Genomic DNA, 57671 nt, shown 5'->3' on the forward strand with positions numbered 1-57671 from the left:
CAGCCTTGATTTCCAACTGCTTGCGGTAGGCCGCGAAATCCTGCTGACCGATACGCGAAGCGAGGAAGCGGCGGTATTGCGCCTTTTCTTCGTCCGTTGGTGCAGCGGCTTCGTTGACGCCGTTCAAGCGAACGATCACCAGGCTACCGTCAGCCAGGGTCACGGTGGTGAAGGTCGGCTTGTCCTTGGCCGCAGGCTTGGGCATGCGGAACAGGGCTTGCAGCACGGCAGGGTCGATCGCTTCCTGGCTACGAGTAGCCGCTTCAGTGACCTTCCACGCCTGGCCGTCGACCGGCTGGTTCAGCGGGGTCTTGCCATCACGCAGGCTGGCGATCAACTCGTCAGCGTGAGTCTTGGCAGCCGCGCTGGCGCGCTCCTTGGCCATCTGCGTACGAATCGCGGCATTGACGCTTTCCAGCGGCAGTTGCGCAGGCTTCAGATGCTCCTTGGCACGCAGCACGATGATGGTTTCCGGGTCCAGCTCGATGGCGGCGCTGTTGGCACCCTCATCCAACACTTCCGGGCTGAACGCAGCGGTGACCACGGCACGGTTGGCCGCAACACCTTCGCCACCTTCACGGCCAAACGGCGCGGAAGTATGCACGGTCAGCTTCAGGTCGGACGCCGGCTGGGCCAGGTCGGACGCTTCAAATGCCGCATCTTCCAATTGCTTGGTCGCTTCGACAAAACGCTGCTCGACTTGCTGGGTCTTGAGGTCTTTGGTCAACTTGTCTTTCAGGCTGGCAAACGTCGGCACTTGCGGTGCCTCAACGCCCAACAGCTTGATCAAGTGCCAACCGAAGGTGCTGCGCACTGGTGCCGAGACCTGGTCCTTCTTCAACGCGTACAACGCGGTTTCAAACTCCGGGTCGTAAACGCCTGGGCCGGCAAAGCCCAGATCGCCGCCACTGTTGGCCGAACCTGGATCCTGAGAGAACTCCTTGGCCAGGGCTTCGAATTTCTCGCCCTTGGCCAGGCGAGCCTGGATTTCTTCGATCTTGGCCTTGGCTTGTGCGTCGGTGACCTTGTCGTTGACTTCAATCAGGATGTGCGCAGCACGACGCTGTTCAGCGAGGTTGGCGATTTCTTTCTGATAGGCAGCCTGCAGTTCATCGTCCTTGACGCTGACCTCGTCGAAGAAGGACGACTTCTTCAATTCCAGGTAGTCGATAACCACTTGATCAGGGGTCATGAACTCTTTGGCGTGCTGGTCGTAGTACGCCTTGACCTCGTCGTCGGTGAGTTTCACCGCGGCAGGGTTGGCCTTGATGTTGACGGTGGCGAAGTCGCGGGTCTGTTTTTCCAGACGGGCGAATGCCAGCACTTCGGCGTCGGTGACGAAACCACTGCCGGCGATACCTGCGCGAACCTGGCCGATGAGCATTTCCTGGGTCAGCATCTGACGGAATTGCATACGGCTGTAGCCCAACTGACGAATCACCTGGTCAAAGCGTTCGGCGCTGAACTTGCCGTCCACCTGGAACTCCGGCGTCTGCAGGATCACCTGGTCCAGCGCAGCTTCAGAGAAGCCAAACTTGGAATCGGCCGCACCTTGCAGCAGCAACTTGCGATCGATCAGCCCCTTGAGGGCCGCCTCGCGCAGCAGTTTTTCGTCCAGCAGCGAAGCATCGAAATCCTTACCCAGCTGTTGCATCAGCTGGCGACGTTGCATGTCGACGGCTTGGCTCAGCTCGGTCTGGGTGATCTCTTCACCGTTGACCTTGGCCACGTCCTGTTTACTGTTACCCGAAGCCTGGAAAATGGCTTCGATACCGGTGAACGCCATCAATGCGACGATGATCCCGATAATGGTCTTGGCAATCCAGCCTTGTGAATTGTCCCTGATATTTTGCAGCATGCGTCCCCCAGAAACGGTTGAACTTCAAAAATAGGCAACCGTGGAGCGTGGGTAGAGTCCGGATAGAAGAAAGGCGCATCCGAGGATGCGCCTTCTCGTAACTGGCGGAGCGGACGGGGGTTTTAACCCACACCCCCGGCGTAGTGACCCAATGGATACGTAGGTCAGCTGCCGCTCCGCTGCCAGGCCAGACCTGCGTCCGACCCGGGTAGGTAAGGCTTGAGCGAGGCTTAGTTAACGGCTTCTTTCAGGGCTTTACCGGCTTTGAAACCTGGTTTCTTGGCAGCAGCGATTTGCAGTGCTTTGCCAGTCTGTGGGTTACGGCCAGTGCGAGCTGGGCGGTCAGTCACAGAGAAAGTACCGAAGCCTACCAGAACCACGGAGTCGCCGGCCTTCAGAGCGCCAGTGACGGATTCGATTACTGCATCCAGCGCACGGCCAGCAGCAGCTTTCGGGATATCAGCGGATGCAGCGATAGCATCAATCAGTTCCGACTTGTTCACTCTAAGTCCCCTTATATTTCTATTGAGTATGATTCTAAGTTTTTTGGTAAAAACAAAAGCCAGTGCTGAATGGCCTACAGACACTTAAGAGCCGCTTTATAACAAGGGCTCTAAAAAGCTGTCAAGGAAGCCCCCCGGCTTAATCGCATTAATGCGTGCTAATTCTTTCCTTGGAATCTGACTCGCGTTTTTCATCCTTCGCGACAATCTCCGGAGCCACATCCGGCAAGGGCTCCGGCGCGTATTGCAGCGCAATTTGCAGGACCTCGTCAATCCATTTAACCGGTTTAATCTGAAGATCCTGCTTGATATTGTCAGGAATTTCTTTCAAGTCGCGAACATTCTCTTCAGGAATGATCACGGTCTTGATGCCACCCCGGTGGGCGGCGAGCAATTTCTCTTTCAAACCACCGATAGCCAATACTTGGCCACGCAGGGTGATTTCCCCGGTCATTGCGACATCGGCACGCACCGGAATGCCAGTCAATGCCGACACCAGGGCCGTGCACATGCCTACGCCTGCGCTAGGGCCGTCCTTCGGCGTCGCCCCTTCAGGCATGTGAATGTGCGTGTCGTGCTTCTCATGGAAGTCCAGGGGGATACCCAGGCTCTTGGCGCGGCTGCGCACCACAGTCTGCGCGGCAGTGATGGATTCGACCATCACGTCACCCAGCGAACCGGTCTTGATCAGTTGGCCTTTGCCCGGGATCACTGCAGCTTCGATGGTCAGCAATTCGCCGCCCACTTGGGTCCACGCCAGGCCAGTAACCTGCCCTACCTGATCCTGTTGCTCGGCCAGGCCGTAACTGAATTTACGCACGCCCAGGAAGTGCTCCAGGGAGTCGGCGGTGACTTTCACCGAGAAGCGTTTTTCCAGCGCATGCTCCTTGACCGCTTTGCGGCAGATTTTCGCGATCTGGCGCTCCAGGCCCCGTACACCGGCCTCGCGGGTGTAATAACGCACGATGTCACGGATCGTTTCGAGCTCGAATTCGATCTCGCCCTTCTTCAGGCCGTTGGCCGAAATCTGCTTGGGCGCTAGGTATTTGACCGCAATGTTGATCTTCTCGTCTTCGGTGTAGCCCGGCAGACGAATCACTTCCATCCGGTCCAGCAACGCTGGCGGGATGTTCATGGAGTTGGAGGTGCACAGGAACATTACGTCGGACAGGTCGTAGTCGACTTCCAAGTAATGGTCGTTGAAATTGTGGTTCTGTTCCGGGTCGAGCACTTCGAGCAGGGCCGATGCCGGATCGCCACGCATGTCGCTGCCCATTTTGTCGATTTCGTCGAGCAGGAACAGCGGGTTGCGCACACCCACTTTCGTCATCTTTTGAATCAATCTTCCAGGCATCGAACCGATGTAGGTCCGGCGATGACCACGAATTTCCGCTTCATCGCGCACACCGCCGAGGGCCATGCGTACGAACTTACGGTTTGTGGCACTGGCAATCGACTCGGCCAACGAGGTTTTACCCACGCCGGGCGGACCCACCAGGCACAACACCGGCCCACGAATTTTCTTCACGCGCTTTTGCACGGCGAGGTATTCGAGGATGCGTTCTTTAACTTCCTCGAGGCCGTAGTGATCGGCGTCGAGGATATCCTCAGCACGAGCCAGGTCCAGGCGCACCTTAGTCTGGGCCTTCCACGGCACCTGCACCAGCCAGTCGATGTAGGAGCGCACCACAGTGGCTTCAGCCGACATCGGCGACATTTGCTTGAGCTTGTTCAGCTCGGCGCTGGCCTTGGTCAGGGCGTCTTTCGGCAGGCCGGCGGCATCGATGCGCTTTTTCAGCTCTTCGATTTCGTTGTGGCCGTCCTCGCTGTCGCCGAGTTCTTTCTGAATGGCCTTCATCTGCTCATTCAGGTAGTACTCGCGCTGGCTGCGCTCCATTTGTTTCTTCACACGGCCCCGGATGCGTTTCTCAACCTGCAACAGGTCGATTTCGCCATCCAGCAGCGCCAGCACATGCTCAACACGGGAGGACAGGTCGATAATTTCGAGGATGTCTTGCTTCTGCTCGATTTTCAGCGCCATGTGCGCGGCCATGGTATCGACCAGGCGGCTTGGCTCATCAATGCTGTTGAGGGAGGACAGGACTTCAGCCGGGACTTTCTTGCCCAACTGCACATACTGCTCGAATTGCGAGAGCAGGCTGCGTACAAAAACTTCGGACTCACGTTCAGGGGCTTCGACTTCGTCGATCAACGCGACTTCAGCGCGCAGGTGGCCGTCCACCTCCATGAAGCGCTCGACCGCACCCCGTTGCTCACCTTCCACCAGCACCTTGACAGTGCCATCAGGCAGCTTGAGCAGTTGCAGCACGGTAGCAATGGTGCCCACGCGATACAGGGCGTCTTCGCCTGGATCATCATCAGCAGGATTTCTCTGGGCCAACAGCAGGATCTGCTTGTCACCCGTCATCGCAGCCTCGAGGGCTTCGATAGACTTCTCGCGACCCACGAACAGCGGGATAACCATGTGCGGATAGACGACGACATCACGCAACGGCAGGAGAGGCAATTCAATGGTTGTCTTCATGATTTCGCCTCTATGACAGTTGAAAAATAAACTTGAAACCAAGATGGGGGCTGCATGCAAAAAAAACAAGCTTATTGCCAGCAGTTAAACGCAGTAAACGTTTTGGAGTAAAAAACGCTGTAAAAACAAAGGGGCCCCTGAAGGACCCCTTGTTTATACCGAAACTGCGAAACGCTTACGCGTCAGGCGCAGCCTTGGCAGCCGGCTCACTGTTTTCGTAGATATACAGCGGCTTGGACTTGCCTTCTATGACGCTTTCGTCAATCACCACTTTACTCACCTCGGACTGCGAGGGGATTTCGTACATGGTGTCGAGCAACACGCCTTCCAGAATCGAACGCAGGCCACGCGCACCCGTCTTGCGCTCCAGTGCCCGCTTGGCCACTGATTTGAGTGCGTCGGTACGGAACTCGAGGTCTACACCCTCCATCTCGAACAGCTTGGCGTATTGCTTGGTCAGGGCGTTTTTCGGCTCGGTGAGGATCTGAATCAGAGCAGCCTCATCCAACTCGTCCAACGTGGCCAGGACCGGCAGACGGCCAACGAATTCCGGGATCAGACCGAACTTGACCAGATCGTCAGGCTCGACTTCACGCAGGGACTCGCCCACCTTCTTGCCTTCTTCCTTGCTGCGCACTTCTGCACCGAAACCAATGCCACCCCGGGAGGAACGCTGCTGGATAACTTTTTCCAGCCCGGAGAATGCACCGCCACAGATGAACAGGATGTTGCGCGTATCAACCTGAAGGAATTCCTGCTGCGGGTGCTTACGGCCGCCTTGTGGCGGTACGGAAGCAACCGTGCCTTCGATCAGTTTCAACAGGGCTTGCTGCACGCCTTCACCGGAAACATCCCGCGTGATCGACGGGTTGTCAGACTTGCGCGAAATCTTGTCGATTTCATCGATGTAGACAATGCCCATCTGGGCCTTCTCTACGTCGTAGTCGCACTTCTGCAGCAGCTTCTGAATGATGTTCTCGACGTCTTCACCCACGTAACCAGCCTCAGTGAGGGTGGTGGCGTCGGCGATAGTGAACGGAACGTTCAGCAGACGAGCGAGGGTTTCTGCAAGCAAGGTCTTACCCGAGCCTGTAGGACCGATCAGCAAGATGTTGCTCTTGCCGAGCTCGACTTCGTCGCCTTTCTTGTCACGTTGGTTCAAGCGCTTGTAGTGGTTGTACACCGCTACGGCCAGAACCTTCTTTGCACGCTCTTGACCAATGACGTACTGGTCAAGGATGCCGCTGATTTCTTTAGGCGAAGGCAATTTATGCGCGCTGCTTTCGGCCTGGGCTTCCTGCACCTCCTCACGGATGATGTCATTGCACAGGTCGACGCACTCGTCGCAGATAAAGACCGAGGGGCCGGCAATCAATTTGCGTACTTCATGCTGGCTTTTGCCACAGAAGGAGCAATAGAGCAGCTTGCCGTTGTCCTCGCCGTTGCGGGTGTCAGTCATTCGTTCGATCCAAATCCGATAGGCTTGCAACACAAGATGAAGGCTTATGCGGGCTTTTTCAAGCCCACCAGTGGTCGGACATGCCGACCAGCCCTATTTTGAGCGGCTTATATTAAGCGGGGCGCTTGTCGATCACAGCGTCGATCAGCCCGTAGTCACGCGCGGCTTCGGCACTCATGAAGTTGTCGCGGTTGGTGTCGCGCTCGATTTCTTCGAGAGTGTGCCCGCTGTGCTTGGCCATCAGCGTATTGAGACGCTCGCGAATGAACAGGATTTCCTTGGCGTGGATTTCGATATCCGACGCCTGGCCCTGGAAACCGCCCAATGGCTGGTGAATCATAACGCGCGAGTTAGGCAGGCAGTAACGCTTGCCCTCAGCACCTGCAGTCAGCAGGAATGCACCCATGCTGCAGGCTTGGCCGATGCAGGTGGTCGATACATTCGGCTTGATGAACTGCATGGTGTCGTAGATCGACATGCCCGCAGTCACCGAACCACCCGGCGAGTTGATGTAGAGATGGATATCCTTGTCCGGGTTTTCCGCTTCAAGGAACAGCAGCTGCGCACAGATCAGGTTGGCCATGTAATCCTCTACGGGGCCCACCAGAAAGATCACTCGCTCCTTGAGCAGGCGCGAGTAGATGTCGTAGGCGCGTTCGCCACGAGCGGACTGCTCGACAACCATCGGGACCAGGCCGCCAGCGGCCTGGATATCAGAGTTCTGCTGAATATAGGAATTACGGAACATGCTCTGCAGTTACTCCCAAATAGTCATGTCTTGAAAACGCATAAGCCAGCGCGAGGCTGGCTTATGGTTGTATTTCCAACGAGTTGGACAATCAGTCGGCTTGTGCTGCTTCTGCCGGCTTGACTGCTTCTTCGTAAGAGACCGCTTTATCGGTCACCTTAGCCTTCTGCAGAACAGTATCCACAACTTGTTCTTCCAGCACAACCGAACGTACTTCGTTCAGCTGCTGGTCGTTCTTGTAGTACCAAGCCACAACCTGCTCAGGCTCCTGGTAGGCCGAAGCCATTTCCTGGATCATTTCGCGAACGCGGTCTTCGTCAGGCTTGAGGTCGAACTGCTTGACCACTTCTGCCACGATCAGACCCAGCACGACGCGGCGCTTGGCTTGCTCTTCGAACAGTTCGGCCGGCAGTTGATCAGGCTTGATGTTGCCACCAAACTGCTGAACAGCTTGTACGCGCAGGCGATCCACTTCGTTCGACAGCAGGGCCTTAGGCACTTCGATCGGGTTGGCGGCCAGCAGACCGTCCATAACTTGGTTCTTGACCTTGGACTTGATGGCCTGACGCAGCTCGCGCTCCATGTTCTTGCGAACTTCGGTGCGGAAGCCTCCGATGCCGGTTTCCTTGATGCCGAATTGAGTGAAGAACTCCTCGTTCAGCTCAGGCAGCTTAGGCTCGGAAACGCTATTGACGGTCACGGTGAACTCGGCGGCCTTGCCGGCCAGGTCAAGGTTCTGGTAGTCAGCAGGGAATTCCAGGTTCAGAACACGCTCTTCACCGGCTTTGGCGCCAACCAGGCCGTCTTCAAAACCAGGGATCATGCGGTTGGAACCCAGCACCAGCTGGGTACCCTTGGCGGAGCCGCCAGCGAAGACTTCGCCGTCAACCTTGCCAACGAAATCGATGTTCAGCTGGTCTTCGTTCTGGGCAGCACGCTCGGCCACTTCGAAACGGGTGTTCTGCTTGCGCAGGATTTCCAGCATGTTGTCCAGGTCCGAATCAGCCACTTCGGCGCTCATGCGCTCGATAGCAATACCATCGAAACCGGCCACTTCGAATTCTGGGAACACTTCGAATACGGCAACGTATTCCAGGTCCTTGCCCGCTTCCAGGGACTTAGGCTCGATCGACGGCGAACCTGCTGGGTTCAGCTTTTGCTCAACCACTGCCTCGTAGAAAGAAGCCTGGATTACGTCACCAACAGCTTCCTGGCGCGCATCAGCACCAAAACGGCGCTTGATTTCGCTCATTGGCACTTTGCCTGGACGGAAACCAGCGATCTTGGCCTTTTGGGCAGTCTGCTGCAGACGCTTGTTGACCGCAGTCTCAATACGCTCTGCCGGAACGGTGATGCTCAGGCGGCGCTCGAGAGCAGTAGTATTTTCAACAGAAACTTGCATGGATATTCCTCGTTGCACAGACGTTAGCCGGCCATTTCCGACCCCAATCAAGGGCATGCATTCTAGTGGGTCAAACTCAAGAAGTCACCCTACTGAAAATACGCCCGAAAACAGCCGGCAATTTATCGGTACGAAGGCACTGACGCACCTCGCCCCGGTGACAAATACAGCCAAGTACGCCAGGGCTCTGCGCCGCCTCTTCTATATATAGAAGAAGTCGTCTATCCCCCTTGGCGGTCAACCCCTCAAACAGGGCCAGCAGGCAGTGCGGCATCATCGAGATACATAAATACGACGAAACGCCCTGCCGTCGCGACCCACTACCTGCAGCCGCCGAATATTCGTACCGCTGAAACCAAAAAAGGCGCCAGACTGTTAAATCTGGCGCCTTTCGAATATGGGGTGGACGAAGGGGATCGAACCCTCGACAACGGGAGTCACAATCCCGTGCTCTACCAACTGAGCTACGCCCACCATATTGCGTTAACAAAGAAACCAAACTACTTCTTTGTTGAGCCCTGCCCTGCCTTTCGACATGGCCAAGCCGTGTTTGGTGCGGATGAAGAGACTCGAACTCTTACGCCTCGCGGCGCTGGAACCTAAATCCAGTGTGTCTACCAATTCCACCACATCCGCGCTTGTAGCTCTTAAAGCAAAGGCGCCAGACGATTAATCTGGCGCCTTTTCAAAATATGGGGTGGACGAAGGGGATCGAACCCTCGACAACGGGAGTCACAATCCCGTGCTCTACCAACTGAGCTACGCCCACCATCTAGCGTTACTTGTGCCAAAGCTGCCTAATGGCGCACCCGGCAGGACTCGAACCTGCGACCATCCGCTTAGAAGGCGGATGCTCTATCCAGCTGAGCTACGGGCGCCTGATTAATCTGTACTCTTGGAGGATTACAAACTAAGTGCTTCCAGCCTTACAGAACAACACTCTATTCTGCTCGACCTTCTTAACCAGTGCTAGGCTGTGCCCGACAAGTGCGACGAATAGTATAGAGGGCCTGGAAACCCGTCAAATCTTTTTTGAAAAAAACTGATTTTATTTAAGGGGTTAGGGCAATTTGCAGACCAAGCGCCTTTGCCCTCACGTCATGGCATGCGAGAATGCGCGCACTTTTCTTCCCCCTCTCGATGGTTAATCACGCGTAATGACTGCACAACTTATCGACGGCAAATCAATCGCCGCCAGCCTGCGCCAGCAGATCGCCAAACGCGTCACCGAGCGTGGCCAGCAAGGCCTGCGCACGCCTGGCCTCGCGGTGATCCTGGTCGGCAGCGATCCTGCGTCCCAGGTTTATGTCTCGCACAAGCGTAAAGACTGTGAAGAGGTCGGCTTTATTTCCAAGGCCTACGACTTACCTTCCGAGACCACCCAGCAGGCGCTTACCGACCTGATCGACGGTCTCAACGACGACCCGAAGATCGATGGCATCCTGCTCCAACTGCCTTTGCCCGAGCACTTGGACGCGTCCAAATTGCTGGAGCGCATCCGCCCGGACAAGGACGTCGACGGCTTCCACCCTTACAACGTCGGCCGCCTGGCCCAGCGTATCCCACTGCTGCGCCCGTGCACTCCGAAAGGCATCATGACCCTGCTGGAAAGCACCGGTGTCGACCTTTATGGCCTTGATGCCGTGGTTGTCGGCGCGTCCAACATCGTCGGCCGCCCGATGGCCATGGAACTGCTGCTGGCCGGCTGCACCGTGACCGTCACCCACCGCTTCACCAAAGACCTCGCCGGCCATGTTGGCCGCGCCGACCTGGTCGTCGTCGCCGCCGGTAAGCCGGGCCTGGTCAAGGGTGAGTGGATCAAGGAAGGCGCCATCGTCATCGACGTGGGCATCAACCGCCAGGAAGACGGCAAACTGGTGGGTGACGTGGTGTACGAAACCGCCCTGCCCCGCGCTGGCTGGATCACTCCAGTACCCGGTGGGGTTGGCCCGATGACGCGTGCCTGCCTATTGGAAAATACCTTGTACGCCGCAGAAACCCTGCACGATTGATAACCAGGCGTACTGAAAAAGCCCTGCCTTATCGCAGGGTTTTTTATTGCCCGCAAAAAAACTTTTTACTTCGTTTTTAGGAACTTTCATCTGGCTTTAGAAGAACATTCGACAGTTTCTGATCCATACTCCTAAAATGTAACGGCATTTATCAAAAACCCGTTCCCGAACGGTTTTCCTTACTTTTTTAGCGAGTTCATCCGCGTGAAAATTCGTCTCTCTCTTGTCAGCCTATTTTTTGCTTTCACAGGCACCTTCGCGCAAGCAGCCGAAACCACCCAGGCTCCGCGTGATACCTCCAAGCTGCAAATCGCTTCAGGCAGCGCAATGCTGGTGGACCTGCAGACCAATAAGGTCATCTATTCCAGCAACCCCGACGTGGTGGTGCCCATTGCCTCGGTGAGCAAACTGATGACCGGCCTGATCGTGCTCGAAGCCAAGCAGAACATGGATGAGTACATCGATATCAACATCAAGGACACGCCGGAAATGAAAGGTGTGTTCTCCCGCGTGAAAATCGGCAGCGAAATGCCGCGCAGAGAGATGTTACTGATCGCCCTGATGTCGTCAGAAAACCGCGCCGCTGCCAGCCTGGCCCACCACTACCCAGGCGGCTACCCAGCGTTTATCGCGGCGATGAACGCCAAGGCCAAGGCGCTGGGCATGACTAGCACCCATTACGTCGAGCCTACTGGCCTGTCGATTCATAACGTGTCCACCGCCCGTGACCTGAGCAAACTGCTGGCCGCCGCGCGCCACTACCCGCTGCTCAGCCAACTGAGTACCACCAAGGAAAAGACCGTTTCGTTCCGCAAGCCCAGCTACACACTGGGCTTCTCCAACACCGACCACCTGATCAACCGCGCCAACTGGGACATCAAGCTGACCAAGACCGGCTTCACCAACCAGGCCGGCCACTGCCTGGTGCTGGTGACCAGCATGGGTAACCGCCCGGTGTCGTTGGTGATCCTGGATGCCTTTGGCAAATTCACTCACTTCGCCGATGCCAGCCGGATTCGTAACTGGGTAGAAACCGGCAAGAGCGGCTCGGTGCCGGATGTGGCATTGCGCTACAAGGCTGATAAGAACCTGAAGAACCGCCCGAACGCTGCACAAGTGCGTCGCTAAACACGTACTGCCTATGTGGGCGCTGGCTTGTGTGGGAGTCGGGCTTGCCCGCGATGCAGGCACTGAGGTGTTTCAGTGGCACCGCGGTGATGCTATCGCAGGCAAGCCAGCTCCCACACAAGCCCGCCCCCACACTGGATCGTCGGTTTTCTTTACTTGCGTTCCACCAACACTTTAAGCGCCTGCGCCGCCGCCCGCTCCTGCCCGGCCTGGGCCGTTGCATTAGCCGAATCACGCCAGCGTTGAGCATCCACATTGGCCGGCAACTGGCTTGGACGCTGGGTGACGATGGCCCAACTCCCCGCGCTCTTCCACTTCGATTCAAAGGCGCTGAAGCTCATCAAGAGGCGCCGGTCCATCCCGGAGCGCAGCAGCACAGTACTTTTCTGCTGATTGAACCCGACCACGACCACGTAGTGCGCGTCAGACCACACCCCGCCGCCAATTCTCGCCATCACCGGGTAACCCGCCGCCACCTGCGCCAGCACCGCCGTCAGCTCTGCATCCAGCGGGTACACCATCAGCCCGTATTCACGCGCCAGCACCTGCATGTTGCGTTGAAGGTCCGCTTCGGCGCCCGGTAAACGCAGCGGCTTATCCAACAAGCCCGGTGTCATGACAATGCCTTGTTGCGACAGCATGCTGGCTAAAGCCGTAGGACCGCTCTGATAAGCCTCGCCGCGAAAAGTCGGCACGCCATTGAGCTCGACACGCTCCGGCAGGCCCACCAGCCTCGACGGGGTCGCAGAGCACGCCGCAAGCCCAAGGGCACAGGCGAGCAACACGGATATTTTAAGGTTCGACCGTAACCGCAATTTTCTACTCTCTTGATCAACTGCCGGTGAGGGCCCTGATCATAGGACGCTCTGCCACGCGGGTATAGCCCGCAGGCTTAGTAAAGGGAGTGGATAGAGCAAAGAAGTTGGACAGACACGACCATTGGTCAATAGCAGGCAACCTCCGCCTAGCTAGACTGTCACTTGAGAAGACTGTGTGTGCCCCGTACGGGGCGAAAGGAGGCCCGAATGAGCCTTGCAACAACGATTTTACTGTTGATCTGCGGTTGGCTGGCGGTAGCCGGCGCCATGTTGTGGGGCGTGTTGCGCATTACCCGCCGGCACTATCACCCCCACGTAAAACCCGCCAATCCCCACAAGGCAGCGGTGCATCACGCCTAGCCAGGCATGCAATTGAAGCCCTGAGTCGCTGCGACTTCTTAAACCTGTCGCAGCCCTGACGCTGCTGGCGTTGCAAGGTTGCTCAATGGCGCCGACCTAAACCGTGCCTTCGGTAAACCTCCCGACGGTCTACCGCGAACAGGCCCGTGACGGCCCGTGGCACAACGAACATTGCAGGCGGTACAGACCCGTCAGTGACAGGCAAGCGTGCGATTGGTCACCGCGCTCGGTGGGGGCTGGCAATCTGGCGACCGGCCTTTGCCCCAATCAACTTCGCCTGCCCATCCTTCTGCTTTCCCGTCCGCGCCTCAGTGATCAATCCTGGGATCAACTTGCCCTCGGGCAAGTTCTTCCAGAACCGGCTCGGCAAATGCCCTTCCATCACCTTGGGGTTCAACCGCGCCGGATTGAAGATGTGGCTGTAATAGGTCAGCCACATCGCACTGTGCGGATCCTCTACATTCTGCGCCAGGTGCCGCCACGCCTCGGGGCACTCGCGCTGATGAATAAGCTGCTCTCCGTCGTAGTAGACCCCGTCCAGCGGCGTGGCGATCATCCACCGATGACGGCCCATGCGCCCGATGAAATGCTGGCTGGCGGATTTCAGAATGTCGTGTGCAGGCTCGTGCCAGGCCACATATTCCGGCAGCTCCGACCCCGCCCCAGGAGGTAATGCGATAAACCGCACAAACGCATGCAGATGGTGCGCCTCGCGGCTGACCTGTTTGATCCGCCGCTGCAACTCGCTACCCAGCTTGTCCCCTGCCAGCATCGCAGTACGATCGCCATGGCTCACACGCCACAACACTTCATACAGCAGGCTCCAGCGCTGGTCGCCGTGGTAGCAGGCGGCCGACTCCAGCAGATCCAACAGCGCCTTGGGCACCTGCGTCTGGAACGGCCCGAGGCCTTCGGGGATGGACTGGTCGGTAGCAAACAGATCGGCTACCTCGGCCTCGCCCCAACTCACTTGGCTGGGATCGACCTGATGGCTGAGCAGCCATCGCGCCTGGTCGCGCCAGGTGCTGAACAGGTTGTCGCATTCCAGGCTGATCATCCCCACAGCCCCATTTGCTGCGGTGCGGGGCGGTCGCGCAATTGCTCACGTAGCAGCACGCTGGTGCTTTCGGCCTGTTGCGGGTGATAGTCACTGGTGATGAAAAACGGCTTGGCCTTGGCCAGTACGCAGCGCATGCGCGCCAGGTCTTCGAAGCGGATCTTGCGTTCACGCCGCAGGTCCACCAGGCGCTGGGTGGTGCGCAGGCCAATGCCCGGAATGCGCGCAATCAAGGTCGGCTCGGCGCGGTTCAGGTCCAGGGGGAATACCTCGCGGTGTTCCAGGGCCCAGGCCAGCTTGGGGTCGATATCCAGGGCCAGGTGGCCGGGGCCTGCGAACAGTTCGTTGGCGCTGAACCCGTAGCTGCGCAGCAGGAAATCGGCCTGGTACAAGCGATGCTCGCGCATCAGCGGTGGTGCAGCCAGGGGCACGCTCTTCGGGCTGTTGGGGATGGGGCTGAACGCCGAGTAATACACACGCCGCAGCTTGAAATTGCCGTAAAGCGCTTCGGCACCGTGGAGGATGGTGCTGTCATCGGTGTCGTCGGCGCCAACGATCATTTGCGTACTCTGCCCTGCCGGGGCGAATCGCGGTGCGCGCGGCTCATTGAGCACGGTCTGCTCGCCGGTGTAGATGGTCTGCATGGCCTGCTTGATGGAGACGATCTGTTTTTCCGGCGCCAGGGTCTGCAAGCTGGTCTCGGTAGGCAGTTCGATATTCACGCTCAGGCGGTCGGCATAACGCCCGGCTTCGGCGATCAGCGCCGGGTCCGCATCCGGAATGGTCTTGAGGTGGATATAGCCGCGAAAGTCGTGATCTTCGCGAAGAAGCTTGGCGACCCGCACCAACTGCTCCATGGTGTAGTCGGACGAACGGATGATGCCAGAGCTGAGAAACAGCCCGCTGACGCAATTGCGCCGGTAGAAGTCCAGGGTCAGGGTGACCACCTCCTCCGGGCTGAAACGCGCGCGGGGCACGTCGCTGGAGCGGCGGTTGACGCAGTATTGGCAGTCGTAGAGACAGAAGTTGGTGAGCAACACCTTGAGCAATGACACGCATCGCCCATCGGGCGTATAGCTGTGGCAGATGCCCATGCCATCGGTAGAACCCAGCCCCGCCTTGCCCTCGGAGCTACGCTTGGGCGCGCCGCTGCTGGCGCACGACGCGTCGTACTTGGCGGCGTCGGCGAGGATGCTGAGTTTTTCGATCAACTGCATGGAGGGCTACCGATACTGGTTTTTTGTACAGTATCAGAGGGTAGCTACAAGCTACAAGCTACAAGCTTGAAGCTTGTAGCTGGAACTCAGCTCGCGGTGGCGAGCAACACGTCACGCACCGAGCGTCCCTTGCCACGCCCACGGTCCAGTGCGTACAGCGACGCTGCAATCTCATCCGCACGAATCGGCAGCACCGACAGCAAGGTGTCACTCAAACCGTGGCTGGCCTGGCTGAAACCCTGGATGTAGATGCCAGCGTTGCAACGCTCGTCGGTGACGATGCGGTAATCGCGCGCCACCTCGAATTCGCCCAGATAATCTTCCAGCGGCGCCAGCAAGGCGCGGTGCGTCTGGCGCTCGTAGCCGGTGGCGAGGATCACCGCATCGTAATGATTGACGCTGGTTTCGCCGCTGGCGTTATTGCGCAGCACCAACTCGATGCCCAACGGACCTGGGGTGGCTTTTTCGACCACCGTCATGGTGCGGAACGCTTGGCGGGCGATGCCGGAGACTTTCTGGCGATAAAAGATGCCGTAGATACGCTCGATCAGGTCCAGGTCTACCACCGAATAATTGGTGTTCTGGTACTCGGCGACCAGGCGCTCACGCTCGGCACCTTCCTGCTGGAACACCAGGTCGGTAAAGGCCGGCGAGAACACTTCGTTGACGAACGGACTGTCATCGGCGGGCTTGAGCGCCGATCCGCGCAGGATCATGTCGACCTGCACCGACGCGAAGCTGTCGTTCAGGTCGATAAAAGCTTCGGCTGCACTCTGGCCGCCGCCGATGATGGCGATGCGCATGGCCTTGCCCTCGACACACGGTTGCGTGGCCATGCGCGCTAGGTATTGAGAATGGTGGAACACCCGGCGGTCCCCTTTGAGCGCCTTGAACGCCTCCGGAATACGGGGTGTGCCGCCGGCGCTGACCACCACCGAACGGGTGGTGCGCACGTGCTGCTCGCCCAGGGCATCGCGGGAAATCACGCGCAGCGCTTCAACCTGCTGCTGATGCAGGATCGGCTCGATGGCCAGCACTTCCTCGCCGTAGCACGCCTGGGCCTGGAACTGCCCGGCGACCCAGCGCAGGTAGTCGTTGTACTCCATGCGGCACGGGTAAAAGGTGCCCAGGTTGATAAAGTCCACCAAGCGGTCGTGTGCTTTCAGGTAATTGACGAAGGAATATGGGCTGGTGGGGTTGCGCAGGGTCACCAGGTCCTTGAGGAACGAGATCTGCAGTTCGCTCTGGGTCACCAGGGTATTGCCGTGCCAGCGGTAGTCGGCCTGTTTGTCGAGAAACAGCACGTCCAGTTTGCCCTGGGCCTTTTCGCGCTCCTGCAGGGCGATGGCCAGCGCCAGGTTCGAAGGGCCGAAACCGATACCGATCAGGTCGTGAACCGCGGGCGAAGCAATAGCCTGTGTCATTCCAGTGTCCTCTGGATAAGCCCCTTGGCGGTGGGGCGGGAATACCTTTCAAGACCTGCACAACAGGTCATGTGTTGATAGGAAACGAGGACAGTGAAATAAAATTTAACTAACAGGTGATCAGTGCGCTTCCCACTCTCGCATCCGCCCCCGGCAGTGCTTCATGGCGTTGACGATGTGTTTTTCCACCAGGGCGCGGGAAATGCACAGGCGCTCGGCGATTTGCAGGTGGGTCAGGCCGTCGAGCTTGCGCAGCAGAAAGCTGTCGCGACAGGCTGGCGGCAGCTCGGCCAGGGCGCGTTCGAGCAATTCCAGGCGCTGGCCGTGGTCGTGGTGGGTGTGGGGCGAGCAACTGGCGAAGCGCTCTTCGGCATCCAGCACATCCAGAGGTTCAACCTGGCGCAAGGCGTTGCGGCGATGGCCGTCGATCACCAGGTTGAGCGCAGTGCGATACAAAAAGGCGCGGGGTTGTTCGATGGGCGTGTCGCTGGAACGTTCCAGCACCCGGACATAAGCGTCATGCACCACATCCTCGGCCACCTGACGGTTGCCCAGCTTGGCGTTGAGGAAACACACCAGCTCGCGATAGTAGTTTTCCAACATGACTCCCGACCGCCGGGTGGCGGCATTAGGCTCTTGGGTGCAAAAAAGACAGCGTTTGGGTGATGGCAGTTTGAGTGCGTGCAATTTATAGTAATTCTCATCTACTTTTAAAGCACACTTGCATCAACGGACGATTATTTTTCTTCAAGGGCGCTGTAACTGCCTATGTAACCGCCTAAATCCCCACGCAATTCCCTCGTCTACCTTTCAGCTCCCCGCAACTGCGGTCCGAACTTTCCTGGCTGGAACCAAAGCATGAAACGCCCTCGACCTGCCCGACGCGCCTTTCTGGCTATCGCGTGCCTGCTCCCCATCATCGCCATCGCGGCCTGGCAAGTGCTGCCGCCTGGGCGTGACACCCTCACCACCGTGAGCGTCACCCGCGGCAATATCGAAAACAGCGTGACGGCCCTGGGCACCCTGCAACCCAGGCGTTATGTGGATGTTGGCGCACAGGCGTCCGGGCAGATCCGCAAGATCCACGTCGAGGCCGGCGACCAGGTCCAGGAAGGCCAATTGCTGGTGGAAATAGACCCTTCCACGCAAAAAGCCAAGCTCGACGCCAGCCGGTACGCCATCGAAAACCTCAAGGCCCAGTTGCAGGAGCAAAACGCCCAGCATCAGTTGGCACGCCAGAAGTACCAGCGCCAGCAACGCCTGGCCGCCGGTAATGCGACCCGTGAAGAAGATGTACAAACCGCCAAAGCTGAATTGAGCGCCACTGCGGCCCGGGTCAGCATGTTCCAGGCGCAGATCCGGCAAGCCCAGGCCAGCCTGCGCAGCGATGAAGCGGAGCTGGGCTACACACGCATCTATGCGCCGATGACCGGCACCGTCGTGGCGGTGGACGCGCGCGTCGGCCAGACCCTGAATGCCCAGCAGCAGACGCCGCTGATCCTGCGCATCGCCAAACTGTCACCGATGACCGTCTGGGCGGAAGTCTCGGAAGCCGATATCGGCCACGTCAAGCCCGGCATGACCGCGTACTTCACCACCCTGAGCGGCGGCAACCGGCGCTGGACCAGCACCGTGCGGCAGATCCTGCCGATCCCGCCCAAGCCCTTGAATGAAAGCCAAGGCAGCGGCAGCCCCAACGGTTCCAGTAAAAGCGGCAGTGGCCGTGTAGTGCTGTACACCGTGCTGCTGGACGTGGACAACAGCGACAACGCGTTGATGGCGCAGATGACCACCCAGGTGTTTTTCGTTGCCAGCCAGGTCAAGGACGCCCTCACCGCACCGGTTGCCGCGCTGCGGGGCACGTCCAGTGCCGACCGCCAGATCGCCCGGGTCGTGACCAAAAGCGGGCGTATCGAAGAACGCCACGTGCTACTGGGCATCAGTGACCGCCTGCGCGTTCAAGTGCTCGACGGCCTGAACGAGGGCGATCAACTGTTGATCGGCCCGGCCGACGGCAACGGGGGTTGAGTTGACCACGCCCCTGATCGAACTCAAGAACATCCGCAAATCCTACGGCGGCGGCGAAAGCCCGCAGGTCGACGTGTTGCGCGGCATCGACCTGTCGATTCATGCCGGGGAGTTCGTTGCCATCGTCGGCGCCTCGGGCTCCGGCAAGTCCACGCTGATGAATATCCTCGGCTGCCTCGACCGCCCAAGCGTCGGTGACTACCTGTTCGCCGGGGAAAACGTCGCGCGCCTGGACTCTGACGAACTGGCCTGGCTGCGCCGCGAAGCCTTTGGCTTCGTGTTCCAGGGCTACCACTTGATTCCCTCCGGCTCGGCCCAGGAAAACGTCGAGATGCCGGCGATCTATGCCGGCATCAGCGCCACCGAGCGCCATGCCCGCGCCAACGCGCTGCTCACGCGCCTGGGCCTGGCCGACCGCACCGGCAACCGTGCGCACCAGCTTTCCGGCGGCCAGCAGCAGCGCGTGTCCATCGCTCGCGCATTGATGAACGGTGGCCACATCATCCTGGCCGATGAACCCACCGGCGCCCTCGACAGCCACAGCGGCGCCGAGGTCATGAGCCTGCTCGACGAACTGGCCAGCCAAGGCCACGTGGTGATCCTGATCACCCACGACCGCGAAGTGGCGGCGCGGGCCAACCGCATTATCGAGATTCGCGATGGCTTGATCATCAGTGACTCGGCCGATGGCAGCGAAGTTGCTCCTGCATTAGCCAACGGCGCCCTGCAAGCCGTTGACCTGCGCCAACGCCTGGCCGACGGCGCCGAGCACAATGGCGCGTGGAAAGCCGAACTGGTGGATGCCGTGCAAGCTGCCTGGCGGGTGATGTGGATCAACCGCTTCCGCACGGCGTTGACCCTGCTGGGCATCATTATCGGCGTAGCGTCGGTGGTGGTGATGCTCGCGGTGGGCGAAGGCAGCAAGCGCCAGGTCATGGCGCAGATGGGCGCGTTCGGTTCCAACATCATCTACCTCAGTGGCTCGTCGCCCAACCCGCGTACGCCGCCGGGAATCGTGTCGCTCAATGACGTCCACGCACTGGCAGCGCTGCCCCAGGTGCAGCGCATCATGCCGGTCAACGGCAGCGAAGCCGGGGTGCGTTTTGGCAATGTCGACTACATGGCCTATGTGGGCGGCAATGACACCAACTTCCCGGAGATTTTCAATTGGCCGGTGGTCGAGGGCAATTATTTTACCGCCGAGGACGAGCGCGCCGCCGCCACGGTGGCGGTGATCGGGCATCGTGTACGCGAGAAACTGTTCAAGGCCGAGGTCGACCCCATCGGCCAGTACATCCTGATTGAGAACGTGCCGTTCCAGGTGATCGGGGTGCTGGCGGAAAAAGGCGCCAGCTCCGGCAACAAGGACAGCGACGACCGCATTGCCATCCCTTATACCGCCGCCAGCGTGCGCCTGTTCGGCAGCTATAACCCCGAATACGTGGTGATCGCGGCGGCTGATGCGCGCAAGGTCCACGAGGCCGAGCTGGCCATCGACCAGTTGATGCAGACGCTGCACAACGGCAAGCGCGATTACGAGCTGACCAACAACGCGGCGATGATCCAGGCCGAAGCCCACACGCAGAACACGCTGTCGTTGATGCTTGGTTCGATTGCCGCGATCTCCCTGTTGGTGGGCGGTATCGGCGTGATGAACATCATGTTGATGACTGTGCGCGAGCGTACCCGCGAAATCGGTATCCGCATGGCCACCGGCGCACGCCAGCGCGACATCCTGCGCCAGTTCCTCACCGAAGCGGTGATGCTCTCGGTGGTCGGCGGCCTGTGCGGCATCGCCCTGGCCCTGATGGTGGGTGGCGTGCTGGTACTGGCCGAGGTGGCGGTGCAGTTTTCCCTGGTGGCGGTGTGTGGCGCATTTGGTTGCGCGCTGGTCACCGGCGTCGTATTCGGCTTTATGCCGGCCCGTAAAGCTGCCCGGCTCGATCCGGTTAAGGCGTTGACCCGTGAATAAACGATCCATTTACTTGCCCGGTGTGTGCGTGTTGCTCAGCGCCTGCGCCGGCAACCCACCGGCCATCGACACGGCTATTGCGCCGCCTGCCGCCTGGCAATACGCCGAGCGCGACGCCGCCCAGGCCACCAACCAGCAATGGTGGACACACTTCGCCAGCCCGCAGTTGAACCGACTGGTCGAGCAGGCCCGCCGTGACAGTTTCGACGTTGCCGCCGCCACGGCCCGTGTGCGCCAGGCCCAGGCCAGTGCGGTGATAGCCGGCGCGCCGGTGTTGCCCGAGGTGAAGTTCAACCTTGAGACCAGTCACCAGAAACTCATACGCGGCTCAGGTGGACCGAACCTGGATGCGTCCCAAAGCGACGACGCCGTCGACAACTTCGGCGCCAACCTCACCGCCAGCTACGAAGTGGACTTCTGGGGTGGCCGCGCCGCCGCTCGCGACAGCGCCCTGCACAGCCTGCGCGCCAGCGAGTTTGACCAGGCCACCGTGGAACTGACCCTGCTCAGCAGCGTGGCCGACCGCTACGCACAAACCCTCGCCGCCCACCAGCGCCAGCAGATCGCCGAGCTGAACCTGGCCAATGCGCGCAACGTGCTCGACCTGGTACAGACGCGCTATGACGCCGGCGCCGCCACGGCCCTGGAACTGGCCCAGCAAAAAAGCCTGGTGGCCAGCCAGCAACGCCAGCTGCCGCTGATCCAGCAACTGGCCGAAGAATCGCAGATCACCCTGGCCGCCCTGCTCGGCCAACCGGTGCAGGCCTTGGACCTGGGCGCCGAGCCCTTTCAGGCACTGACCTGGCCGAGCATCGGCGCCGGCCTGCCCAGCCAATTGCTCAGCCGCCGGCCCGACATCGCCAAGGCCGAGGCGCAACTGGCGGCGGCACAGGCTGATGTCACCGTGGCCCGCGCGGCCATGCTGCCCGCCGTCACCCTTGGCGCGACCCTGGGTTCCGACGCCTACAAGGCCATGGATGTGTTGCGCAGCCCCTATTACACGCTGACTGCAGGCTTGGTCGGCCCGATCTTCAACAACGGCCGTTTAAGCGCTGAACGCGATAAGGCCCGCGCACGCCAGGAAGAACTGCTGCAAACCTATCGCGGTGCGATCATCAACGGCTTTGCCGATGTGGAAAAAGCCCTCAGCCGCATCACCCGCCTCGACCAGCAACGCGACTGGCAAAGTGAAGAGTTGCACCAAGCCCGGACAGCGTTCCAGATCGCCGAAAGCCGCTACCAGGCAGGTGCCGAAGACCTGCTCACGGTGCTGGAAACCCAGCGCACGCTGTACGCGACCCAAGACCAGAATGTGCAACTGCGGCTGTCACGCCTGCAGGCCAGCATCGCGCTGTACAAGGCACTGGGCGGTGGCTGGCAGGCACAGATCCGATAAACAAAACTCCGATTTCGTACATTCGCTGTCTTCTCGCCCTACATTCTTCGACCTGAGGTCCTTGGTAAAAAAGCCGCTATCACACGGCCGTCCAGGACCTCTCGATGACTGTTGCAAACTACCTGACGTGCGCCTGTCTCTGGCTGACCGCAAGCCTTGCCCCTGCCCAACCACTGATCCCTCCCACCACCATCGACTGGCTGCTGGACTGTCACCTGCCCACCGTTGAGCGCCTGGACCCCAAGGTGCTGCAACGCACCCAATGCGGCATCGTGAACGTACCGCGCAATTACGCCGTGCCCCGGCAAGGCAGCTTGCGTCTCTACCTGACGCGCGTCGGCGCCCGTGACCCGTTGAACCGGGAGGGCGTGGTGTTTGCCCAGGCTGGCGACGCCGCCGCAAACAACCGGGGCGGCACCTTTGTCATTCACCTGACCAGCCTCTGGGGCGCCTATGCCAACCCAGCCTATCGCACGCTGGTCAACCGTTACGACGTGATCGAACTCAGCCCCCGCGACCTCAGCAACGACAACGGCATCGAACAGGCCGCTCAGGACATGGAGTACGTCCGCACGCAACTTGGCGACGCCCAACTGCTCTACCTGGGCAACGACAACGCCGCTCGCCTGGGTAGCCGTTACGCTGCGCTGTTTCCCGAGCGCGTGGTGCGCATGGTGCTGGTCAACGCGCAACAGGCCGAGGAAGCGGCTCCGCCGGTCGAGCAACTGAGGCTGAAAGAACCCGTCAAGCAAGCCGCCAGCAGTTGCATCAACCGCTGGGTCGCAGACTTCCTGGTCTTTGGCAAGCAGCCACCGCCGTCCACGCGTTGCCTTGACTCAGGTAACCGCAGAGCCGCCACCCGTTTGCGACCTGTTGCCACCGAAAACGACACGTGGCGTTGACGCTGCATCCGGATCGCTATTAAGTGCTATTTATCCGCATTAATACGATAAATCGAACCCATGCTAAGTCGCCCGCTCCGACGCAAACGCCAGAAGCTGTCCGATGTGATTGTCGAGTCGGTCAAGCGCTCCATCGTCACCGACGCCTTGAAGCCCGGCGACCGTCTACCCACCGAACGTGAGCTGATGGAAAGCTTCCAGTGTTCCAAGGGCTCGGCCCGCGAAGCGCTCAAGGCCCTGGAAGTGGAAGGCCTGGTGAGCACACGCACCGGCCCCAGCGGTGGTGCTTACCTGAACCAGGCCGGCACTGAGCCAGCCAGCCGCGCGCTGCGCAACTACCTGCACTTCCAGCACCTGGATGGCGAGCAGGTGTACCAACTGCGCAAAGTCATCGAAGTGGAACTCGCGGTGTCGGTGCTTGGGCGCTTGAGCGAAGACGACTACCAGGCCCTGCAAGACAACGTGGATTTCTGCAGCGCCCCGGAAGACAGCGAGGCCGGCCAGCGCGAGCAACGCCTGGCGGAACTGGAGTTCCACAACCTGCTGGCCAAGGCCTGCCCCAATCCGTTGCTGAGTTTTATGGCGCAGTTTCTCAACGACCTGCTGCGCGACCTGGTGGTGTTGAAAAAGGCCTACAAGCCCAAGCGCAAGCAGTTCGACGCGGCCAACCTGGATTATCACAAGCAGTTGCTGATCGCCTTCCGTGCCGGGGATGAAAGCGCGGTGCGCGGTTTGATGCATGAGCATATGTGCGATGCGGAACACCATATGACGGCGCTGGAAGGTGAAGTCAGCCCGCACTTTCTTCTGGAGTTCGATCACCGCCCCTAAAGACATCACAGATTGACCTATTCCAACCAACACCTGCGTTATCCAATAACAGGCCTGCCCACAGGCCCTTGCTCCACCGTATCGCCCTTGCCACTCCTGCCAATAACTAAACCAGGGAGTCACCCCATGCAGCGTCGTACGTTGTTGAAAGCCAGTCTCACCGCAGCCGCCGCCCTCAGCCTCCCACTGAGTATCCGGTCGGCATTCGCCGCCGAGCCCTTTACCTTTTACGGCCTCAAGTCCATGTCTGGCGCCTTTGCCAGCTATGGCAAATTTGCCGACATGGGTTCGCGCCTGGCGGTGGAACAGCACCCCGAACTCCTCGGGCGCCCACTGAACTACAAAGTCATCGACACCGAAGGCAACGCCGGCAAGGCCGTGCGCAAGGTGCAGGAAGCCATCCAGCAGGACGGCGCGCGGTTCTTCCAAGGCTGCACGCTGTCGTCGTCGGCACTGGCGGTTGCCAAGGAAGTGGACAAGGTCGGCGGTGTGTTCATGACCCCGGTCGGCGCCGATGAAGTCACCGGCAAGGATTGCAACCTCGCGACCTTCCGCTGGTCGGTGCCCACTTACGGCGCGATCCGTGAAACCATGGTGCCGCTGATCAAACTGCTGCCGGACGCCAAGCGCTGGTACACCATCACCCCGCAATACGTGTTCGGCGAAGCGCTGCTCGAAGGCGCAAAAACAGTGCTCAAGGAAAACGGCCTGGAACACATTGGCAACAGCTACCACTCACTGCAAGAACAAGAATTCTCCGGCTACCTGACCAACGCCATCGCCGCCAAGCCCGATGTGCTCGTGCTGCTCAACTTCGGCAGCCAGTCGTCCAACACCCTGCGTCAGGCGGTTAACTTCGGCATCAAGGAGCGCATGAAAGTGCTGCTGGTATGGTCCGCCGGCCTCGACCAATTCCAGGAGTTGGGCAGCGATGTGCTTGAAGGCGTGTACCTCGGCGCACAGTACTGGCACCAGGTCGACACCCCGCTCAACCGTGAACTGGTCAAGCTGACCCAGGCGAAGTACGGCATCAACCCCACCTACCCGCTGGCCGCCGATTACATCAGCACCAAGGTCATGCTCGAAACCATCATTTCCACCGCCAGCTTTGACGGCAAAACCGTGGCCAAAGCCATGCAGGGCTTGAGTTTCGAAGGGCCGACCGGCAAGGAATCGATCCGCGCCAGCGACCACCAGGTGATCAAGGATTACTACCTGCTGATCGGCAAGGCCACCGGCGACATGGCCGACAAGGACGACCTGGCCAAGGTGCTCAGTGCCGGCCAGTCGTTCCCGCCGGTAGAAGCCACGGGCTGCACGCTCGGCTGATCCCCTGAATTTGGTAGCGCAGGGCCGTGCAAGCGGCCTCCTGCAGAGGGTTCCTGCATGCTTTCTCTTTACCTGTTCCAGATACTCAACGGCCTCGGATTGGGGATGATCTACTTCCTGATCGCGGTCGGTCTCACGATCATTTTCGGCCTGCTCAACTTCGTCAACTTCGCGCACGGCGCGTTCTTCTTGCTGGGCGCCTACATCTGCTACACCGCCGTGAGCCTCACCGGCAACTTCTGGCTGGCGTTGCTCATCGCCCCACTGGTGGTGGCCGCGTTGGCCTGGGCTATCGAGCGATTATTGATTCAACGGATTTACCACTTGCCGCACATGTTCCAGATCCTGGTGACCTTGGGCATCGCGTTGATCATCCAGGAAGCCAGCGTGATGATCTGGGGCCCGGTGGGCAAGAGCGTCGCCGTGCCAGAACTGCTGCGCGGCGTGCTGGTGGTGGGTGACTTCGTGTACCCCTATTACCGCCTTTTCCTCATCGTGTTTTCCGGGCTGGTTGGCCTGGGCCTGTGGTTGCTGTTGGAACGCACGCGCTTCGGCGCCCTGGTGCGGGCAGGCAGTGAAAGCACCGAGACCGTGTCGCTGCTGGGCACGAATATCTTCCGCCTGTTCTCCATGACCTTCGCCCTTGGCGTAGCCCTGGCCGGCATGGCCGGTGTGCTGTTCGCACCGTTGCGCGGCGCCCAGCCCTTCGTCGGCCCGGAAATTCTCGGGGTGGCGTTTGTGGTCGTGGTGATCGGCGGCATGGGTTCGTTCAGCGGTGCGCTGGTCGGCGGTTTGCTGGTGGGCGTGGTGCAAAGCCTGATGACCACACTTTGGCCCCAGGGCGCGAGCCTGATGATCTACGGCGCAATGGCCGTGGTGATTCTGGTACGTCCTTACGGCCTGTTTGGGAGAGCCTGACATGAGCGAGAAAAACCCCCTGCCGTTTGCCAAGACGCAATCGCGCGCGATGTTGCTGTGGGTATTGGCAGTGCTGATTGGCCTGCCGTTGATACTGCCCTCGGCGACCCTGGCCACCGAGATTCTGATCTTTGCCATGGCCGCCCTCGCCTGCAACTTGCTGCTGGGTTACACCGGGCTACTATCCTTCGGCCAAGGCATCTTCTTTGGTGCCGGCGCGTATTGTGCGGCGTTGCTGATGATCCACCTGCAAATGGGTTTGTTCACGGCGCTGCTCGGCGCCGCCGTCGCCGGTGGGTTCCTGGCCTTATTGGTGGGCGCCCTGGCGATCCGCCGCACCGGCATCTACTTCGTGATGCTGACCCTGGCGTTCAGCCAAATGGCTTACTTCGTCGCCTATACGCTCAGTGACTGGACCGGCGGCGACAACGGCCTGCTCAGCGTGCCACGCCCGCAAATCCGCCTCGGTGACAGCGTGTTGCTGTCGCTGGCCGACGCCCGCGCCTTCTACGGCTTTGTCGCGGTGCTGTTCCTGCTGATCTTTATCGGCGCACGCCGGGTGATCGCCTCACCGTTCGGCAGCACGCTGATGGCGATCCGCGAAAACGAAACCCGTGCCTCGGCCATCGGCTACGACACGCGGCATTTCAAGATCCTGGTGTTTGTACTGTCCGGCGCGGTCACCGGGATTGCCGGGGCGCTGTACGCGATGCTGCTGCACTTTGTGCCGCTGTCGAATATCGACCTGATGATGTCCGAGAACATCCTGATCATGACCATCGTCGGCGGCACGGGCTCGTTGTTCGGCTCGTTGCTGGGCGCCGGTTCCATCGTGTTGCTGGGGGATTTCCTCTCCGACCTGTGGCCGCGCTGGCTGATGCTGCTAGGGTTGATTTTGATCCTGGTGGTGGTCTTCATGCGCGGTGGTTTGTGGGGCGGCCTGGTGTCGCTGTTTGAACGCGTGCGAGGCGGTCGCAAGGCCGCCGCTGTCGCCAAGGAGGAAGGGCTATGAGCATCCTGCTCGAAACCAACGACCTGGAACTGGCCTACGGTGCCTTCCATGCGGTGAATGGCGTAAACCTCAAGGTCGAAGCCGGCACCATCCACACCATCATTGGCCCCAACGGCGCGGGCAAGACCAGCCTGTTCCACTGCCTCACCGGTGAACGCCAGGCCACCGCCGGGGCGATTCATTTCGACGGCAGGAACCTGATGCGCAAACCTGCCCATGCCCGTGTCGGCCTGGGCATGGCGCGCTCGTTCCAGCTCACTAGCCTGTTCCAGAACCTCAGCGTGCGCGAAAACCTGCGCCTGGCCGCCCAAGGCCGCGATGGTGCACGCGCCCTGAATTTCTGGCGCCGCGTGGACAGCAAGCGCGAACACCTGGAGATGGCCGATCAAGTGCTGGAGCGCCTGCAACTCACCGCCCGCGCCGATACCCTGGCCGGCGAGTTGTCCCACGGCCAGCAACGCGTGCTGGAGGTGGGCATGTCGATCTGCTCCAAACCCAAACTGTTGATGCTCGACGAGCCCACCTCGGGCATGGGCATCGACGACATCCCGATCATGACCCAGCTGATCAGCGACCTCGGCCGCGACCACACGGTGCTGTTGATCGAACACAACATGAGCATTGTCATGTCCATCAGCCAACGCATCACAGTGATGAGCCACGGGCAGATCCTGGTGGAAGGCACGCCGGAATTCGTGCGGGCCGATGAACGTGTGCGCAGTGCTTACCTTGGGGAGGCTGCCTGATGCTGATCGTCGACAATATCCACTCCTACTACGACAAGAGCCACGTGCTGGAAGGCGTGTCGCTGACCGTAAACCCTGGCGAGTTGGTGACGCTGCTCGGGCGCAACGGTGCCGGCAAGACCACGACGCTGCGCAGCATCCTCGGGATTATTTGCCCACGCCAGGGCCAGATCCATTTCAACGGCCAGGCACTGGTGGGCCAGAAGGTCTTTGAAATTGCTCGCCAGGGCCTGGCGCTGGTACCTGAGAACCGCGGAATTTTCCGCCTGCTGACCGTCGAAGAAAACCTGCGCATCGCCGCACGCAAGACCAGCCGCTGGCAGCTCGAAGATGTCTACGGCATGTTCCCGCGCCTCAAGGAGCGGCGTAAAAACGCCGGCCATGCGCTCTCTGGTGGCGAGCAACAGATGCTCGCCATCGCCCGTGCGCTGCTCAACGATCCAAAGTTGCTGATCCTTGATGAGCCCACCGAAGGCCTGGCCCCGGTGATCGTCGACGAGTTGGTGAAGATCCTGCGCAAGGTCAAGGACGACGGCCTGCCAGTGTTGCTGGTGGAACAGAACCTGATGGTCTGCGACAAGCTCGCCGACCGCCATTACGTGCTCGAACAAGGCCGCGTGGTCTACGAGGGCAGCGCCGCCGCTTTCCGCGCCGACCCGACCATCAAAAACCGCTATTTGGCCCTGAGTGCCTGACCGGAGACTGCTGATGAATAGTTTTGCGCAACCGCTCAAGAGCAACGCCCCGCTGATCAACCGCGACCGCCTGTGGCAATCCTTGATGGACCTGGCCCAGCTGGGCGCCACGGCCAAGGGCGGCGTGTGCCGCCTGGCCCTCACCGATCTGGACCGCCAGGCCCGCGACCTGTTTGTGCAATGGTGTGAGGCGGCCGGGTGCAGCGTCAGTGTCGACGCCATCGGCAATATTTTCGCGCGCCGCGCCGGACGCAATCCTGCCCTGCCCCCGGTGATGACCGGCAGCCATATCGACACCCAGCCCACCGGCGGCAAGTTCGACGGTTGCTATGGGGTGATGGCGGGGTTGGAGGTGATCCGCACCCTCAATGACTTGAACATCGAAACCGATGCGCCGATTGAAGTGGTGGTATGGACCAACGAAGAAGGCTCGCGCTTCCCGCCCTGCATGATGGGTTCGGGTGTGTTTGCCGGTAAATTCGATTTACAGGACACCCTCGACAAGCTCGACGACCAAGGCCTGTCGGTGGGCGCCGAGTTGCAACGCATCGGCTATGCCGGCTCCCGCGCGGTGGTCGGCCACCCGGTGGGTGCGTATTTCGAAGCACATATCGAACAAGGCCCGGTGCTGGAAGACCAGGCCACGACGATTGGCGTGGTCATGGGCTGCCTGGGCCAGAAGTGGTTCGACCTCACCCTCACCGGCGTCGAAGCCCACGCCGGCCCGACGCCGATGCACCTGCGCAAGGATGCCCTGGTGGGCGCCGCGGAGGTGGTCAGCGCGGTCAACCGTATCGCCCATCAACAACAACCCCACGCCTGTGGCACGGTCGGTTGCCTGAGCCTGCACCCGGGATCGCGCAATGTGATTCCTGGCCAAGTGCACATGACCATCGACCTGCGCCATCTGCATGCGGACACGCTGCAAGCGATGGTCGATGAAGTGCGCGGCGTGATCGAAGCCACCGCCAAAACGCACGGCCTCACCTTTGAGCTGACGCCGACAGCCGACTTCCCACCGCTGGACTTCAACCCGGCTTGCGTCAACGCGGTGCGCGACGCGGCGAGTGTCTTGGGCTTGAGCCATATGGATATCGTCAGCGGCGCCGGGCACGACGCGATTTTCGTCGCCGAACTGGGCCCCGCCGGGATGATCTTTGTGCCGTGCGAAGGCGGCATCAGCCATAACGAAATCGAAAACGCCGCGCCGGATGACTTGGCGGCGGGCTGCGCGGTATTGCTGCGCGCCATGGTCAAGGCGGCTCAGGGGGATGTGGCATGAGTGAGATCGGCGAATTGACGGCAGTGCAACTGCTGCAGCATTTTCGCGACAAGCGCCTGTCGCCGGTGGAAGTCACCAGAGACGCCTTGCGGCGTATCGAACGTTTCAATCCGGTAGTGAATGCCTACTGCCATGTGGACCCGGAAGGCGCGCTGAACGCGGCGCGCGCTTCGGAACAACGTTGGCTCGACGGCCAACCCTGCGGCGCGTTGGACGGTGTGCCGGCGTCGATCAAAGACCTCACGCTGACGATTGGCATGCCCACTCGAAAGGGCTCGCGCACCTCATCCGCCGACGGGCCGTGGGAGGTCGACGCGCCCTTCCCGGCCTTTATGCGCAAGGCCGGTGCGGTGCTGCTGGGCAAAACCACCACCCCGGAATTCGGCTGGAAAGGCGTCACCGATAACCCGCTGTACGGCATCACCCGCAACCCCTGGGACACACGCACCACGGCGGGCGGCTCGTCCGGTGGCGCTGGGGCCGCGGCGGCGTTGAACCTGGGCGTGCTGCACCAAGGCAGCGATGCCGGCGGTTCGATTCGGATTCCCTGTGCGTTTACCGGCACCTTTGGTATCAAGCCGACCTTTGGCTATGTGCCGCAGTGGCCGGCCAGTTCCATGACCCTCCTTTCACACTTGGGGCCGATGACCCGTACCGTGGAGGACAGCGTGTTGATGCTGCAGACCATCGCCCAACCGGATGCACGGGATGGCTTGATCGGCGCGCCACGCACCACACCATGGCTGACGCCGGGTACGGATCTGAAGGGTTTGCGCGTCGCCTATAGCCCGAACTTCGGTTACGTGGACGTCGACCCGCACGTGGCCAAGGTCGTCGCTCAAGCGGTGGAAGGGCTGGTACAACTGGGCGCCCATGTCGAGCAAATCGACCCCGGCTTCAGCGACCCGCTGGAAGTCTTCAGCACCCTGTGGGCAGCCGGCGCCGCACGCCTGACCGGCGCCATGAGCGAGGCGCAAAAACAGTTGCTCGACCCTGGTTTGCTGCGCATCGCACGACGCGGTGAGCGGTTGAGCCTGGATGACTTCAGCGCCGCCCTCGAAGCACGCGCAGCCCTGGTAGCGCGCATGGCGGCCTTTCATGAACATTACGACGTGCTGGTATCGCCGATGATGCCGATCACCGCGTTCGACGCCGGGCACGACGTGCCACCAGGCTCGGATTTTCAGGAGTGGACAGAGTGGACGCCGTTCACCTACCCCTTCAACCTGACCCAACAACCGGCAGCCTCAGTGCCGTGTGGGCTAGCAGCGAATGGGCTGCCGGTGGGCTTGCATGTGGTAGGCGCGCGGTTTGCGGATGAAACGGTTTTACGGGTGTGCCAGGTGTATGCCAAAGCATTCCCTACCACGCACTTGCAGACACCCAAAACCCCAGCCTGAAATGCAATCACCTGCGGGAGCGGGCTTGCTCGCGAATGCGGCGAATCAGTCAATACATGCATGGCTGACCCACCGCCTTCGCGAGCAAGCCCGCTCGCACCGTTTTGACCGCATTCCATTACAATGCCCCCATTCATCCCCGGGGGCTTCATGGACATCGAACTGGCACGCACTTTCCTCGAAATCACCCGCTGCGGCAGCCTGGCTGCAGCGGCCGAGAAACTGCACGTCACCCAGACCGCCATCACCGCACGGGTCAAGAGCCTGGAAAGCCAGTTGGGCAGCACGCTGTTCGTGCGCAACCGTGCTGGCGCGAGGCTGACCGCCGATGGCGAAGCCTTCGTGGTGTACGCCAACCAATTGCTGCAAACCTGGGAAGCCGCCAAGCGTGACCTGCCCTTGCCGGATGGCTATCGCAACGTGCTGCACATCGGTGGCGAGGTCAGCCTGTGCAACCCGCTGATGCTCGGCTGGGCCCAGGCGCTGCGCCAACATATCCCCGGCCATGCGCTGCGTACCGAAATCCGTGAAGGCGAGTACCTGTTGCGCCAGTTGGAACTGGGCGTGCTCGACGCCGCGCTGGTGTTCCAACCGCAGTACTGGCCGGGGTTGCAGGTGGAGCAGGTGCTGGAAGAAAAACTGATCCTGGTGCAACTGGTGAGCAATCCAGCCCCCTATGTGTATATCGACTGGGGCCCAGGCTTTCGCCAGCAGCATGACGCCGCTCTGCCCGACAAGGCCCGCGCCGCGCTGAGTTTCAACCTCGGGCCACTCGCGTTGCAGTACATCCTGGAGAACGGTGGCGCCGGCTATTTCCGTACCCGCGTGGTGCAAAGCTACCTCGACAGCGGCGTGATGCAGCGCGTGCCGAAGGCGCCGGAGTTCAGCTTTCCCACTTACCTGGTGTATTCAAGGGCGCGAGATTCGGCGGTGTTGCAACAGGCGCTGGGGTTGCTGCGCGAAGTGGTCAAGGCCGAAAGTGACTGGTCGCAGCGCTGGGACCCCTTGATTTGAATCACCCTCACTCCGCGCGCATGCTAGCCTGCGGGGGTTTCCTTTTGCAGCCTTGCCGATGAACAAGAAAAAGTCCGTCACCATCAGCGACATCGCCAAACGCGTGGGCATGACCACCATCACGGTGTCCCGCGCGCTGAGCAAACCTGACTTGGTCAAGCCGGCCACCCTGGCGCGCATCCTCGAAGTAGCGCGGGAGCTGGACTATGTGCCCAACGCCTTCGCGCGCGGGCTCAAGCGCAGTGAAAGCCTGATCATCGGCGTGATCACCGCCTCAGTGGACAACCCGTTCTACAGCGAAATGATCAAGGCGATTTCCCGCGAGGCCAAGCAGCACGGCTACACCATCATGCTGGTGGACACCGACGAGCTGGAAGAACTGGAAAGCAAAGCCGTGGACACCCTGTTGGGCTACCGCGTGGCGGGGATCATCCTGTCGCCGGTCTCGGACGAGCCGAGCTACCAACCCGACTACCTTGAACGCCTGGGCAACGGCAAGACCCCGGTGGTGCTGCTCGATCGCACGATCCACGACAGCCCGTTCAGCCGCGTGGTGCTGGACAACTACCACAGCGGCATCCAGGCCGCGCACTACCTGCTGCGCCAGACGCCCGACCTCAAGCGCCTGCTGGTGCTGACGGGGCCCGAACACTCACGCATCACCGTCGAACGCCTCAAGGGCCTGCACGAAGTGCTGGCCGAACATCCCCAGGTGCAGGTCGAAGTGCAGGCCGGCGACTACACGCTGATGCCGTCGTACCTGCACACCCTCGACTACCTGGCCGAACACTCGGCGCCGGATGCGATCATGGGCTTCAACCAGTTGATCACCCTCGGTGCCCTGCGCGCGTTGCGCATGCACAACATCCCCCACGACAGCCTGACCATTTGCGGCATCGACCGCCTGCCCTTCGCCGATATCTTCGGCGTGCCCATCGCCTGCGTGGCCCACGACGCGTCCTTGGCCGGCAGCAGCGCGGTACGCCTGTTGCTTGACCACCTCGAAGACCCGTTCAAACCACGGGACAAGGTGGTGATAGCCGGCCAGTTGGAAAACGGCTAGCGGCTGGTATAGCCGCCGTCAATGGGCAGGCTGACACCGCTGATCATGCTGGCGGCGCGGCTCAGCAGGAACAGCACCGGCAGCGCAACTTCCAAGGTTTCAGCGAAGCGTCCCAAGGGAATAGCCGCCAGCGCAGGATCACGCTTGGCCGGCTCGGACCAGGCCATGGTCGCCATCGGTGTGAGCGTGACCGTAGGATTGACGCTGTTGACGCGAATCCCAAAACGGCCCCACTCGGCGCATTGCACACGGGTGATCGCGTCCAGCGCGGCCTTGGACGCGCAGTAGCCGAGGTGATCGTCCAGGGCCACCAGCGAGGCCTGGCTGGAGACGTTGACGATGCTACCGGCGATGTGTGCCTTGATCATTTTGGCGGCCACGCGGCTGGCGACTTGCGCGGCGGCGCGGGCGTTGACGTTCATCACTTGGTCGAACGCGTCGGCGCTAATCATGGCAGCGGGTTCCAGGCGCGAGATGCCGGCGCAGTTGACCAGGCCGTGCAGCGGCGGCAGGTCTTGCAGGGCTTTGTCGAGGGCGGTGCTGTCGGCGATGTCCAGGCAGAGGGTGTGGCAGCCGAGTTGGGCCAGGGCTTGGGCGTCGCGGCCGAGGGCAAAGACGTCAGCGCCGCTGGCGATCAACTGCAGGGCGATCTCGCGGCCGATGCCACTGCTGGCGCCGGTGACGAGGATACGGTGGTGGGTGAAGTCGAAGGCTGCGTTCATAGATCACAATCTCAAGAACAATGGAGATCCCCTGTGGGAGCGGCGGTGCGACGGTTCGACTTGCTCGCTCCCACATTTTTGGGCTGTGTTGAATCAGTTCGTTTGCAGGGTGTGCATGATCGGTTTCAGGGCGGGATACAGCTTCAAATACTCGGCAAACGCTTGGTCGTAGGTTGCGATATTTTCCCGCTGTGGCTCCGCCCGCAGCGCCAACTGCACCCACCCTTTATCCATCTCCCCATCACTCACCAACCCCACCGTATGCGCCGCCAACAACGCCGCACCCAACGCCGCTTCCACCTCCTGAACGATGGTGTACACCGGGTACTGCGTAATATCCGCGATGATCTGCATCCACAAATCCGAATGGCTCGCGCCACCCACCACGATCAAACGCGGGTCCAGGGAATGCGCCCCGCGAGTGCCCGCCTCGATGTTATGCCGCAGGGCAAAACTCACCCCCTCCAGCACCGCGCGGTACAGGTGAATGCGGCTGTGATACAGGTTCAAGCCGACAAAACTGCCACTTGCGCGGTCATCCCACACCGGGCTGCGCTCGCCCATCAGGTAAGGCAGGAACAACAGGCCCTCACTGCCCGCCGGAATGCTCATCGCGCTCTGTTCCAGCAGCGCCAGACTGTCCTGGCCGGTGGCCTTGGCCTGTTGCTCTTCAGCCTGGCAGAACTGCTCGCGAAACCAACTGACCGAGGCACCGGCGGTAATCGCACCGCCGAATATGTAAAGGTCCCGGTGGCCGTTGTAGACGTGGGGCATGCTCACCAAGCCGTGATGTGCATCCACCTGCTGGTTCAGGTAACCCCAGCACATGCTGGTGCCGACCATCGCCACGTGATTGCCCGGCTGAGTCACGCCCGCTGCCAAGGTGGCCATGGCCGCATCGACGCCACCGGCCAGAATCGGTGTGCCGGCCTGCAGGCCCAGGCGCAATGCCCAGTCTTGCAACAAGCCACCGACCACTTCACCGGAATACACCAAGCGTTCAGGCATCATCGCCTGCGGTATGCCCAGAGCATCGAGCATCTCGCCGGACCAGCCGCGCGCGGCCACATCGTAGACACCACCGATATTGCCGGCGCTGCTATGGTCCACCGCCAACTCACCCGTGAGGCACAAGTTGATATAGCTGTTGGGCGGCAGCAAGTAGCGGGTGTTCGCCCACACCTCAGGCTGGTGCTGCTTGAGCCAGAGCATCTTAGTGAAACCGTAGTAGCTGTCCACCGAGTTGCCGGTGACCTCGAACAAGCGTTCCAGGTCCACCTGCTCGCGCACCCAGGCCACCTGCTCGCCGGCGCGGCGGTCCATCCAGATCAGGCACGGGTGCAGCGGTGTGATCTGTGCATCCACCGCAATTCCCGAACCGCCATACAGGCTGCTGATGCACAGCGCCTTGACCTGCTGCGCCGCCACGCCCGCCTTGCCCATGCACTGCGCGACACAGGCTTCGACGGCGTCCAGCCAGACCTGCGGCCATTGTTCGGCCCAGCGCACTTTCGGGGTATCCACGCGATACCCCTGGCTGTGCTGGGCGATGATCGTGCCTTGACCATCCACCAGCAGCGCCTTGGTGCTCTGGGTTCCTATGTCGACACCCATCACGTAGTTCATGCTCAGGCCACCGGCTTCAACAGCACCTTGATTGACTTGGTCGAGTTGGCCAGCTCAAACGCTTCGGCGTAGTCATCCAAGGGGAAATCGTGGGTGACGATGCCCTTGGAGGTGACCAGGCCACGTTCGAACAGGTCGATGGCAATCGGGTAGCAGTAAGGCCCGAGGTGGGCACCGCGCACGTCCAGCTCCTTGCGGTCGCCGATGATCGACCAGTCGACCGTAGTCTCGGCGCCAAACACGCTGAACTCGACAAAGCGCCCGAGCTTGCGGATCAAGTCCAGGCCCTGGGTGACGCCGGCCGGTACGCCAGTGGTTTCGATGTACACGTCGCAACCATAGTTGTCGGTGAGGCCGTTGATGATCTCGCGAGCGTTGTCGCGGGACGGGTTGATCACCACATCAGCGCCGAATTTTTTTGCCAGTTCCAGACGCTCGTCGACCATGTCGATCACCACCAGTTTTTTCGGGGTTTTCAACGCGGCGACCTGGACCATGCACAAGCCGAGGGTGCCGGCACCGGCGATGACCACCACGTCGTCAAGCTGGACATCGCCACGGTTGACGGTGTGGATCGAGCAGGCCATCGGTTCCACCAGCGCCGAGTCTTCCAGCGACACCGATTCAGGGATCTTGTGCACGATGGCGGTCTTGGGAATGCGCATGTACTGGGCCATGCCGCCTTCGGCCACTTCACGCTGGAAGCCGAAGATGTTGTGCACTTCGCACATCCAATACTTGCCCGATTTGCAGAAGCGGCACTTGCCGCAGGGCACGATCTGCTCGGCAATCACTTTGTCGCCTACCGCGACGTCGAAGTGCTCTTCGCCGCCCTCGCCGACTTCCACCACATAGCCAAAAAACTCGTGCCCCGGCACGACCGGCGCCTTGACCCAGGGGTTGTCACCCCCCCAGAACATTGCCGCGCCCGAGTGGCACTTGCAGTCACTGGCGCAGATGCCACAGGCGGCGATGCGGATCACCAGTTCATTGGCACGTGCCTGAGGTTTGCCGATGCGTTCGAGGCGGTAGTCTTTGGGGCCGTGGCAGACGACGGCTTGCATTTCGGTGTGCTTATCCATGGTGTCTGATCCCGTTCTTGTTAGGAGTTTATTTATGGCGCTGACGGCTGATAAAAATCGCCAGCAGAATGATCCCGCCCTTGATCACGCTTTGGACGTAGGGCGAAACGCCAAGCATGTTCAGACCGTTGTTCAATACGCCGAGCAGCAGGGCGCCGAGCAACGTGCCGACGATGACGCCACGCCCACCGGCAATCGACGCGCCGCCAAGGACCACGGCAGCGATCGCATCGAGCTCGAACGACACGCCGGCATTCGGCTGGCCGCTCATCAAGCGTGAGGTCAGCACCAGCCCGGCAATCGCCGCCGTGAGGCCGCTGATGCCGTACACCAGCAACTTGAAGCGCGCGGCGCGCACGCCGGACAAACGCACCGCTTCTTCATTGCCGCCGATGGCGTAGATGTAGCGGCCGATGCGCGTGTGTTGCAGCAGCACATAGGCGGCGGCGTAGGTGATCAGCATGATCAGGATCGGCACTTCAATGCCGAACAGCCTCTGGCGGCCGAAGAAGCCGAACCAGTCCGGCAACCCGGAAATCGGGTAACCGTCGGTGTACATCAGGCCCAGGCCACGGGCGATGCCCATGGTCGCCAGGGTGACGATGATCGGCGGCATGTGCAGGTAGGCCACGAACAGACCGTTGCCGATGCCGAAGGCCACACCGATCAACATGCCCGCGCCAATCGCCAAACCTGGCGGCAGCCCCGCGACCATCAACCCGGCGGTAAGCGTGCCGGACAAGGCCATCACCGGCCCCACCGACAAATCGATGCCGCCAGTGAGAATCACGCAGGTCATGCCCACCGCGATAATCGCGTTGATCGACACCTGGCGGGCGATGTTCGACAGGTTGCTGGCGGTGAGGAACGTGTCGCTGGCGAGGATCATCACCAGGGTCACCACCACCAGCCCCACAAACGGATAAAACGCCGGCGAACGCACTAGCCTCGCCAGGTTCAGGCGCAGCCGGCTGCTGTCGCCGCTGCTAATGGACGTATTCACTTGAGCCCCCTGTTGCATGGCGCATGACCTCTTGAGGATTGACGGCAGACGCTTCGAGCACCTTGACGATGGCGCCCTTGTGGAACACCGCGACGCGGTCGCACATGCCAATGACTTCCGGTAATTCGGAGGAAATCATGATGATTGCGTAGCCCTGCTCGGTGAGGCTGCGCATCAGCGCGTAGATCTGCGCCTTGGCCCCCACGTCGATGCCACGGGTGGGTTCGTCGAACACCAGCACGTTGCAGTGGTGATTGATCCAGCGGGCGATCACGACTTTCTGCTGGTTGCCGCCACTGAGGTTGAACACCCGGCTTTCGCTGCTCGGGGCTTTGATCGACAGCTGTTTCATCAGGCCTTCGACGCTCGCACATTCGCGGCTTTTGTCGATCAGGCCGGAGGCGTTCTGGTATTTGGGCAGGTTGTTCAGCGAGATGTTTTCGCGAATGCTGAAATCGGTGATCAGCCCTTCGCTCTTGCGGCTTTCCGGGAGCAGGCCGATGCCGTGGGCCAGCGCCTGGGCCGGGTCATCGAGGGTGATTTTTTCACCGCGCAGCCAGACCTCTTTGCTCACTGCCGGCAGCGCGCCCATCATGCCCAGCGCCAGTTCGGTACGGCCGGAGCCGACCAAGCCGGCAAAGCCGAGAATTTCGCCCTTGTGCAATTGGAAGCTGTTGTGGGGGCCGTTGCGCACCAATTGGATGTCCTTGACCTCCAGCAACAGCGAGCCGCGTGCGCTGGTCGGCTTGGGCGGAAAACTGCATTCCAGGCGACGACCTACCATCATTTCGACCAAACGGTCGATGTCACTGTCGGCCACATCGGTGACGCCGACATTGCCGCCGTCACGCAGCACGCTGATGCGGTCGCACACCTGGAAAATCTCTTCCAAGTGATGCGAGATAAAAATCACCGCCACGCCCTGGCGCTTGAGTTCGCGCATGATCTCGAACAGCAGCTCCGCTTCGCTGGGCGTAAGCGTGGCCGTGGGTTCGTCGAGCACCAGCAGGCGCGCATCCAGGGCCAGGGCCTTGGCGATTTCGACAAACTGCTGCTCGGCCACGCTCAGGTGCTTGACCGCGCATTGCAGGTCGATGCTCACGCCCAGGCGCCTGAACAAGGCCTCGCTGGCCTCGACCATCTCGCGCTTGCGCAACAGGCCGAAGCGGTTGCTCAGCTCATGGCCGAGGAAGATGTTTTCCACCGCCGTGAGGTAGGGAATCAGGCTGAATTCCTGGAACACAATGCCGATACCCGCAGCAATGGCGTCGCGATAGGTCGCGAATTGCTGCGCCTGCCCGTCGATCAGTATCTGGCCTTCGTCTTGATGCTCGACGCCGCCGAGAATCTTCATCAGCGTCGATTTGCCCGCGCCATTTTCGCCGAGCAAGGCATGAATCTCACCGCGCTCGACTTGCAGGTTGATGGACTTGAGGGCCTGTACGCCCGGGTACCGCTTACAGATGTTTTCCAGCTTCAGAAGACTGCTCATACCGCCGACCTCGTATTCAGAAGGAAACCTTAAGCCCCACGGATGGCGTGGGGCCTGGACGATTTACCAGCTGAAATCCTTGGCTTTGGCCTGGTCGATCAAGGTGATGTCCACTGGAATGGTGGCCGGCACTTGCGAGCCCCACTTCTTCGCCAGGGCAATGCCCAGGGCGAGGCGGATCTGGTCGCGGGGGTATTGGGCCGAGGTAGCGATGAATTTGCTGCCGGGTTTCTGGATCGCCTTGATCGCTTCCGGCGCGCCGTCGACGCTGACCAGCTTCACGTCCAGGCCACTGGCTTCGATGGCCGACAGAGCGCCGAGGGAGCCGTTGTCATTCACGCTGAAAATGCCCTTGAGGGTGGGCTGGGCCTGCAGCATATTCTCGGTGACGGTCAGCGCCTGGTCACGCTCCTGCTTGCCGTTCTGGATGCTGACAATCTTGATGTCCGGGTGCTTCGCAACGGCCTCTTTGCAACCGCGCACACGCTCCAGGATCGGCACCACGGCGATGCCATCGAGGATGGCGATATTGCCTTTGTTGCCGATGTTCTTGGCCAGGTATTCACAGGCCTGGAAGCCGGCGTCGAAGTTTTTCGAACCGACGAAGGAATCGAGCGGGCCATCCGCCTGGGCGTCTACCGCGACCACCACCACACCGGCGGCGTGGGCGGATTTGACGGCCGACTGCACGCCCACCGAATCGGTGGGGTTGATCAGCAGGATATCGATGCCTTTTTGCAGCATGTCTTCGACGTCACTGACCTGCTTGGACACGTCATGGCGGGCGTCGGTGATGATCAACTTCGCGCCGATGGTCGCCCCGGCTTCTTCCAAGGCGTTTTTCATGGTGACGAAATAGGGGTTGTTGATTTCCTGGAAGGACGCGCCAATGCGGATCGGCTTGGCAGTGTCGGCAAACGCCGGGGAAGCGGTGCCGAGGGTGATGCTTACAGCCAATAAACACAGGGTTTTCGGAAGCATTTTCATGGCATGGGTCTCTGTTTTGTTTTTATTTTTAGAGCAAATGTTATCGTTAACATTTTGCGAGAAGCTAGCAAGGAAATTAGGCAGGCGCAAGGGGCCGCTGGTCGGTCGCTCCCACATTAGCGTTGTGTACTACGCAAAAACTCGCACAAATTCGAGTAGCAACTAAGCTCATCCACCAACAATAAAAACACCGAGCTGCCCGCCATGCGCCACCCCACCGAGACCTTTCGCGTCCGCTACCGCGCTAACGTCGCGCCCCACTACAACCCCTGGCTTCACGCCAGTTTCGTGTTCGGCTACGGCGTTGCCTGCATCGCCCTTGCGTGGTCATCCACCGCCCACGTATCCGCATTGCAATGGCTGACCGTGCCCTTGACGCTGGTGTTCTTCAACCTCTGCATCTACCTGGTGCACCGCCACCTCGGCCACCATAAACATGCCTTGACTCGTTTGTTCTACGCGCGCCACACCGGCGATCACCACAGCTTCTTCACCCCCGGCCACATGACTTTCGACAGCCCGAGGGACTGGCGCGTTATCCTGTTCCCGGCCTGGCTGATCGTGTTGCACAGCCTGGCAATCACCTTGCCCGCCTGGTGGCTGCTTCAGCAACTGAGCCCCAACGTCGCCGGGCTGTTCGCCGGGTGCATGATCCTTGGGTATTTACTTTACGAAGTGTTTCACGCCTGCGAGCACTTGCCCGCCAATCACCCGCTGGCGCGCCTGCCGTGGATCCGCCAGATGCACCGGCTGCATGCCCTGCATCACCGCCGTGAGCTGATGCAGGGGCGTAATTTCAATATCGTGCTTCCCCTGATGGACTACTTGTTCGGCACCCTGCACTGGGAACCGCCTCCCCACAACAACCAGGAATCCACATGAGTACCCGCCCAAGAAAACTGCGCCATCTGCTGTTTGTGCTGTTTCTGGCAGTGATCGCCTTTCTGCTATTAATGCCGACCAAGGTGCAACCGGTGAATTGGACGCCGCCCAAGGCGCCCTCGATGAAAGACGGTCCCTACGCTGAGAACCAGCGTCTCAGGGGTGTGCAGAAGATCGGCGCCCAGGACATCGCCGGGCCCGAGGCCTTGCTGCTGGATGCCCAGGGATTTCTGATCAGTGGCCTGCATGACGGACGCATCATCCGCACCTCACCCGACAGCCGCAGCCTGGAAGTGCTGGCCAATACCGGCGGGCGCCCCCTGGGCATGGCGCTACACCCGGATGGTCGCCTGATCATTGCCGATGGGATCAAGGGACTGCTTGCACTGGATGCCCAACGCCAACTCACCCCTCTCAGCACCGGCGCCAATGACCTGCCGTTTGCCTTCACCGATGACGTCATCGTGGACGCCAGCGGACGTTATGCGTACTTCAGCGATGCATCGAGTCGCTGGGGTTATGGGCAGGACGGTGAAGCGGTGATCGAGCATGGCGGCGATGGTCGGCTGCTGCGCTATGACTTCAGCAACGGCAACACCGATGTGTTGCTGGACCAGCTGCAATTCGCCAACGGCGTGGCTTTGGGTCCGAATGAAAACTATGTGCTGGTGAATGAGACCGGCGCCTATCGCATCAGCCGTTATTGGCTCAAAGGCGAACGAGCCGGCACCCATGATTTGTTCATCGACAATCTGCCCGGCTTGCCGGACAACCTCAGCTTCAACGGCAGGGACCGTTTCTGGGTGGCGCTGTACTCGCCGCGCAATCCACTGCTGGACAGCTTTGCCGGCTACCCGCTGCTGCGCAAGGTGATGGTGCGCGCGCTGCTGGTGGTGCCCAAACCCATCGAGCGCAAAGCTTTTGTGCTGGGGCTGGATACTGAGGGTAACGTCATCGCCAATCTGCAGGATGACAGTGCAGGCAATTACTCGCCCGTCACTACCGCTCGGGAGTATGGCGACTGGCTTTACCTGGGTTCATTGAAGCGCACGAGCATGGCGCGCTTGCCGTTGGCGCTCGCATTAACAGGTCAATAAAACGGCCGTTAGCGAAAAAAAGGGTAGCCCATTATGGCTACCCCTTCTCATTTACGACGTTGAATCAGTGCAGGATGTCCTGTGTGCAGATATGCCCGAGGGTCACGTAAGGCACGTTGTCGCCACCCACGCCCACACCTGGGAACTCCTCCAGCTCGATACGCCAGCCACCGAAGTTGAAGGTAGTGGCCCAGTTGTATTTGACGCCGGAGCTGCTGTCCGGGTACTCCACACGGTACTCGCCGAAGCAATCGCCCAGCGCGGCACTGGACAGGGACGCACCTGCACTGTTGGTGGTGGCCTTGAAGTCGGTCCAGTGGAACTCGGTGCCCTCAAAGCGTTTGTCGACACGTAGCACTGGGGTCACCCCCAGCAGCGGCACGCCAGTGGAGTCGAACCAATTGGTGGACCAGGTCAAGGTCCGTGCCGCCTGCGTCGCCATCCAGAATACGTTGTTCGGCACCCGCACCACGTTGTCGCCCTTCACCTCAAAGCCGTTCAAGTGCGGCGCCGAACCCAAGGTCAGCTTGTACTCAGCCGTAGGGTCCTGGACCACAGCAGGGTTGGCCCGCACACGAACCTGGGCCACATAGCCCGGCGCGATACCGGAGGTCGTCAGGCTGGTATCAGCCGGCACCACAACCCAGTTGTTCCCCTCCAGACGCTCGAAGATCCATTGTTCCCGCACGCCCTTCTTGTCGTCGCTCAAGGCGATCGCCACGTTTTGGCCACGAGTGGCCTGAAAAGCGAAGTAATCGATATCGTTGGGGTTGTCGATGTTGCCCGTCACTCTGTTCAGGGCATCTGGCAGTACGAACGACGTCTGTGGGGTGTCGTTGGGCTCATAGGCATCGATGTTGGTCTCCACACCCACGCCAAAGCTGAATTGAGCGTTGTCGGCCTGGTTGGCCACCATGTACCAGTAGTAATCCCCTGCCGGCAGCACACCGCTCAGGTACTCATCGGCATTGCCCGGGTTGTCGGAGGTATCGATCAGTTGCGGGTCGCCTTGGCCATCATCGCGGAACAGGGTCAGCGACATGTTGGCGCCGGCACTTTGGTCAATCAATTGCACCAGCACGCGGGCGCTTTGTGGCAGGTTGAAGTGATAGGGAAAGTCCTGGCCGGTCTGCACGTCGGTGATGGTGTAGAGGGTGTTGACATCCAGCGTCGGAAACAGCGGTACAAAATCGGCAGCGGCGACTTTGAGTTTGTCCTGATCGGGTTTCTTCAGTTCACTGTCGGCGGTAGCAACCGTGGTGATTTTCGCCGCCTTGCTGGCTGCCACCTTGGACTTAGCGGCCGATTTCACCGTCATCGCCGCCTTGAGCTTTTGCTGGAGCTGCGGGGAAACCTGTTTGGACTCAAGCTTGCCACCGGGCTTGAGGGCTTTCTCGGCAGCCTGTTTGACGGCCTGGGCACTGAGTTTTGGAAGCGGTTGCGATGGGTATTGCTCGGCCAGGGCAAAGGCCGAAACGAAGCAGGAGGCCGCCATGGCCGCGCCCAGCATAAAGGCTTTTTTCGATTTCATTTTTTATCCATCCATAGTTAAAAAGTGAAGCTCAGGTGACATCCGGTCACCTGGGATGGAATCTATGATATTACTGGATGTATGTACAGTGTAATTTTCAGGGAAATGTGTAAAAAAGGACACGCTCTTAGAGCCAAGTAATCCAAAGACCCCAGTAGGAGGCCAAAAATATCGCGAGACGATACAGCCATACAGCCCAGCGCTTGAGTGCTAAAGGTATAGCGGCCAATTCTGCCTCAGTCACAAAACCGTCTTTCACGTGGCGTTTTGGCATTGTCAGGATACTGATCATGAGGCACATACGATTAAATCTAGCGAGCCGCCGGTTTCTCCAGCGTTGCTGAAGTTTGAGCACCTCTACATTTTCACTGAAGTAACTTTCCAGCTCGTCGAGTTTTGCACGCGTGGCATAACACATCAGTCCCACAACAACGAACGTCCCAATCACCATCACGATGGTGTAGGTGAAAAACCAAGACATCGTTAAGCTCCCTCTGGTTGAAAGATCAAATCGCCATCTATCTCTATGACCTTGCCGCCCAAGAACGCACCACCTGCTCCCCCTAGATTGCCTCCTGCATACCCTCCAGCAGCGCCCCCAACAATTGCACAGTTCAGAGCACCGCTTCCTCTAGTCGCGACACCTAAAAAAATGTTGCATGCACGACGAGTTAGATCAGCACCCAACGCCCCAGCCCCCGCTGCCCCCAAAACCCCACCCGTAAACTTCCCCGTCTCCACATACTTCGCCCTCCGACACTGCGCCTCCCTTCCCGCCACACATGCCTCCTTGATCTCCAACCCCGCCGCCCCCGTATCCAACACCAACCCCACATAAGTCCCTTTACCCAACCACTTCGACATCTGCGCCATCTCCCGAATCCGCTTCGCATACCCCGCGATTTCACCCTTGTGCAGATAACTCTTGGTCGAAATCCCCAACACCTTTTTCAACGACTCATTGCCCCGCAATCCCGTACCAAAACGTGCCGCACCCTGCAGCTGTACATTTAAGCGTCGAAACACCGCCTGGCGCTGCTGGATAAACATCGCCCTGTCCAAACGACCGTCTTTCAACCGCTGATGCAGCCGCTCGATTTCTTCCAGCGTTTGCGCCACTTCATTCAAGTGCCGCGCCCACGCCGATGTCGCGCTGCCGATACCCATCGAGCCATTGGCCAGGAAGCTCTGCAGCAAGTCATAGTTCTCGAGCAACACCGTGCCGGCCGCGGCATTCAGCTCCAGATTTCGGCGGACTTCTTCGGCATGGCGCATCAGCCAGGCTTCCTCGACCGAACAACTCACGCTGTGGCTGTCGGGAATAATCACCAGTTGGCCCTGAGCCACAAAGCCAGTGCGCAAATGCCGGTTCAACACATCAAAATGGTCGGAACGCTGGCGGCTCAGGGCGCCGCCCATCAACCGGATTTTCAAGCTCTGGTAGTCCGTCGCGCGGTCGTTGATATAGCTCTGCGCCATGCCCTACATCCAGGATGCAATAGAGATGGCGTCGAAATATAAGCAAGCGCCCACGCCCCGAACACAAGTCCAGGGGGGCCGATTCACATTTGGGAAGTTACCTACACAGCGAAGAAATAGAGCCTACAAAAACCACGCTAATATCCGGTCATCTCCAGATAACCTACCCCACCGTCAAACTGCACCGGCCCTTCCCAGTACGGAATACTCAGGTTCATCCAGGCTTTGGGGTTGACGGCCTGGGGGGTGATATCCAGCTGTTTGCCAGGAATTTTCAGCGACCAGCGTGTAGGAATGTTGCGGCCGTCAATGTGGGTGGTTTCCAGCGGTGTCAGCTGGATATCCGCGTTGTGCAGGGTTTGCGTACGCCCTTCGTGATCAATCCAAGTGCCGGTCATATAGGACGCACCGTCGGTTTGTCGCACACGAAACAGCATCAACTGCTCGCCACGGTCCAGGTGCAGCGAGAACCAGTCCCAGCCGGTCTGGCTGGCGGTCAGCGGTTGGCTGCTCCACTCGCGGTCGAGCCAAGCGGCGCCGGTGACTTGATAGGTCCTGCCGTCGATGCTGACGCTGCCCTTGGCGTTGAAAAACGGCTGGCTGTAGTAGTACGACGCTTGGCCCTGGTCGGATTTGCGGCTGTAGCCGCCGTCGCCCTGCAGCACCAATGGGCGACTGGAAGTGAGGTGCACGTCATAGGCGAATTGCGCGCCGTTGGCCTTGAGCTGCATGTCCGCCAACGCGCTCGCGGCACCGGGGCGGGTGGCGAAACTCCAGTCGTCAATCCAGGCGTTGAACGGCACCGCCTGGACGCCGGCCTGGCCGACGCCACCTCGGGCGTAGCGCTCGGCGGCGTAGTGGTGGGTGGCGGAAGTGACAGCGGCGTGCCCAAGCCAAATGGTCGAGTCGTGCCAGCCCGTTTGCGTCGGCCCGGCCTTGAGGGCGTTGCGAAACAACGTCCATTGCACGCCGAATACATTGCCTTGTTCATCCTTGAGGTTCGCGGTGACGTACCACCATTCAATGCGAAAGCCGGCGTGGGAACCATGGTCTTCGGGGAAGCTGAAGACTTTGCCGGGCACCACTTGGGCGAAATCTGCCGCGTCACTGCCCAGCCCGGCAAAGCTTTCCTGCGGCTCTGGGACTTTGTCGCAAGCGCCCAATAACACTAAAAACGCCCACAACAGGCACTTAATCTTCATTGGCAAACGTCCTCAACAAATCCGCCGGGCGGCTGCGGTACAACTGCCACAACGGCCAGGCCGAGGCCAGCAAGGTCGCAAGCATCGCCAACCCGAGCAATTGAGCCAGCTGCCACGGGAACACCTGCAACGGCAAGCGCCAACCAAAGGCCTGCACATTGATCACGGCGTCCAGGCACCACGCCAACAGCAGGCCGAGCGGCACAGCCAGCACCAGCGTGAGCACCGCCAACAGCCAGGTCTGGCCGAGGTTGAGCAGCATAAGTTGCCGACGCGTGACACCCAATGCCCACAGCGGTGCAAGTTGGCCAAGGCGGCTCTGGCTCTGGGTCAACAGGCTGATAAACAGCGCGACACCGGCCACGCCCAACGTCAGGCTGTTCAGCGCGGCCGTGGCGGCGAAGGTGCGTTCGAACACTTGGCTCGACCAACCCTTGAGTTGCTGTTGATCGATGATGCGACTGTCTTCCAGGGCAAAGGCGCGTTGCACCTCACGCACCAGCGGCGCCACGTCCGACGGTGAAACCCGCAGGTTGAAACGCGCCGGTGACAGCGTCGGCCAGTGGGCCAACAGGTGCTGGGCATTGACCAGCACGTGGCCCTTGGGGTTGCCGTAATCGGCGTAGATCCCCACCAGTTTGGGCGCCCACACGCCGTGTGGCGTGGGGATGCTCACGCTATCACCGAGCTGCACACCGAGCCTGCGCGCCAATTGCTCGCTGAGCATCAAGGTATCGCCTCGCTGCAACTGGTCCCACGGATCATTCGTCGCCTCAAGCAAAGGCCAGTGCTGGCGATAGGTCGGGTCGTCGACCACGCCAAACAAGTCCGCCGGCCAGCCCTGCAATTGCACCGCGACCTGCCAGGTGGGCAACACCGTTTGTACCAACGGGTGTTGCGCCAGCCAGTGACTGAGCTGCTGCGCCTGCGTCGGGTTTTGCGGGTTGAGGTACAGCTCGGCGGTGAGACGCTGCTCCAGCCAGTTATTGAATGTGTGACGAAACCCCGAGGTCATGGAACCCGCGCCAATATTCGCGGCCAGGGCCAATAGCAATGCCATCAGCGCAAGACTCAAAGCCGGCAACTGTTGGCGGCAGTCCGCCAGAAACCATTGGCCGAGCACCGAACGGCTGCGCCCCAACACGGCCTTGAGCAGGCCATTGAGCACCACCGGCAAACCGAGGGCAGCGCCAAGCAACAAGGCGGCCATCAGCACAAAGCCGGCGGCCAGGCTATTGCCCAACCACAGCGCCAGCACCGCGATCAGCAGCGCCGCACTGGCCACCCAACCTTGACGGCGCAACCAGCGCCCATGCGCCTCATGCCAGGCCTGGGCGTTGGCCAGCGCCAGCAATGGCAGGCGCGCCGCCCGCCATAAGCTGCTGGCGCCAGCGAGCAAAGCGCCGAACAAACTCAAGCCCAACCCCGCGCCCCACCACCACGGGCTCAGGTTTAACTGCCCCGCCACCTCGGCGCCATACAAGCCGCGCAGGCTGGCCGCCACATCCGGCAGCAGCAGACTGGCCAGCAGGTAGCCGCTCGCCACACCAAGCACGCCACCCAGCAATGACAACACGCCGAGTTCGACGCTCAGGCTGACGATCAACATCCGCACGCTGACCCCGCAGGCACGCAAGGTACGCAACAGCCCGCGCCGCTGCTCCAGGGCCAGGCCGATGGCGGCGTGCACAATAAACAGCCCCACCACAAACGACAGGAAGCCCAGCGCATCGAGGTTCAGGTGAAAGCTTTCGGTGAGGCGCGCGAGGTTGTTGTCCTCGCCCTGCTTGAGTTGCAATCCGGCGGGCGGCGTGGGGTGGCCGGCGGCAAAAGCCTTGTCCACCAGCAGGCGCGACAGGCGCTCGGGCATCTCCAGCACAGGTTGGGCAAAACCAATATCGGTGAGCAGCACGCCGGGCGCCATATCCGGTTGGGCTTGCAGCGGCGGCAGTGTATGACCGCTCAAGGTAGTCGGCTGCTGACCTTCGTACAGCCCTAGGCCCTGCAAGGTCTGCGGCGCGATCCAAGTGCGCCCCGGCGGCTCGAAAAACGCCAGCATCTGCGCCTGGCTCAAGCGCTGACCCGCCACCGCACCACTGCCGGGCAACGACACCGGGTCGATGCCCATCAACTGCAAGCGAACATCTTCCAGCCCCTTGAGCTGCACGCGCCCCTGCACCACCGGCGACACCGGCCACCCGGCACGACGCATCTGGGCAAACACCGCCTGCGGGAAAGCGGCCTCGTCAGGTGCACTGAGGCTGGCCTGCGGTTCACCCCCGATCAATTGGCTGGCGCGGGCATAGCTGTCACGCGCCTGGCTGTTGAGCGCTTGCACGCCAATCAACAGCGCGGTGGCCAGCCACAGGCCGGTGAGCACGCTGAAGAACTGCACGGGATGCCGCCGCCAGTGGCTGAGCAGCGCGCGTAATGTCCAATAAAACACCGCCATCTCAAGCGGCGCCTGCCGGTACGACACGGCCGCGGTGCAGCACCACCTGCCGGTCCAGCCGTGCGGCAATGCGCGGGCTGTGGGTGACCATCAACAGGCTGGTGGGGCTGTCGCGCAGCAAGTCGAGCAGCAGTTGCAGGACTTCATCGCTGGTGGCTTCGTCAAGGTTGCCGGTGGGTTCGTCGGCCAACAACAGGCCCGGCCTTGACGCCAATGCCCGCCCCACCGCGACCCGTTGCTGCTGACCACCGGAGAGTTGTTCCGGGTAGCGCTTGAGCAGATCACCCAGGCCCAGGCGTTCCACCAGTTGCGCCTGCCACTGGGGGTCAAACCGCCCCGCCAGCCGCGCCTGGAACGCCAGATTGTCCTCGACCCGCAAGCTGCCGATCAGGTTGAACTGCTGGAATACCAATCCGATTTGCGTACGCCGCCAATGGGCCAGTTGCGCCTCGCTGAGCTGATCGACGCGCTGCTCACCCACCTGGATACTGCCGCCATCCACCCGATCCAGCCCGGCCACCAGGTGTAACAGGGTGCTCTTGCCGCTGCCCGATTCGCCCATCAACGCCAGGCTGCTGCGCTCGGCCAGGAGCAGATCGACACCGGCCAACACCGCTAACGAACCCTGGGGGGTGGCGTAGCTTTTAGACACTCCTTGCACCTGCAACATGGCAACACTCGTTTGATGGGCGGCAATCGAGAATAACGGTTGCGGCTCCCAGCCACGCAAATTTTTCACATTGATTTCACCGGCTGCCCACTCACTGCACTTTAAATTGCCGGCCATGGGTCATTCGTCGGCAACTTGTTAGTTGCCACGCCTGACAACTTTTAACCACAACATGTTCAGCGAAAAGACAGCCCACCTGTGACAGCCTCCGGCACCACTACGGGCATTCGCCAACACGTTGCGACCAACTAACACGACACTGCCAACAATGCCCATGGTGAATGAAGTGGTTGACCTTACCCTGACCAAACCGCGCTCGCGCCGGGCCTTTATCAAGCGCCTGCGACCGCTATGGCTGGGGCTATTCGTGGTCGGCCTGCTGGTCGCCGGCAACCTGCTCTGGCACGCCTCGCCACGCGACCTGGGCGTCAGTGATCGCCTGCTGACTTCCCACGTGTTGCCCCTCTGGCGCGACGGTGACCTGATCGTGCTGGTGCGTCACGAAGAGCGCTGCGACCGCTCGACCAACCCTTGCCTGGGCCCCGTGGAAGGCCTGACGATCAACGGTAGCCAACAGGCGGAAACCCTGGGCAACGCCTTTAAAGCACTGGGCATGGAGGGCAGCGACACACTGGCCAGCCCCGCTATCCGCACGGCTCAGACGCTGCGCTTCATGTTTGGCAAAAACGAAGTAACCTCCGGCCAGCAAGCCGTCTGCGGCGCGGCGATGGGTGAAGAACTGCTCAGCCACAAAACCCCAGGACGCAATCTGGTTTTCGTCACCCATAGCGGTTGCATTGCCGACTTTGAAGCCACCCTGGGCTTTCCCCACGCCACGTTCCCCCAGTACGGCAGTGCGCTGTTCGTACAGGTATTGCCCCACGGTAAATTCAAGACCTTGGGCATCGTCAACAATCCCGACTGGCCCGCCGCGCTGAAACAACTCTATTAACTTACCCTTCGGCCTGTTCAGCAAAAAGACAGCCCTGCTCTGGCATGTTTAGTTGCGCCTGTTCATTAAGGACGTCATGACTATTTCCCGTAACTCAGTGAAGGCTGTGGCCATTTCCGTTATTACTTCATTACTTCAAACATCCGCCACTAAGCGTCAGGGAGCGACGTGTTCATGAATCGATTAAAGCCCCTGCCGGTAGTGTTGCTGGCCTTTATCGCGTTTTACCTGTTGCCTCTGGGCCTGCACGGCTTGTGGACCCCGGACGAAACCCGCTACGCCCAGATCAGCCAGGAGATGCTGCAAAGCGGCAACTGGGTGGCGCCGCACTTCATGGGTATCCGCTACTTCGAAAAACCCGCCGGCGGCTACTGGTTGATCGCCCTGGGCCAGGCAGTGTTTGGCCAAAACCTGTTCGGTGTGCGCATCGCCTCAGCCGTGGCCAGCGGCCTGAGCGTGCTGCTTGCCTACCTGGTTGCCCGCCGTTTGTGGAATGATCCGCGCAAAAGCTTCGCCTGCGCCTTGCTCTACCTGAGTTTCGGCCTGGTGGCCGGGCAAGCGGGCTACTCCAACCTTGATCCGCAATTCACCTTGTGGGTCAACCTGAGCCTGGTCGCCCTGTGGTTTGCACTTGAAAGCGCCACGACGCGTGCTCGCCTATACGCCTGGGCCGTGCTGGGCCTGGCCTGCGGCCTGGGTTTCCTGACCAAAGGCTTCCTGGCCTGGGCCCTGCCAGTGCTGATTGCAGTGCCCTACATGCTCTGGCAACGCCGCCTGGGCGAGTTGCTGCGCTATGGCCCGCTGGCGATGGCGGTTGCGGTGTTGGTGTGCCTGCCGTGGGCACTGGCGATCCACCTTCAGGAACCCGACTTCTGGCGCTTCTTTTTCTGGAATGAACACATCCGCCGCTTCAGCGCCGACAACGCGCAACACGTGCGTCCGTGGTGGTTCTTTCTGCCGATCATCGCGGTGTCTTGCCTGCCGTGGGCAGGTCTGCTGCCCGCCACCCTGTGCAAGACCTGGCAGGAAAAGCGCCAGCCGGCGATCACCTTCCTGGCCCTGTGGTTGCTGCTACCGCTGGGCTTTTTCAGCCTGAGCAACGGCAAGCTGCCGACCTACATCATGCCGTGCCTGCTGCCCCTGGCATTGCTGATGGGGCATACCCTGGTCGACCTGATCAGCACCGGCCGCGCCCGCACAATCTGCCTCAATGGCCTGCTCAACTTCGTGATCGGCATGGTCGCCATGATCGGCTTGATCTACCTGCAAATCGCTCGGCCGATGTACAGCAACAGCCATGCAGAGATGTTCAGCCTGTCCCTGGCTTTTATCGTGTTACTGGTGTGGATCCTCGCCAACTTGTTGCAAGCGTTTCGCCCGCTGACGTTGTGGGCAATGCCGGTGCTGGGCATCGGCCTGCTGGTGACCCTGCTGCCGGCGAGCATGCCGGCGTGGATCGCAGATAACGAAATGCCCGACCAGTTCGTGCTCGAACACCTTGAAGAATTGCAGCAGACCAACGCACTGTTGAGCAATGAACTGAGCAATGCCAGCGCCCTGGCCTGGCGCCTGAAACGCCCGGAAGTGGCGCTGTATGACACCGAGGGCGAGCTGCGCTACGGTTTGCAATACGCGGGGTCGGTACGTCGCAAAGTCGAATTGGAGGACGTACAAACCTGGCTCAAGGACGCGCGCCAGCACGGCTCGGTAGGCGTGCTGATGCGAGTCAACAGCACCAGTGAATTGCGTGAGGCAGGGCAACTGCCGCCTGGGGGCAGGCGCTACTACAAGGGTTGCCTGGAACTGATCATCTACCCGAAATCGGCCTGAGGGCGGCATTGTGGGAAACTGAACGCGGTGATCCTGCTGCTGTTATTGGGCGTGGTCTATCCATTTGGCAGGCTGGCGGCATGGATAAATGCCTCATCCAGACTGTCACCACCGTATGTGCTCATGAAGCTTTGCGCGTCTGTGAAACGGTTGAATCGCCGCTGACTAAGCATGTAAAAGTCATCGCAATGCATGACGATTTCATCAACGTTGTGCGACGAAACCAGCACCGCGACACCTTCCGCCGCCGCCCCCTTCAGGCATCGCCAAATGTGATAACGAAACTCAGGGTCTACACCCGCCGTGGGTTCGTCCAGTATCACCAGGTCCGCGTTGGCGCAGAGCAATGACAAAGTAAAAAACCAACGCTTTTCTCCGTAGCTACAGAGGGAGGATTTTTTGTTCCAAATGTCGCAATACCTTTCTGCAATGCCTGGGCTCCATTTTCCGATCCTCTCCAGAGCGTGCTGTTGAGTGACCTTTGTTTCGGAGCAAAAGAGCATGGTCATTTTGAAGATGTCGAACATGCGGAACACGGGGGGCGTGTTGATGATTTGCGACAGGTAAAGCAGTTTGAAAAAAGAGTTGTTTATCTCACCGCCAGCAATCTTCTTCAGGCCACAAATCACATCGAAAAAGGTAGTTTTTCCGGAGCCATTAGGGCCCAGCAACCCTGAAATGGAGCCCGCCTCAATTGTCAGAGTCGCATGATGCAACAAAATATGAGAGGCATACCTGACGTCAAGAGAGTTTACGATAAGCCGCTTCATCAATAACGACTCCATACGGGATTGATAAGTAAAAAGCGAAACATCAAAAAGAACGAAATCACCCACAAAACGATAACCATCAAAACCACCAGCCGGCACTCCGCCAACCCGACTAGCATAACCTTGTTTGCCCACCACATTGGATTAAAAAAACTGACGACGGTAATGACTGGACTGGAAGAACCAGCACTCACAATTCCAAGCGCCAACATCGTCAGGGATAACATGGAGAAGACAGTACTCGCATTCTGGAAACCCAGCGGCACCAGCGTCAGCAAGAGCGAGGGTATGGAAAAAATAAGAAAACATATATAAAATCGCGCCACCACAGTTAAGTATTCAGCACCATTAAACACACCCAAAGAATGACGCGTGAGCACATAGAAGACAGTGCAATACAGTACTGCAACAGCCGAATACGCGAGAAACTGCCCCACAAGAAAGATAATTCTTGTTCGGCCCGTATAAACGAATGACCGCAGAAAGCCACTTTCCCTCCGGCCCACTATGTAGAACGCCAGACCAAATAGCGCCACACTTGACGCTACAAAAGCGTAAAACCAGGAAGTGCTGGACAAATAATCGACAGCGGTATCACTCACTGGAACCTTGGTGTAGGTGATCAAATAGTAGGTCACCACAGGAGATACCACTGTCCAAAATAATGCAACAGGCTCTTTCAATTGTTCCTTTATAAAGAGCGCCGCGAGTGAACATGGCGCGAACAACAAATACTGATTCATTATTCACCTCACGGAACGGGACCTTTCTTTCTAATACTCAACCGCTTACCAACCCGCAAAAAAACACTCTAGCCCTCCCGGAGAAAACCGCAACAGTTATAAACATTTAGCGCAGGACAGCTGACGATTTTAATTAGGAAGTTTCACTCACCACTTTCGGAATACTAACAATTGCACAAAGTGCCAAAGTTTCTTCCAGCCTTCCTCATCAAATACGACCTTTTATAAAATCAATACGATACGGCTTACCAAATCATAAGAAACAGAAAGCTCCAACTCAGATATTTTCTGCAGGATGACGATTATTCCTACAAGCACGCATAAAACAATCCGACAAATGGCACCATTCATAGCGCGCCCGAACAGATATGTAACCCTAATTTGACTCCGCTTCGTCGTTCAGCAGCGAGCTAGTCTTATGGGCTGGCAACCCCCTCACCTGCTCCTGCACCGCCCGCCCCTCGGCCCGATTGCGAATAAACCCAGCCCCAGTGAACCGTTCCAGAAACGGCACCGGTAACGACGTGCCCGGTGTCACCGCAGGATGCTCGGCCACATCCCCAAACAAGGTGTAAGCCGCACTCGGCAAGTGCCGGGTGTTGAGGTCGCTGGTCAACCGTCCTTCCTGCAATACGATCGCGCGGTTGGTGACCCTTTGCAGGTCGGAAAGGCGCTGGGATATGTAGAGGATGGCCACGCCTTGTGTGCGCTGACTGTCGACCAGGCAAAGCAGGCGTTCGGTGTCGGGTTCCGGCAAGGCCGCGGTGGGTTCGTCGGGCTGTTGGTGCACGGCCACAATGCCGACTCGGCGTGCCGACAAGGGCGAGCTAAAGCGTTGGCGCTGCCCATCGACCCACGGTTCACCGGCATCCGGTGCCAGGGTGCTGCGGAGGATTGTTACGCCCGAATTAAATGCGTTGCCTCATGAACAACTCAATAGCTGAATCGCATAGCAAAAAGACTTTGAGTTATAGGGTCCGTATCAGCAGTTGGTTGATTGCTCGGCTGACGGTGATCCGCTGAAACGATTAAAGAGCTGTAGGACATTGGCTATGTTTAGCCGCTGCCGGATCTCATGATCACTTAAAAAAAGTAATTATTGCTTAATTATCAATACGTTAAATAACATCAGAAACATCTCTAGGTTTTTCGCGTCCGGAATTGCCCCTCAGAAACGTCGAATTAATGACGTTGTTTTTATGGCACTTTGTGTCCATCGTTTCTGCTACATGCGTAGGACGAATCCCCTAGCTAACTACAATTTCGAGTACCCACTCTGGTGTGTGAGCCACGGATCGCCCCGCAAAGGCCAGAGAATTTGTAGACGGTTTTCGACATCAAGGATGAGATGGCAATGAGTTTGACCCGCAGTATTGCAAACACCCAAAGCCCGAATTTCTATGCCGAAATGGGCGAGTTGATTGCCAACAGTGGCCACGCGGACTTCGCCGCGCACATGCTGCACCTGGTGGACAAGTGGGTACCGATCCACCTGGTGGACCTCAGCGAATGGACCCTCGACGAGCTACGCAACCGCGTGCTCGATATCACGTTGCTCGGCAGCGCTGGCCAGACGCAGGATCTGCCGCCGCCCCTGCCCCTGAACTCCATGGACGACCACCCGTTGCTGCGGGAAATGCTCGGCATGCAGGACCCGCTGCTGATCCAGCTAAAGGCCAAGGCTAAAAGCGCGTACCCACGCGGCAACTCGCACCAGTGCAACCTGGTGTCGCGCCAGGGCAACCGGCGCTGTGTGATTTCGTTTTATCGTCCGCCCAACCATCGCGGGTTTTCCCTGGCCGAGTTGTCGTTTCTCAAGTGCCTGTCGGACACCCTGCTGCCACTGATCGAGTGCCATGCGCAGAGCCTGCGCCAGGCGCCGCACGCCGAAGTCGAACCGGCCCACACGTTGCTGGAACAATCGCAATTGCAGCGTGAGTTCTACCAGCGCCTGTCCCTCGGCGACATCACCCTCTCGGCACGCGAGCAGGAGGTGTGCCTCGGTCTACTGACGGGCGGCACCGTGCCGCAGATGGCGGAAAAACTCAGCGTGAAGAACAGCTCCATCGAAACCTACCTCAAGCGCGCCGCTGCCAAGCTGGGCGTCAGTGGCCGGCATGGTTTGGCCAAATGGATGATCGGTGCTTGATGAGTAAATTGAGCGCATTCGCGATGGTAGGGATGCTCAGCGGTTGATCGCAGACTATCAAAGGCCCGAGGTATTTCAGGCACAGTAGCGTATCCAGCGCGCCCACCCGTTCCCGGGGTCCTGCTGCAATGCCGCCCGGATATCCTCCCGACCAAACACCGCTACCGCGGCGACATCGACAGCAATCCTACGTCCCTTGATGTAAAGCGTTGGAGGCCCCGTGGGATGAGGCACTTCCTGTGGTGAGGGGATTTGTTGCGATCACTGTCGTGAAATCACAGCCTCAGCCTCAATCTCGATCAACCACTCCGGCAACGACAACCCGCTGACAATGATCCACGAAGACGGCGGAGGGTTGTGCGCGAAGCGCTCACGCAGCGCTTGGGCAATCGGCTCCTGCTGGTCACGCGCTGACTCGACGATATACAGCCGCAGTATCACCACATGGGACAGATCGCCGCCGACCTCGGCCAGAACCTTTTCAATATTGTCCAGGGCGGTCGCGGTCTGCTCAGCGATGCCAGGGCCGACAGTACGCTCCTGGGCATCGACGCCCACCTGGCCGGAAAGCAGGATGCGCCGGCCTTCCGGTACTTCCAGGGCCTGGCTGAAGCCGTATTGCAGGGAGTTGAACACGGTTGTGGGATTGATGACTTTTCGCTGCATGACGAGTCCTTGTTGTCGGTGGGAAAACAAGGCTAACGCACTGGGTTGGGGCAATCTGGTGATTCAATATCTGGCAACATTTCAACCATTCGTTGCCGGGCCCTTTGTAGTGAACGGGCTTGCCCCGCGCTAGGGCGCAAAGTCGCCCCAAAACGGATCGTCTCGGTGTGTCAGGTGAGTTTTGCGGCGCCTTGTTTGGGGCGGCTTCGCCGCCCAGCGCGGGCGGTGCGACGATTCGACAAGCCCGCTTACCAACGCCCCATCGCCAGACTGAACGGGGAAAACTCCACGAACTGCCACCTCAGCGCCAACGCCGCCGGGCGGCGGATCACGTGCTCCACGGTCACCGTCCACAAGCGCTGGGCGCCTTCAAACAAGGCCACGTGCGGGCCGTCGAGGATCAGCGAGGTCCGCCCGGCAACCTGCAACACATCCCCCGAGGCAAAATCGACAAACAGCAACCCCGCCAGCGGGTTCACCTGCAAATTGCCCAGGGTGTTGAAGAACAGGTTGCCGGCGAAGTCGGGGATGGTCAGCACGTTCCCTTCAACCCCCACAAAGCCGGTGTTACCACCGCGATGAGAGACGTCCACCGAGCGTTGGCCGTCCACGTCCACGTAGCTGGCGACAAAAAACGTGTCGGCGTCGCGGATCATCGCTTGTGCCGCGTCGTCCAGGCCATTGAAGCTTTCCACCTGCGTGCCGGGCTTGCGCGCGATGGAATCGATCGGCCGCAGTTGGATGTACTTAGGGCAATTGCCGAAGGTGTGCACCACGTCGACCGAAAAACCATCGTGATCGCGCTCGCTGATTCGCCCATTCATGCGGTTGCGACGGCGGGTGTTGAGGTCGATGCCCAGCACGCCCACCGACGCGCCGTTGAGCAAAGCGTTGCGGGCCGGATCGCCCGCAGACGGCAGGCTATCGATCTGCAAGGTCTGTGGGCCTGGCGAGTGGACAAAGCCCGGCGCCCCTTCCACCATCGTCGCCCAGGGAATGCCCTGCTCGTCCACCGCGCCCAACATCAGGTAAGGCAACAAGGGATAGAAATCCCGATGCTGCTCCGGCAGATGATCACGAATCACCTTGGGCCCGACCACGGCCATGCGTTCGGCCACGCCAACCGCTGCTTGCATCTGCCGTTCGCCGGCATGCCAGGGAGTTTGTTCGATCAGGTTCATGGCGAGCACCTCATGTTGGATACCTCGATGCTGCGC

Annotated in this window: 50 protein-coding genes and 4 tRNA genes (1 of these 54 only partly in view); 22 read left to right on the forward strand and 32 right to left on the reverse strand. The window is 60.1% G+C overall.

Annotated features, from left to right (window positions below):
• The 10 genes from AACY30_RS01565 to AACY30_RS01610 all read right to left on the reverse strand — a co-directional run.
• Nucleotides 1-1858, reverse strand: the 5' portion of a protein-coding gene (locus AACY30_RS01565; RefSeq protein WP_339467541.1) for a SurA N-terminal domain-containing protein. 17 nt of this gene lie to the left of the window's left edge; the window shows 1858 of its 1875 coding nt (coding positions 1-1858); it begins with the start codon at nt 1856-1858; the stop codon falls past the left edge of the window.
• A gap of 230 nt (nt 1859-2088) precedes the next feature.
• Nucleotides 2089-2361 carry an HU family DNA-binding protein gene (locus tag AACY30_RS01570; RefSeq protein ID WP_003174819.1) on the reverse strand — a complete coding sequence of 91 codons (273 nt, stop codon included), beginning with the start codon at nt 2359-2361 and terminating at the stop codon, nt 2089-2091.
• A 148-nt stretch (nt 2362-2509) separates the two neighbouring features.
• Nucleotides 2510-4906: an endopeptidase La gene (lon, locus tag AACY30_RS01575; protein ID WP_339539495.1), complete on the reverse strand. Its 2397-nt coding sequence runs from the start codon at nt 4904-4906 to the stop codon at nt 2510-2512.
• Between the two features lie 175 nt (nt 4907-5081).
• Nucleotides 5082-6365 carry an ATP-dependent Clp protease ATP-binding subunit ClpX gene (gene clpX / locus AACY30_RS01580; protein WP_339539496.1) on the reverse strand — a complete coding sequence of 428 codons (1284 nt, stop codon included), beginning with the start codon at nt 6363-6365 and terminating at the stop codon, nt 5082-5084.
• Between the two features lie 112 nt (nt 6366-6477).
• Nucleotides 6478-7113, reverse strand: a complete 636-nt coding sequence (gene clpP / locus AACY30_RS01585) for an ATP-dependent Clp endopeptidase proteolytic subunit ClpP (RefSeq protein WP_017848147.1) — start codon at nt 7111-7113, stop codon at nt 6478-6480.
• A 91-nt stretch (nt 7114-7204) separates the two neighbouring features.
• Nucleotides 7205-8515 (reverse strand): trigger factor, encoded by a 1311-nt coding sequence (gene tig / locus AACY30_RS01590; RefSeq protein ID WP_339539498.1) that lies wholly within the window; start codon nt 8513-8515, stop codon nt 7205-7207.
• A gap of 398 nt (nt 8516-8913) precedes the next feature.
• Nucleotides 8914-8989: transfer RNA gene (locus AACY30_RS01595), tRNA-His, on the reverse strand.
• A gap of 77 nt (nt 8990-9066) precedes the next feature.
• Nucleotides 9067-9151 (reverse strand) — tRNA-Leu (locus AACY30_RS01600).
• Nucleotides 9152-9208: 57 nt separating this feature from the next.
• Nucleotides 9209-9284: transfer RNA gene (locus AACY30_RS01605), tRNA-His, on the reverse strand.
• Between the two features lie 32 nt (nt 9285-9316).
• Nucleotides 9317-9393 (reverse strand) — tRNA-Arg (locus tag AACY30_RS01610).
• A 279-nt stretch (nt 9394-9672) separates the two neighbouring features.
• Between AACY30_RS01610 and folD the strand changes: the two genes are divergently transcribed.
• The gene (gene folD / locus AACY30_RS01615; RefSeq protein WP_314563020.1) at nt 9673-10527 is read left to right on the forward strand and encodes a bifunctional methylenetetrahydrofolate dehydrogenase/methenyltetrahydrofolate cyclohydrolase FolD; all 855 of its coding nucleotides are present in this window, start codon (nt 9673-9675) and stop codon (nt 10525-10527) included.
• A 204-nt stretch (nt 10528-10731) separates the two neighbouring features.
• Nucleotides 10732-11655, forward strand: a complete 924-nt coding sequence (pbpG, locus tag AACY30_RS01620; protein WP_339467544.1) for a D-alanyl-D-alanine endopeptidase — start codon at nt 10732-10734, stop codon at nt 11653-11655.
• 152 nt (nt 11656-11807) lie between these two features.
• Here the strand turns inward: pbpG and AACY30_RS01625 are convergent, their stop codons facing one another.
• Nucleotides 11808-12470 (reverse strand): C39 family peptidase, encoded by a 663-nt coding sequence (locus AACY30_RS01625; protein WP_339467546.1) that lies wholly within the window; start codon nt 12468-12470, stop codon nt 11808-11810.
• A gap of 210 nt (nt 12471-12680) precedes the next feature.
• Here AACY30_RS01625 and AACY30_RS01630 point away from each other — a divergent pair, with 210 nt between their 5' ends.
• Nucleotides 12681-12833, forward strand: a complete 153-nt coding sequence (locus tag AACY30_RS01630) for a hypothetical protein (protein ID WP_339467548.1) — start codon at nt 12681-12683, stop codon at nt 12831-12833.
• Nucleotides 12834-13050: 217 nt separating this feature from the next.
• Here the strand turns inward: AACY30_RS01630 and AACY30_RS01635 are convergent, their stop codons facing one another.
• From AACY30_RS01635 to AACY30_RS01650, 4 genes are all read right to left on the reverse strand, one after another.
• The gene (locus AACY30_RS01635; RefSeq protein WP_339539499.1) at nt 13051-13890 is read right to left on the reverse strand and encodes a TIGR03915 family putative DNA repair protein; all 840 of its coding nucleotides are present in this window, start codon (nt 13888-13890) and stop codon (nt 13051-13053) included.
• The gene (locus AACY30_RS01640; protein WP_339427861.1) at nt 13887-15107 is read right to left on the reverse strand and encodes a putative DNA modification/repair radical SAM protein; all 1221 of its coding nucleotides are present in this window, start codon (nt 15105-15107) and stop codon (nt 13887-13889) included. The genes AACY30_RS01635 and AACY30_RS01640 overlap by 4 nt, the downstream gene beginning before the upstream one ends.
• Before the next feature lie 86 nt (nt 15108-15193).
• Complete coding sequence (locus tag AACY30_RS01645; protein WP_339467550.1) at nt 15194-16531, reverse strand: lysine N(6)-hydroxylase/L-ornithine N(5)-oxygenase family protein; 1338 nt, start codon at nt 16529-16531, stop codon at nt 15194-15196.
• A 120-nt stretch (nt 16532-16651) separates the two neighbouring features.
• On the reverse strand, nt 16652-17134 hold the full coding sequence (locus AACY30_RS01650) for a sigma-70 family RNA polymerase sigma factor (RefSeq protein WP_065875993.1): 483 nt from the start codon (nt 17132-17134) through the stop codon (nt 16652-16654).
• 255 nt (nt 17135-17389) lie between these two features.
• On the opposite strand from AACY30_RS01650, the gene AACY30_RS01655 reads away from it, so the two are divergent.
• From AACY30_RS01655 to AACY30_RS01720, 14 genes are all read left to right on the forward strand, one after another.
• Nucleotides 17390-18559: an efflux RND transporter periplasmic adaptor subunit gene (locus AACY30_RS01655; protein WP_339539501.1), complete on the forward strand. Its 1170-nt coding sequence runs from the start codon at nt 17390-17392 to the stop codon at nt 18557-18559.
• A 1-nt stretch (nt 18560) separates the two neighbouring features.
• On the forward strand, nt 18561-20531 hold the full coding sequence (locus AACY30_RS01660; protein WP_339539502.1) for a MacB family efflux pump subunit: 1971 nt from the start codon (nt 18561-18563) through the stop codon (nt 20529-20531).
• Complete coding sequence (locus AACY30_RS01665) at nt 20524-21927, forward strand: efflux transporter outer membrane subunit (RefSeq protein WP_339539504.1); 1404 nt, start codon at nt 20524-20526, stop codon at nt 21925-21927. The genes AACY30_RS01660 and AACY30_RS01665 overlap by 8 nt, the downstream gene beginning before the upstream one ends.
• A gap of 104 nt (nt 21928-22031) precedes the next feature.
• The gene (locus AACY30_RS01670; protein WP_339539505.1) at nt 22032-22829 is read left to right on the forward strand and encodes an alpha/beta fold hydrolase; all 798 of its coding nucleotides are present in this window, start codon (nt 22032-22034) and stop codon (nt 22827-22829) included.
• A 60-nt stretch (nt 22830-22889) separates the two neighbouring features.
• Nucleotides 22890-23660, forward strand: coding sequence for a FadR/GntR family transcriptional regulator (locus tag AACY30_RS01675; RefSeq protein WP_339467559.1), 771 nt, complete (start codon nt 22890-22892; stop codon nt 23658-23660).
• A gap of 126 nt (nt 23661-23786) precedes the next feature.
• On the forward strand, nt 23787-24989 hold the full coding sequence (locus tag AACY30_RS01680) for an ABC transporter substrate-binding protein (RefSeq protein WP_339467561.1): 1203 nt from the start codon (nt 23787-23789) through the stop codon (nt 24987-24989).
• A gap of 57 nt (nt 24990-25046) precedes the next feature.
• Nucleotides 25047-25907: a branched-chain amino acid ABC transporter permease gene (locus AACY30_RS01685; protein WP_339467562.1), complete on the forward strand. Its 861-nt coding sequence runs from the start codon at nt 25047-25049 to the stop codon at nt 25905-25907.
• Between the two features lies 1 nt (nt 25908).
• Complete coding sequence (locus AACY30_RS01690; protein ID WP_339539507.1) at nt 25909-26919, forward strand: branched-chain amino acid ABC transporter permease; 1011 nt, start codon at nt 25909-25911, stop codon at nt 26917-26919.
• Entirely contained in the window at nt 26916-27665 is a 750-nt protein-coding gene (locus AACY30_RS01695; protein WP_339418010.1) for an ABC transporter ATP-binding protein, read from the forward strand. The genes AACY30_RS01690 and AACY30_RS01695 overlap by 4 nt, the downstream gene beginning before the upstream one ends.
• On the forward strand, nt 27665-28360 hold the full coding sequence (locus AACY30_RS01700) for an ABC transporter ATP-binding protein (protein ID WP_339418011.1): 696 nt from the start codon (nt 27665-27667) through the stop codon (nt 28358-28360). The genes AACY30_RS01695 and AACY30_RS01700 overlap by 1 nt, the downstream gene beginning before the upstream one ends.
• 13 nt (nt 28361-28373) lie before the next feature.
• A complete protein-coding gene (locus AACY30_RS01705) occupies nt 28374-29642 on the forward strand; it encodes a Zn-dependent hydrolase (protein WP_339418013.1) in 1269 nt (422 codons plus the stop codon).
• The gene (locus tag AACY30_RS01710; protein WP_339467566.1) at nt 29639-31042 is read left to right on the forward strand and encodes an amidase; all 1404 of its coding nucleotides are present in this window, start codon (nt 29639-29641) and stop codon (nt 31040-31042) included. The genes AACY30_RS01705 and AACY30_RS01710 overlap by 4 nt, the downstream gene beginning before the upstream one ends.
• 150 nt (nt 31043-31192) lie before the next feature.
• Nucleotides 31193-32056, forward strand: coding sequence for a LysR family transcriptional regulator (locus AACY30_RS01715; protein ID WP_122684030.1), 864 nt, complete (start codon nt 31193-31195; stop codon nt 32054-32056).
• A 58-nt stretch (nt 32057-32114) separates the two neighbouring features.
• Complete coding sequence (locus AACY30_RS01720) at nt 32115-33119, forward strand: LacI family DNA-binding transcriptional regulator (RefSeq protein WP_339467570.1); 1005 nt, start codon at nt 32115-32117, stop codon at nt 33117-33119.
• Here the strand turns inward: AACY30_RS01720 and AACY30_RS01725 are convergent.
• From AACY30_RS01725 to AACY30_RS01750, 6 genes are all read right to left on the reverse strand, one after another.
• Complete coding sequence (locus tag AACY30_RS01725; RefSeq protein WP_339539508.1) at nt 33116-33841, reverse strand: SDR family oxidoreductase; 726 nt, start codon at nt 33839-33841, stop codon at nt 33116-33118. The genes AACY30_RS01720 and AACY30_RS01725 overlap by 4 nt on opposite strands.
• A 93-nt stretch (nt 33842-33934) precedes the next feature.
• Nucleotides 33935-35467 carry an FGGY-family carbohydrate kinase gene (locus tag AACY30_RS01730; RefSeq protein WP_339467572.1) on the reverse strand — a complete coding sequence of 511 codons (1533 nt, stop codon included), beginning with the start codon at nt 35465-35467 and terminating at the stop codon, nt 33935-33937.
• A 2-nt stretch (nt 35468-35469) separates the two neighbouring features.
• Complete coding sequence (locus AACY30_RS01735) at nt 35470-36549, reverse strand: alcohol dehydrogenase catalytic domain-containing protein (protein ID WP_065875978.1); 1080 nt, start codon at nt 36547-36549, stop codon at nt 35470-35472.
• A 28-nt stretch (nt 36550-36577) separates the two neighbouring features.
• The gene (locus AACY30_RS01740) at nt 36578-37570 is read right to left on the reverse strand and encodes an ABC transporter permease (protein ID WP_339539510.1); all 993 of its coding nucleotides are present in this window, start codon (nt 37568-37570) and stop codon (nt 36578-36580) included.
• Complete coding sequence (locus AACY30_RS01745) at nt 37536-39044, reverse strand: sugar ABC transporter ATP-binding protein (RefSeq protein ID WP_339539511.1); 1509 nt, start codon at nt 39042-39044, stop codon at nt 37536-37538. The genes AACY30_RS01740 and AACY30_RS01745 overlap by 35 nt, the downstream gene beginning before the upstream one ends.
• Nucleotides 39045-39107: 63 nt before the next feature.
• Nucleotides 39108-40031 (reverse strand): substrate-binding domain-containing protein, encoded by a 924-nt coding sequence (locus tag AACY30_RS01750; RefSeq protein WP_065880947.1) that lies wholly within the window; start codon nt 40029-40031, stop codon nt 39108-39110.
• A 204-nt stretch (nt 40032-40235) separates the two neighbouring features.
• Here AACY30_RS01750 and AACY30_RS01755 point away from each other — a divergent pair, with 204 nt between their 5' ends.
• Nucleotides 40236-40913, forward strand: a complete 678-nt coding sequence (locus AACY30_RS01755; RefSeq protein ID WP_339467577.1) for a sterol desaturase family protein — start codon at nt 40236-40238, stop codon at nt 40911-40913.
• The gene (locus tag AACY30_RS01760) at nt 40910-42010 is read left to right on the forward strand and encodes an SMP-30/gluconolactonase/LRE family protein (RefSeq protein WP_339539513.1); all 1101 of its coding nucleotides are present in this window, start codon (nt 40910-40912) and stop codon (nt 42008-42010) included. Before AACY30_RS01755 ends, AACY30_RS01760 begins: the two co-directional genes overlap by 4 nt.
• A gap of 64 nt (nt 42011-42074) precedes the next feature.
• Here the strand turns inward: AACY30_RS01760 and AACY30_RS01765 are convergent, their stop codons facing one another.
• From AACY30_RS01765 to AACY30_RS01790, 6 genes are all read right to left on the reverse strand, one after another.
• Nucleotides 42075-43541: a hypothetical protein gene (locus AACY30_RS01765; protein WP_339539515.1), complete on the reverse strand. Its 1467-nt coding sequence runs from the start codon at nt 43539-43541 to the stop codon at nt 42075-42077.
• A 127-nt stretch (nt 43542-43668) separates the two neighbouring features.
• Complete coding sequence (locus AACY30_RS01770) at nt 43669-44022, reverse strand: hypothetical protein (protein ID WP_339467584.1); 354 nt, start codon at nt 44020-44022, stop codon at nt 43669-43671.
• Between the two features lie 2 nt (nt 44023-44024).
• A complete protein-coding gene (locus tag AACY30_RS01775; RefSeq protein WP_339539517.1) occupies nt 44025-45020 on the reverse strand; it encodes a hypothetical protein in 996 nt (331 codons plus the stop codon).
• 137 nt (nt 45021-45157) lie between these two features.
• Nucleotides 45158-46222, reverse strand: coding sequence for a lipocalin-like domain-containing protein (locus AACY30_RS01780; RefSeq protein ID WP_339539519.1), 1065 nt, complete (start codon nt 46220-46222; stop codon nt 45158-45160).
• On the reverse strand, nt 46212-48674 hold the full coding sequence (locus AACY30_RS01785; RefSeq protein WP_339539521.1) for an ABC transporter permease: 2463 nt from the start codon (nt 48672-48674) through the stop codon (nt 46212-46214). Before AACY30_RS01785 ends, AACY30_RS01780 begins: the two co-directional genes overlap by 11 nt.
• Nucleotide 48675: 1 nt before the next feature.
• Nucleotides 48676-49344, reverse strand: coding sequence for an ABC transporter ATP-binding protein (locus AACY30_RS01790; protein ID WP_339539523.1), 669 nt, complete (start codon nt 49342-49344; stop codon nt 48676-48678).
• A 274-nt stretch (nt 49345-49618) separates the two neighbouring features.
• Between AACY30_RS01790 and AACY30_RS01795 the strand changes: the two genes are divergently transcribed.
• Both AACY30_RS01795 and arnT read left to right on the forward strand, forming a co-directional pair.
• The gene (locus tag AACY30_RS01795) at nt 49619-50296 is read left to right on the forward strand and encodes a histidine phosphatase family protein (protein WP_339467745.1); all 678 of its coding nucleotides are present in this window, start codon (nt 49619-49621) and stop codon (nt 50294-50296) included.
• A gap of 174 nt (nt 50297-50470) precedes the next feature.
• The gene (arnT, locus tag AACY30_RS01800; RefSeq protein WP_339539525.1) at nt 50471-52126 is read left to right on the forward strand and encodes a lipid IV(A) 4-amino-4-deoxy-L-arabinosyltransferase; all 1656 of its coding nucleotides are present in this window, start codon (nt 50471-50473) and stop codon (nt 52124-52126) included.
• Nucleotides 52127-52182: 56 nt separating this feature from the next.
• On the opposite strand, the gene AACY30_RS01805 is transcribed toward arnT, so the two are convergent.
• The 3 genes from AACY30_RS01805 to AACY30_RS01815 all read right to left on the reverse strand — a co-directional run bounded on the left by AACY30_RS01805 (nt 52183) and on the right by AACY30_RS01815 (nt 54435).
• Nucleotides 52183-52896: an AAA family ATPase gene (locus AACY30_RS01805; RefSeq protein ID WP_339539527.1), complete on the reverse strand. Its 714-nt coding sequence runs from the start codon at nt 52894-52896 to the stop codon at nt 52183-52185.
• On the reverse strand, nt 52896-53639 hold the full coding sequence (locus AACY30_RS01810) for an ABC transporter permease (RefSeq protein WP_339539529.1): 744 nt from the start codon (nt 53637-53639) through the stop codon (nt 52896-52898). Before AACY30_RS01810 ends, AACY30_RS01805 begins: the two co-directional genes overlap by 1 nt.
• A 376-nt stretch (nt 53640-54015) precedes the next feature.
• Nucleotides 54016-54435, reverse strand: a complete 420-nt coding sequence (locus AACY30_RS01815) for a hypothetical protein (RefSeq protein ID WP_339539531.1) — start codon at nt 54433-54435, stop codon at nt 54016-54018.
• A gap of 558 nt (nt 54436-54993) precedes the next feature.
• On the opposite strand from AACY30_RS01815, the gene AACY30_RS01820 reads away from it, so the two are divergent.
• Nucleotides 54994-55788 (forward strand): helix-turn-helix transcriptional regulator, encoded by a 795-nt coding sequence (locus AACY30_RS01820; protein ID WP_339418053.1) that lies wholly within the window; start codon nt 54994-54996, stop codon nt 55786-55788.
• 261 nt (nt 55789-56049) lie between these two features.
• On the opposite strand, the gene AACY30_RS01825 is transcribed toward AACY30_RS01820, so the two are convergent.
• Both AACY30_RS01825 and AACY30_RS01830 read right to left on the reverse strand, forming a co-directional pair.
• Nucleotides 56050-56454 (reverse strand): Rid family hydrolase, encoded by a 405-nt coding sequence (locus AACY30_RS01825; RefSeq protein ID WP_339467596.1) that lies wholly within the window; start codon nt 56452-56454, stop codon nt 56050-56052.
• Between the two features lie 248 nt (nt 56455-56702).
• Nucleotides 56703-57635, reverse strand: coding sequence for a pyridoxamine 5'-phosphate oxidase family protein (locus AACY30_RS01830; protein WP_339539533.1), 933 nt, complete (start codon nt 57633-57635; stop codon nt 56703-56705).
• Nucleotides 57636-57671 lie beyond the last annotated feature (36 nt).

The organism is Pseudomonas sp. RA_5y_Pfl1_P24 (genome assembly GCF_963970945.1).
Taxonomy (GTDB): domain Bacteria; phylum Pseudomonadota; class Gammaproteobacteria; order Pseudomonadales; family Pseudomonadaceae; genus Aquipseudomonas; species Aquipseudomonas tritici.

Coding starts and splice junctions, on each gene's coding strand:
- lon (WP_339539495.1), bottom strand. CDS start 4,906: ATGAAGACAACCATTGAATTGCCTCTCCTGCCGTTGCGTGATGTCGTC.
- clpX (WP_339539496.1), bottom strand. CDS start 6,365: ATGACTGACACCCGCAACGGCGAGGACAACGGCAAGCTGCTCTATTGC.
- clpP (WP_017848147.1), bottom strand. CDS start 7,113: ATGTTCCGTAATTCCTATATTCAGCAGAACTCTGATATCCAGGCCGCT.
- tig (WP_339539498.1), bottom strand. CDS start 8,515: ATGCAAGTTTCTGTTGAAAATACTACTGCTCTCGAGCGCCGCCTGAGC.
- folD (WP_314563020.1), top strand. CDS start 9,673: ATGACTGCACAACTTATCGACGGCAAATCAATCGCCGCCAGCCTGCGC.
- AACY30_RS01630 (WP_339467548.1), top strand. CDS start 12,681: ATGAGCCTTGCAACAACGATTTTACTGTTGATCTGCGGTTGGCTGGCG.
- AACY30_RS01635 (WP_339539499.1), bottom strand. CDS start 13,890: ATGATCAGCCTGGAATGCGACAACCTGTTCAGCACCTGGCGCGACCAG.
- AACY30_RS01640 (WP_339427861.1), bottom strand. CDS start 15,107: ATGCAGTTGATCGAAAAACTCAGCATCCTCGCCGACGCCGCCAAGTAC.
- AACY30_RS01645 (WP_339467550.1), bottom strand. CDS start 16,531: ATGACACAGGCTATTGCTTCGCCCGCGGTTCACGACCTGATCGGTATC.
- AACY30_RS01650 (WP_065875993.1), bottom strand. CDS start 17,134: ATGTTGGAAAACTACTATCGCGAGCTGGTGTGTTTCCTCAACGCCAAG.
- AACY30_RS01655 (WP_339539501.1), top strand. CDS start 17,390: ATGAAACGCCCTCGACCTGCCCGACGCGCCTTTCTGGCTATCGCGTGC.
- AACY30_RS01670 (WP_339539505.1), top strand. CDS start 22,032: ATGACTGTTGCAAACTACCTGACGTGCGCCTGTCTCTGGCTGACCGCA.
- AACY30_RS01675 (WP_339467559.1), top strand. CDS start 22,890: ATGCTAAGTCGCCCGCTCCGACGCAAACGCCAGAAGCTGTCCGATGTG.
- AACY30_RS01680 (WP_339467561.1), top strand. CDS start 23,787: ATGCAGCGTCGTACGTTGTTGAAAGCCAGTCTCACCGCAGCCGCCGCC.
- AACY30_RS01685 (WP_339467562.1), top strand. CDS start 25,047: ATGCTTTCTCTTTACCTGTTCCAGATACTCAACGGCCTCGGATTGGGG.
- AACY30_RS01690 (WP_339539507.1), top strand. CDS start 25,909: ATGAGCGAGAAAAACCCCCTGCCGTTTGCCAAGACGCAATCGCGCGCG.
- AACY30_RS01695 (WP_339418010.1), top strand. CDS start 26,916: ATGAGCATCCTGCTCGAAACCAACGACCTGGAACTGGCCTACGGTGCC.
- AACY30_RS01700 (WP_339418011.1), top strand. CDS start 27,665: ATGCTGATCGTCGACAATATCCACTCCTACTACGACAAGAGCCACGTG.
- AACY30_RS01705 (WP_339418013.1), top strand. CDS start 28,374: ATGAATAGTTTTGCGCAACCGCTCAAGAGCAACGCCCCGCTGATCAAC.
- AACY30_RS01710 (WP_339467566.1), top strand. CDS start 29,639: ATGAGTGAGATCGGCGAATTGACGGCAGTGCAACTGCTGCAGCATTTT.
- AACY30_RS01715 (WP_122684030.1), top strand. CDS start 31,193: ATGGACATCGAACTGGCACGCACTTTCCTCGAAATCACCCGCTGCGGC.
- AACY30_RS01720 (WP_339467570.1), top strand. CDS start 32,115: ATGAACAAGAAAAAGTCCGTCACCATCAGCGACATCGCCAAACGCGTG.
- AACY30_RS01725 (WP_339539508.1), bottom strand. CDS start 33,841: ATGAACGCAGCCTTCGACTTCACCCACCACCGTATCCTCGTCACCGGC.
- AACY30_RS01730 (WP_339467572.1), bottom strand. CDS start 35,467: ATGAACTACGTGATGGGTGTCGACATAGGAACCCAGAGCACCAAGGCG.
- AACY30_RS01735 (WP_065875978.1), bottom strand. CDS start 36,549: ATGGATAAGCACACCGAAATGCAAGCCGTCGTCTGCCACGGCCCCAAA.
- AACY30_RS01740 (WP_339539510.1), bottom strand. CDS start 37,570: ATGCAACAGGGGGCTCAAGTGAATACGTCCATTAGCAGCGGCGACAGC.
- AACY30_RS01745 (WP_339539511.1), bottom strand. CDS start 39,044: ATGAGCAGTCTTCTGAAGCTGGAAAACATCTGTAAGCGGTACCCGGGC.
- AACY30_RS01750 (WP_065880947.1), bottom strand. CDS start 40,031: ATGAAAATGCTTCCGAAAACCCTGTGTTTATTGGCTGTAAGCATCACC.
- AACY30_RS01755 (WP_339467577.1), top strand. CDS start 40,236: ATGCGCCACCCCACCGAGACCTTTCGCGTCCGCTACCGCGCTAACGTC.
- AACY30_RS01760 (WP_339539513.1), top strand. CDS start 40,910: ATGAGTACCCGCCCAAGAAAACTGCGCCATCTGCTGTTTGTGCTGTTT.
- AACY30_RS01765 (WP_339539515.1), bottom strand. CDS start 43,541: ATGAAATCGAAAAAAGCCTTTATGCTGGGCGCGGCCATGGCGGCCTCC.
- AACY30_RS01770 (WP_339467584.1), bottom strand. CDS start 44,022: ATGTCTTGGTTTTTCACCTACACCATCGTGATGGTGATTGGGACGTTC.
- AACY30_RS01775 (WP_339539517.1), bottom strand. CDS start 45,020: ATGGCGCAGAGCTATATCAACGACCGCGCGACGGACTACCAGAGCTTG.
- AACY30_RS01780 (WP_339539519.1), bottom strand. CDS start 46,222: ATGAAGATTAAGTGCCTGTTGTGGGCGTTTTTAGTGTTATTGGGCGCT.
- AACY30_RS01785 (WP_339539521.1), bottom strand. CDS start 48,674: ATGGCGGTGTTTTATTGGACATTACGCGCGCTGCTCAGCCACTGGCGG.
- AACY30_RS01790 (WP_339539523.1), bottom strand. CDS start 49,344: ATGTTGCAGGTGCAAGGAGTGTCTAAAAGCTACGCCACCCCCCAGGGT.
- AACY30_RS01795 (WP_339467745.1), top strand. CDS start 49,619: ATGGTGAATGAAGTGGTTGACCTTACCCTGACCAAACCGCGCTCGCGC.
- arnT (WP_339539525.1), top strand. CDS start 50,471: ATGAATCGATTAAAGCCCCTGCCGGTAGTGTTGCTGGCCTTTATCGCG.
- AACY30_RS01805 (WP_339539527.1), bottom strand. CDS start 52,896: ATGAAGCGGCTTATCGTAAACTCTCTTGACGTCAGGTATGCCTCTCAT.
- AACY30_RS01810 (WP_339539529.1), bottom strand. CDS start 53,639: ATGAATCAGTATTTGTTGTTCGCGCCATGTTCACTCGCGGCGCTCTTT.
- AACY30_RS01820 (WP_339418053.1), top strand. CDS start 54,994: ATGAGTTTGACCCGCAGTATTGCAAACACCCAAAGCCCGAATTTCTAT.
- AACY30_RS01825 (WP_339467596.1), bottom strand. CDS start 56,454: ATGCAGCGAAAAGTCATCAATCCCACAACCGTGTTCAACTCCCTGCAA.
- AACY30_RS01830 (WP_339539533.1), bottom strand. CDS start 57,635: ATGAACCTGATCGAACAAACTCCCTGGCATGCCGGCGAACGGCAGATG.